This is a genomic window from Arthrobacter sp. T2-23 (assembly GCF_055398325.1).
In genome coordinates, this window is sequence record NZ_AP027917.1 from 623,161 (window position 1) to 680,831 (window position 57,671).

The 57,671-nt window shown below is 67.4% G+C and carries 48 protein-coding genes (1 of these 48 running past the window's edge); 13 read left to right on the forward strand and 35 right to left on the reverse strand.

The annotated features are described in order from the left end of the window. The 3 genes from sucB to ACZ5Z0_RS02915 form a co-directional block, all read left to right on the forward strand. Positions 1 to 1,292, forward strand: the 3' portion of a protein-coding gene (gene sucB / locus ACZ5Z0_RS02905; RefSeq protein ID WP_464109813.1) for a 2-oxoglutarate dehydrogenase, E2 component, dihydrolipoamide succinyltransferase. It extends 478 nt beyond the left edge of the window; only the last 1,292 of its 1,770 coding nucleotides appear in the window; the start codon falls outside the window, past its left edge; the stop codon is at positions 1,290 to 1,292. 96 nt (positions 1,293 to 1,388) lie between these two features. Beyond that, a complete protein-coding gene (locus ACZ5Z0_RS02910; protein ID WP_464109814.1) occupies positions 1,389 to 1,757 on the forward strand; it encodes a hypothetical protein in 369 nt (122 codons plus the stop codon). A gap of 197 nt (positions 1,758 to 1,954) precedes the next feature. Continuing rightward, entirely contained in the window at positions 1,955 to 2,383 is a 429-nt protein-coding gene (locus ACZ5Z0_RS02915; protein ID WP_464109815.1) for an OsmC family protein, read from the forward strand. Between the two features lie 72 nt (positions 2,384 to 2,455). Here the strand turns inward: ACZ5Z0_RS02915 and ACZ5Z0_RS02920 are convergent, their stop codons facing one another. Then, positions 2,456 to 6,025 (reverse strand): S41 family peptidase, encoded by a 3,570-nt coding sequence (locus ACZ5Z0_RS02920; RefSeq protein ID WP_464109816.1) that lies wholly within the window; start codon positions 6,023 to 6,025, stop codon positions 2,456 to 2,458. Positions 6,026 to 6,099: 74 nt separating this feature from the next. On the opposite strand from ACZ5Z0_RS02920, the gene ACZ5Z0_RS02925 reads away from it, so the two are divergent. Further along, on the forward strand, positions 6,100 to 6,993 hold the full coding sequence (locus tag ACZ5Z0_RS02925; protein WP_464109817.1) for a TIGR01777 family oxidoreductase: 894 nt from the start codon (positions 6,100 to 6,102) through the stop codon (positions 6,991 to 6,993). Here ACZ5Z0_RS02925 and ACZ5Z0_RS02930 read toward each other — a convergent pair. Beyond that, on the reverse strand, positions 6,990 to 8,768 hold the full coding sequence (locus ACZ5Z0_RS02930; protein WP_464109818.1) for a serine/threonine-protein kinase: 1,779 nt from the start codon (positions 8,766 to 8,768) through the stop codon (positions 6,990 to 6,992). The two genes, ACZ5Z0_RS02925 and ACZ5Z0_RS02930, sit on opposite strands and share 4 nt — an antisense overlap. A gap of 107 nt (positions 8,769 to 8,875) precedes the next feature. On the opposite strand from ACZ5Z0_RS02930, the gene lipB reads away from it, so the two are divergent. From lipB to ACZ5Z0_RS02950, 4 genes are all read left to right on the forward strand, one after another. Further along, positions 8,876 to 9,544, forward strand: a complete 669-nt coding sequence (gene lipB / locus ACZ5Z0_RS02935) for a lipoyl(octanoyl) transferase LipB (RefSeq protein WP_464109819.1) — start codon at positions 8,876 to 8,878, stop codon at positions 9,542 to 9,544. After that, complete coding sequence (gene lipA / locus ACZ5Z0_RS02940) at positions 9,541 to 10,548, forward strand: lipoyl synthase (protein WP_464109820.1); 1,008 nt, start codon at positions 9,541 to 9,543, stop codon at positions 10,546 to 10,548. Before lipB ends, lipA begins: the two co-directional genes overlap by 4 nt. 90 nt (positions 10,549 to 10,638) lie before the next feature. Further along, positions 10,639 to 11,400 (forward strand): DUF4191 domain-containing protein, encoded by a 762-nt coding sequence (locus tag ACZ5Z0_RS02945; protein WP_138769608.1) that lies wholly within the window; start codon positions 10,639 to 10,641, stop codon positions 11,398 to 11,400. Positions 11,401 to 11,573: 173 nt separating this feature from the next. Continuing rightward, a complete protein-coding gene (locus ACZ5Z0_RS02950; protein ID WP_464109821.1) occupies positions 11,574 to 11,936 on the forward strand; it encodes a DUF3817 domain-containing protein in 363 nt (120 codons plus the stop codon). A gap of 126 nt (positions 11,937 to 12,062) precedes the next feature. Here the strand turns inward: ACZ5Z0_RS02950 and ACZ5Z0_RS02955 are convergent, their stop codons facing one another. Then, entirely contained in the window at positions 12,063 to 12,500 is a 438-nt protein-coding gene (locus tag ACZ5Z0_RS02955) for an RDD family protein (protein ID WP_464109822.1), read from the reverse strand. A 297-nt stretch (positions 12,501 to 12,797) separates the two neighbouring features. Between ACZ5Z0_RS02955 and glnA (ACZ5Z0_RS02960) the strand changes: the two genes are divergently transcribed. Continuing rightward, complete coding sequence (gene glnA, locus ACZ5Z0_RS02960; RefSeq protein ID WP_138769611.1) at positions 12,798 to 14,222, forward strand: type I glutamate--ammonia ligase; 1,425 nt, start codon at positions 12,798 to 12,800, stop codon at positions 14,220 to 14,222. Between the two features lie 54 nt (positions 14,223 to 14,276). Here the strand turns inward: glnA (ACZ5Z0_RS02960) and ACZ5Z0_RS02965 are convergent, their stop codons facing one another. The 6 genes from ACZ5Z0_RS02965 to glnA (ACZ5Z0_RS02990) form a co-directional block, all read right to left on the reverse strand. After that, positions 14,277 to 14,381 (reverse strand): hypothetical protein, encoded by a 105-nt coding sequence (locus ACZ5Z0_RS02965; RefSeq protein ID WP_464109823.1) that lies wholly within the window; start codon positions 14,379 to 14,381, stop codon positions 14,277 to 14,279. An 807-nt stretch (positions 14,382 to 15,188) separates the two neighbouring features. Continuing rightward, complete coding sequence (locus tag ACZ5Z0_RS02970; RefSeq protein ID WP_464109824.1) at positions 15,189 to 17,150, reverse strand: hypothetical protein; 1,962 nt, start codon at positions 17,148 to 17,150, stop codon at positions 15,189 to 15,191. 1,993 nt (positions 17,151 to 19,143) lie between these two features. Continuing rightward, entirely contained in the window at positions 19,144 to 19,659 is a 516-nt protein-coding gene (locus tag ACZ5Z0_RS02975; protein WP_464109825.1) for a GNAT family N-acetyltransferase, read from the reverse strand. A 77-nt stretch (positions 19,660 to 19,736) separates the two neighbouring features. Continuing rightward, entirely contained in the window at positions 19,737 to 20,153 is a 417-nt protein-coding gene (locus ACZ5Z0_RS02980) for a VOC family protein (protein ID WP_464109826.1), read from the reverse strand. Positions 20,154 to 20,211: 58 nt separating this feature from the next. Further along, on the reverse strand, positions 20,212 to 23,223 hold the full coding sequence (locus tag ACZ5Z0_RS02985) for a bifunctional [glutamine synthetase] adenylyltransferase/[glutamine synthetase]-adenylyl-L-tyrosine phosphorylase (protein WP_464109827.1): 3,012 nt from the start codon (positions 23,221 to 23,223) through the stop codon (positions 20,212 to 20,214). Positions 23,224 to 23,232: 9 nt separating this feature from the next. Next, positions 23,233 to 24,573 carry a type I glutamate--ammonia ligase gene (gene glnA, locus ACZ5Z0_RS02990; protein WP_138769615.1) on the reverse strand — a complete coding sequence of 447 codons (1,341 nt, stop codon included), beginning with the start codon at positions 24,571 to 24,573 and terminating at the stop codon, positions 23,233 to 23,235. 274 nt (positions 24,574 to 24,847) lie between these two features. On the opposite strand from glnA (ACZ5Z0_RS02990), the gene panB reads away from it, so the two are divergent. Next, entirely contained in the window at positions 24,848 to 25,804 is a 957-nt protein-coding gene (panB, locus tag ACZ5Z0_RS02995) for a 3-methyl-2-oxobutanoate hydroxymethyltransferase (protein WP_464109828.1), read from the forward strand. Between the two features lie 36 nt (positions 25,805 to 25,840). Here panB and ACZ5Z0_RS03000 read toward each other — a convergent pair whose 3' ends face one another. Beyond that, positions 25,841 to 26,416 (reverse strand): YceI family protein, encoded by a 576-nt coding sequence (locus ACZ5Z0_RS03000; RefSeq protein ID WP_464109829.1) that lies wholly within the window; start codon positions 26,414 to 26,416, stop codon positions 25,841 to 25,843. Between the two features lie 89 nt (positions 26,417 to 26,505). Then, entirely contained in the window at positions 26,506 to 26,670 is a 165-nt protein-coding gene (locus tag ACZ5Z0_RS03005; RefSeq protein ID WP_138769618.1) for an SPOR domain-containing protein, read from the reverse strand. Positions 26,671 to 26,785: 115 nt separating this feature from the next. Here ACZ5Z0_RS03005 and map point away from each other — a divergent pair, with 115 nt between their 5' ends. After that, positions 26,786 to 27,664, forward strand: a complete 879-nt coding sequence (gene map, locus ACZ5Z0_RS03010) for a type I methionyl aminopeptidase (RefSeq protein ID WP_464109830.1) — start codon at positions 26,786 to 26,788, stop codon at positions 27,662 to 27,664. A gap of 50 nt (positions 27,665 to 27,714) precedes the next feature. Further along, positions 27,715 to 28,518, forward strand: a complete 804-nt coding sequence (gene ppgK / locus ACZ5Z0_RS03015; RefSeq protein WP_464109831.1) for a polyphosphate--glucose phosphotransferase — start codon at positions 27,715 to 27,717, stop codon at positions 28,516 to 28,518. Between the two features lie 72 nt (positions 28,519 to 28,590). Here the strand turns inward: ppgK and nrdR are convergent, their stop codons facing one another. From nrdR to ACZ5Z0_RS03030, 3 genes are all read right to left on the reverse strand, one after another. After that, positions 28,591 to 29,082, reverse strand: coding sequence for a transcriptional regulator NrdR (gene nrdR, locus ACZ5Z0_RS03020; protein ID WP_464109832.1), 492 nt, complete (start codon positions 29,080 to 29,082; stop codon positions 28,591 to 28,593). A gap of 149 nt (positions 29,083 to 29,231) precedes the next feature. Next, the gene (gene hisD, locus ACZ5Z0_RS03025; protein WP_464109833.1) at positions 29,232 to 30,614 is read right to left on the reverse strand and encodes a histidinol dehydrogenase; all 1,383 of its coding nucleotides are present in this window, start codon (positions 30,612 to 30,614) and stop codon (positions 29,232 to 29,234) included. A gap of 69 nt (positions 30,615 to 30,683) precedes the next feature. Next, entirely contained in the window at positions 30,684 to 31,307 is a 624-nt protein-coding gene (locus tag ACZ5Z0_RS03030; RefSeq protein ID WP_464109834.1) for a hypothetical protein, read from the reverse strand. Between the two features lie 204 nt (positions 31,308 to 31,511). Here ACZ5Z0_RS03030 and ACZ5Z0_RS03035 point away from each other — a divergent pair, with 204 nt between their 5' ends. Next, positions 31,512 to 31,970 (forward strand): flavin reductase family protein, encoded by a 459-nt coding sequence (locus ACZ5Z0_RS03035; RefSeq protein ID WP_464110695.1) that lies wholly within the window; start codon positions 31,512 to 31,514, stop codon positions 31,968 to 31,970. Between the two features lie 103 nt (positions 31,971 to 32,073). On the opposite strand, the gene dnaE is transcribed toward ACZ5Z0_RS03035, so the two are convergent. The 21 genes from dnaE to mraZ all read right to left on the reverse strand — a co-directional run bounded on the left by dnaE (position 32,074) and on the right by mraZ (position 57,521). Then, a complete protein-coding gene (gene dnaE, locus ACZ5Z0_RS03040) occupies positions 32,074 to 35,631 on the reverse strand; it encodes a DNA polymerase III subunit alpha (RefSeq protein WP_464109835.1) in 3,558 nt (1,185 codons plus the stop codon). A gap of 52 nt (positions 35,632 to 35,683) precedes the next feature. After that, positions 35,684 to 36,634, reverse strand: coding sequence for an RluA family pseudouridine synthase (locus ACZ5Z0_RS03045; protein ID WP_464109836.1), 951 nt, complete (start codon positions 36,632 to 36,634; stop codon positions 35,684 to 35,686). Next, positions 36,627 to 37,262 carry a signal peptidase II gene (gene lspA / locus ACZ5Z0_RS03050; RefSeq protein ID WP_464109837.1) on the reverse strand — a complete coding sequence of 212 codons (636 nt, stop codon included), beginning with the start codon at positions 37,260 to 37,262 and terminating at the stop codon, positions 36,627 to 36,629. The genes ACZ5Z0_RS03045 and lspA overlap by 8 nt, the downstream gene beginning before the upstream one ends. A gap of 96 nt (positions 37,263 to 37,358) precedes the next feature. Then, positions 37,359 to 38,036: a DivIVA domain-containing protein gene (locus tag ACZ5Z0_RS03055; RefSeq protein WP_464109838.1), complete on the reverse strand. Its 678-nt coding sequence runs from the start codon at positions 38,034 to 38,036 to the stop codon at positions 37,359 to 37,361. 151 nt (positions 38,037 to 38,187) lie between these two features. After that, positions 38,188 to 38,496, reverse strand: coding sequence for a YggT family protein (locus ACZ5Z0_RS03060; protein WP_138769629.1), 309 nt, complete (start codon positions 38,494 to 38,496; stop codon positions 38,188 to 38,190). 151 nt (positions 38,497 to 38,647) lie between these two features. Beyond that, a complete protein-coding gene (locus ACZ5Z0_RS03065) occupies positions 38,648 to 39,178 on the reverse strand; it encodes a cell division protein SepF (RefSeq protein ID WP_146337846.1) in 531 nt (176 codons plus the stop codon). A 115-nt stretch (positions 39,179 to 39,293) separates the two neighbouring features. Beyond that, complete coding sequence (locus ACZ5Z0_RS03070) at positions 39,294 to 40,040, reverse strand: YggS family pyridoxal phosphate-dependent enzyme (RefSeq protein ID WP_464109839.1); 747 nt, start codon at positions 40,038 to 40,040, stop codon at positions 39,294 to 39,296. Then, the gene (locus tag ACZ5Z0_RS03075; RefSeq protein WP_464109840.1) at positions 40,037 to 40,774 is read right to left on the reverse strand and encodes a purine nucleoside phosphorylase YfiH/LACC1 family protein; all 738 of its coding nucleotides are present in this window, start codon (positions 40,772 to 40,774) and stop codon (positions 40,037 to 40,039) included. Before ACZ5Z0_RS03075 ends, ACZ5Z0_RS03070 begins: the two co-directional genes overlap by 4 nt. Before the next feature lie 130 nt (positions 40,775 to 40,904). Next, positions 40,905 to 42,119 (reverse strand): cell division protein FtsZ, encoded by a 1,215-nt coding sequence (gene ftsZ, locus ACZ5Z0_RS03080; RefSeq protein ID WP_464109841.1) that lies wholly within the window; start codon positions 42,117 to 42,119, stop codon positions 40,905 to 40,907. Between the two features lie 286 nt (positions 42,120 to 42,405). Then, positions 42,406 to 43,278 carry a cell division protein FtsQ/DivIB gene (locus ACZ5Z0_RS03085; protein WP_464109842.1) on the reverse strand — a complete coding sequence of 291 codons (873 nt, stop codon included), beginning with the start codon at positions 43,276 to 43,278 and terminating at the stop codon, positions 42,406 to 42,408. Continuing rightward, the gene (gene murC, locus ACZ5Z0_RS03090; RefSeq protein ID WP_464109843.1) at positions 43,271 to 44,683 is read right to left on the reverse strand and encodes a UDP-N-acetylmuramate--L-alanine ligase; all 1,413 of its coding nucleotides are present in this window, start codon (positions 44,681 to 44,683) and stop codon (positions 43,271 to 43,273) included. Before murC ends, ACZ5Z0_RS03085 begins: the two co-directional genes overlap by 8 nt. Positions 44,684 to 44,786: 103 nt before the next feature. Further along, positions 44,787 to 45,920 carry an undecaprenyldiphospho-muramoylpentapeptide beta-N-acetylglucosaminyltransferase gene (murG, locus tag ACZ5Z0_RS03095; protein WP_464109844.1) on the reverse strand — a complete coding sequence of 378 codons (1,134 nt, stop codon included), beginning with the start codon at positions 45,918 to 45,920 and terminating at the stop codon, positions 44,787 to 44,789. Positions 45,921 to 45,924: 4 nt separating this feature from the next. Next, entirely contained in the window at positions 45,925 to 47,451 is a 1,527-nt protein-coding gene (gene ftsW, locus ACZ5Z0_RS03100) for a putative lipid II flippase FtsW (RefSeq protein WP_464109845.1), read from the reverse strand. A 2-nt stretch (positions 47,452 to 47,453) separates the two neighbouring features. Continuing rightward, positions 47,454 to 49,055 carry a UDP-N-acetylmuramoyl-L-alanine--D-glutamate ligase gene (gene murD, locus ACZ5Z0_RS03105; RefSeq protein WP_464109846.1) on the reverse strand — a complete coding sequence of 534 codons (1,602 nt, stop codon included), beginning with the start codon at positions 49,053 to 49,055 and terminating at the stop codon, positions 47,454 to 47,456. Continuing rightward, positions 49,037 to 50,146 (reverse strand): phospho-N-acetylmuramoyl-pentapeptide-transferase, encoded by a 1,110-nt coding sequence (gene mraY / locus ACZ5Z0_RS03110; RefSeq protein ID WP_464109847.1) that lies wholly within the window; start codon positions 50,144 to 50,146, stop codon positions 49,037 to 49,039. The genes murD and mraY overlap by 19 nt, the downstream gene beginning before the upstream one ends. Then, the gene (locus ACZ5Z0_RS03115; RefSeq protein WP_464109848.1) at positions 50,143 to 51,603 is read right to left on the reverse strand and encodes a UDP-N-acetylmuramoyl-tripeptide--D-alanyl-D-alanine ligase; all 1,461 of its coding nucleotides are present in this window, start codon (positions 51,601 to 51,603) and stop codon (positions 50,143 to 50,145) included. Before ACZ5Z0_RS03115 ends, mraY begins: the two co-directional genes overlap by 4 nt. 6 nt (positions 51,604 to 51,609) lie before the next feature. After that, positions 51,610 to 53,289, reverse strand: a complete 1,680-nt coding sequence (locus ACZ5Z0_RS03120; RefSeq protein ID WP_464109849.1) for a UDP-N-acetylmuramoyl-L-alanyl-D-glutamate--2,6-diaminopimelate ligase — start codon at positions 53,287 to 53,289, stop codon at positions 51,610 to 51,612. 113 nt (positions 53,290 to 53,402) lie between these two features. Further along, complete coding sequence (locus tag ACZ5Z0_RS03125) at positions 53,403 to 55,205, reverse strand: peptidoglycan D,D-transpeptidase FtsI family protein (RefSeq protein ID WP_464109850.1); 1,803 nt, start codon at positions 55,203 to 55,205, stop codon at positions 53,403 to 53,405. A gap of 45 nt (positions 55,206 to 55,250) precedes the next feature. After that, a complete protein-coding gene (gene ftsL / locus ACZ5Z0_RS03130) occupies positions 55,251 to 55,913 on the reverse strand; it encodes a cell division protein FtsL (RefSeq protein ID WP_464109851.1) in 663 nt (220 codons plus the stop codon). Further along, a complete protein-coding gene (gene rsmH, locus ACZ5Z0_RS03135) occupies positions 55,910 to 56,911 on the reverse strand; it encodes a 16S rRNA (cytosine(1402)-N(4))-methyltransferase RsmH (RefSeq protein ID WP_464109852.1) in 1,002 nt (333 codons plus the stop codon). The genes ftsL and rsmH overlap by 4 nt, the downstream gene beginning before the upstream one ends. Positions 56,912 to 57,092: 181 nt before the next feature. Then, positions 57,093 to 57,521: a division/cell wall cluster transcriptional repressor MraZ gene (mraZ, locus tag ACZ5Z0_RS03140; RefSeq protein WP_138769645.1), complete on the reverse strand. Its 429-nt coding sequence runs from the start codon at positions 57,519 to 57,521 to the stop codon at positions 57,093 to 57,095. Positions 57,522 to 57,671 lie beyond the last annotated feature (150 nt).

Here is a 57,671-nt window from a genome sequence, read left to right on the forward strand (position 1 = left end):
GTGACACCGTCGAGGTTGACGAGCCGCTGCTGGAAGTTTCCACCGACAAGGTCGACACCGAGATTCCGTCCCCGGTTGCCGGCACCCTGCAGGAAATCCGCGTCGCCGAAGACGAAACGGCCGAGGTCGGTTCCGTCCTCGCCGTCATCGGCTCCGGCGCTGCAGCCCCGGCCGCCGCCCCCGCCCCCGAGGCCCCGAAGCAGGAAGCCCCCAAGCAGGAGGCACCGGCTCTGGCTGCCGCACCCGCTCCCGAGGCCCCCGAGCAGGAAGCCCCCAAGCAGGAGGCACCGGCTCCGACCGAAGCACCCAAGCAGGAAGCACCGAAGCAGGCAGCAGCCCCGTCCGCACCCGCGGCGGCGGCCGAGTCCGGCTACGTCACTCCCCTGGTCCGCAAGCTCGCCAACCAGCAGGGCGTGGACATCTCCTCGCTGACCGGCACCGGCGTCGGCGGCCGCATCCGCAAGCAGGACGTGCTGGCAGCGGCCGAAGCCAAGGCCGCCCCCGCCGCAGCTTCCGCACCGGCCGCGGCCTCGTCGGCCCCGTCCGCCGCTACGGGTGAGCTGTCCTCGCTGCGCGGCACCGTGCAGAAGGCCCCGCGCATCCGCCAGGTCATTGCCCGCCGCATGCGCGAGTCGCTGGACATCTCCACCCAGTTGACCCAGGTGCACGAGGTGGACATGACCAAGGTCGCCAAGCTGCGCGCCAAGGCCAAGAACTCCTTCCAGGCCCAGAACGGCTCCAAGCTGACCTTCCTGCCCTTCATCGCCAAGGCTGTCGCCGAAGCCCTGAAGCAGCACCCGAAGGTCAACGCCTCCTACGACGAGGACAAGCAGGAGATCACCTACCACAACGCCGAGCACCTGGCGATTGCGGTGGACACCGACAAGGGCCTGCTGGTTCCGGTCATCGCCGACGCCGGCAACCTGAACCTGGCCGGCCTGGCCGGCAAGATCGCCGACGTCGCCGACCGCACCCGCAACGGCAAGATCGGCCCGGACGAGCTCTCCGGCGGAACCTTCAGCATCACCAACATCGGTTCCGTGGGCGCCCTCTTCGACACCCCGATCATCAACCAGCCGCAGGTGGCCATCCTGGGCACCGGAGCGATCGTCAAGCGCGCCGTGGTGGTCTCCGATGAGAACGGCGACGACTCGATCGCGATCCGTTCGATGATGTACCTCTCCCTGACGTACGACCACCGCCTGGTGGACGGCGCCGACGCAGGACGCTTCCTGCAGACGCTGAAGGCACGCCTTGAGGAAGGCGCCTTCGAAGCCGACCTCGGCCTCTAGGCTGCAGCGCACCTGTCCGGGTGCGTGAAGGGCACCTTCCCGGAAGGGAGGGTGCCCTTCGCAATTTACGGACACTTTGTCGCTAAGCTAGGGCGCATGACCATTCTTTTCTACTTCCTGCTTTTCCTGCACATCATCGGCGCCTCCATGGTCGTCGGTATCTGGATCGCCAACATGAAGTCCCCGACGGTCCACCCGCGGCAGCGCGACGGCGCCTTCGTCCAGCTGATCACCGGCGTCGCCATGATGGGAATCCTGCCGATCCTGCACAACCAGAACCCGGCCGAGTTCGACCCCAACTACTTCAAGCTCGGCATCAAGTTCGCCGTTGGCCTGGCCGTGGCCGTCCTTGCCTTCATTGGCGCCCGGAAGGTCAGGAAGGGCGAAACCGTCTCCAAGGGCCTCGCCCACGGCGTCGGCGGCCTGGGGCTGCTCAACGTAGCCATCGCCACTCTTTGGCAGTAGCCTTCGGCCACCGCAACGACGGCGACGCACCCGCGCGGTGCGTCGCCGTCGTCGTTAAGCCCGTCCCGGCACTAATGTCGAGGCTATCCTCTGAGAGCGGACACCGGGTGCGGCGGCCGCCCCGAATCCCTAGGATGGGAGCGGCAGGATCCGCCTATCTGACCGGATCGCTGATTCAACGACGCTGAGGAGTGGACATGGCAACAACACGCACCGCACACACTGTATGGAACGGCGACCTGATGTCGGGGGCGGGCAACACCAGCCTGGACAGCTCCGGGCTCGGCAACTTCGACGTCACCTGGAAGGCGCGGGCCGAAGCGGCCGAGGGCAAGACCAGCCCGGAGGAACTGATCGCCGCGGCGCACTCGGCCTGCTTCTCAATGGCCTTCAGCCACGCGCTGGCGCAGGCGGGCCACGCCCCCGACGAAGTCAACACCAAGGCCGACGTCACGTTCGAGCCCGGCACCGGCATCACCGGCAGCCACCTCACGCTGAACGCCCGCGTGCCCGGCATCTCCGAAGAGGATTTCCAGCGCATCGCTGAGGGAGCCAAGACCGGCTGCCCGGTTTCCGCGGCCCTGACCGGCATCAAGATCACCTTGGACGCCACGCTGTCCGCTTAGCAGCCAGCTCCCCCAGGGACGCCGAAGGCCCCCGCACCGGATTTCCCGGGGCGGGGGCCTTCGTGATGTGTGCTAGTTTCCCTGCCGGCGGGCCGGCAACGGGGCCGGACGCACCGTGCGGTAGCCCTCGCGGAGCGGCGGGCGGTCGGTGGGAAGCTCCTGGATCATTTCCTTGAGGGCGCCGATGCCGTATTCCAGCTGCGGGTCCGCGCCGGCGGCGTAGGCGTGCGGCGGGAAGGCGACCTCGATGTCGGGGGCCACACCATGGTTTTCGACGCCCCAGCCCACACCGCCGGTGAACCAGGTGGCGTAGCGGGGCTGGGTGACTCCGGTGCCGTCCGCGAGGGCGAAGCGGTTGTCGATGCCGACGACGCCGCCCCAGGTCCGGGTGCCGATGACCGGCCCGATCCCGCGGAGTTTGGACACCTGGGTGATGATGTCGCCGTCGGAGCCGGCAAATTCGTCGGTGAGGATGATGACCGGCCCGCGCGGGGCATGGTGCGGGTACGTACGCGGCCGCTCGCCGCGCGGCATGCTCCAGCCGGTGACCTTGCGGCCGATCAGCTCGGCCACGAGCTGCGAGGTGTGGCCGCCGCGGTTGCGGCGGACGTCCACGATCAGGCCGTCGAGCGAGGTTTCGGTATCCAGGTCGCGGTGCAGCTGGGCCCAGCCATTGGCCATCATGTCCGGGATGTGCAGGTACCCGAAGGTCCCGTGCGAGGCCTCCCGGACCGTGCGGCGGTTGGATGCGACCCATTCCTGGTAGCGCAGCCGTTCCTCGTCCTTCACCGGCACGACGGCGACACGGCGCTGCTTCCCTGCCTGGTCACCGTGTCCGGCGCCGTTGCGCAGGGTCAGTTCGACGGCGCGGCCGGCGGCTCCGGCCAGCTGAACGGCCGGGGTGAGAGCCTCGGAGAGTTCGACGCCGTCGATGGCCAGCAGGACATCGCCGACCCGGGCGTCCGCCCCGGGCCGGGTCAGCGGCGAGGTCGCGAGCGGGTCCGAGGATTCACTGGCCAGGATGCGGGTGATTTCCCAGCCCTCGCCGTTGAAGGCGAGGTCCGCACCGAGGCGGCCCTGGCCGTTGCTGCCGTTCTCCGTCACCAGTGCCGGACGGACGTAAGCGTGTGAGGTGCCCAGCTCGCCGTGGAGCTCCCAGAGCAGGTCCACGAGGTCATCGTGCGAGCCGAGACGTTCCACGATCGGCCGGTAGCGGGCATGCACGGAGTCCCAATCCTGGCCGGCCATGTCCTCGGTCCAGAAGAAATCGCGCTGCAGGCGCCAGGCCTCGTCGAAGGCCTGCCCCCAGACGCTGACGGGATCCAGTCTGACCCGGATGCGGTTCAGATCGACCTTAACCAGCTGCCCGGAGTCCTCATCAGCCTTGGCTGCGGCCGGTGAGACGCGGATCTGCTTGTCCTGGACCAGGACGACCTTCTCGCCGTCGCCGGTGAGCCGGTAGCTGTCCAAAGCTTCGACGATTGTGGTGGTGCGGCGCTTGGCGAGGTCGAAGCGGACCAGGCTCGGCGCCGCGTTCTTGTCCTCCAGGGTGGCCCGGCCTTCCCCCGTCACGCCCGCCAGCTCGTGGTCGAGCCAGAGCAGCGCGCCGGCGGTCGCGGAGAGGTCCGAGTAGTTGCCCTGCGGGACCGGGACGTTGATGACGCGGTGGGCCAGCCCTTCGGCATCGACCTTGACCGACACAGCCGCTTCAGTGTTGCTGGCCTCAGTGGCGCCGGCGGGGTCCGCGTCGTCGTCGGGGAGGGCGACGCTCGGCCCGAACGGGGACGGGGTGTCGGCGGCCAGTGCCACGAGGTAGGGCTTGATCGGGCTCGGGAAGGACAGGTCGAAGGAGTGACCGTCGTAGACCGGGTCGAAGCTGCGGTTGGACAGGAAAGCGAGGAACTTGCCGTCCGGCGTGAACGCGGGCGACTCGTCCCGGAACCGGCCGTCGGTGACATCGATGATTGCCGGCCGCGCGGCCGCGTCCGCCGTGCCCGATTCCCCTGTGGCGGCGCCCGCCTTTCCCGTTCCGGCCGCGATCCCGGCAAGCCGGAGCCGGGTGCGGGAACCGAAGGAGGTCACCGGTTCGGCCCAGCCCAGCCACGCCGAGTCCGGCGACCAGCTGAAGCCGTCGATGCTTCCCTCGCCGATGCTGTTCAGCAGCGTCAGGACGCCGGTGCGGGTGTCCGCGAGGTAGACGTCACCAAAGGCAGTGCCGACGGCGACCCAGTTGCCGTCCGGGCTGGCCTCAAGGGCGCTGGCGCGGCTCGGCTTCGGGAAGTCGATCCGGGTCGGCTGTCCGGCGTCGGCGCGCTCCGCGGCGGATCCGGCACCGCCCTTGGCCGCGCCGACGTGGGGAACGCCGTGCTGGGCTTCGAACTCGTGGGCATCGCCGGCGGCTTCGGCAGAGACCACAGCCGTGGCGTTCGGCCGGGTCAGGGCGGCGGCCGAGACGGGCCGGGGCAGCGGAGTGCCGCCGTCGGCGGTCTGCTCGGTCGTGGCGGTGGCTGCCGGTGCGGGCGCCGGGCCGCCGGATGCGTTGCCGCCGTGCACGGGTGCCGCGATGGCCTTCAGGTAGAGGGCTTCGACTCCGCCGTGGTCCGCGACGTAGGCGATCCGGCCGGCGCCGAAGGGGCGGGGCAGGCGTGCGCGGACGCCCGGGGTGGCCTCAAGGATCCGTGACGGGCCGTCCTTGTGCCGCAGCCAGTGCAGGGTGCCGTGGGCTTCCACTGCGCTGGAGTCGCCGGTGTGGTCGGGGATGACGTCGCCGAGATGGCGGGAGGTCTTCAGCGCGGACGCGCGCCGGGCCTGCGAGGCGGAACCCAGCGTGATGTCGAGTTTGACCGCGTCCGCGTCGAGGTCGGCCAGGAACCACAGTTCACCGGCGGATTCGAAGATGACCCGTTCGCCGTCGGTGGCCGCGTGCCGAACGTAGAAGTCCTCGTGGTCGGTGTGGCGGCGCAGGTCCGTGCCGTTGGGCAGCATGGAGTAAAGGTTGCCGTAGCCCTCGTGGTCGGAGAGGAAGGCGATCCGGCCGCCGACCCACATGGGGTCGGTGAGGTTGCCGTCGAGTTCGGGGGCGAGCCGTTCGAACTCTCCGTTTCCGTCGGCGTCGATCCAGAGCTTGCCGGCGGCGCCGCCGCGGTAGCGCTTCCACCAGGCGGGTTCGCGCGAAAGCACACTGGCCAGGACGACGGGGCGCTCGTCCCCAACGACGGTGCCGAAGGCCACGGACTCGACCGGCCCGAACGGCAGTTCCTCGGCCCAGCCGCCGTCCACCGGCAGGCTGTAAGCATGCGTGAGGCGGCTGTCCGCCTGGCGGAAGGCACTGGTCACCACCACGTCTCCGTCGGGCGTGAAGCCCTTGACCTTGGTGGAGCTGTGGCCGAAGTAGCTGAGCTGGCGGTATCCGCCGCCGTCGACGTCCGCCGCGACAACCTCGGGCGCCGTGCCCTGGATAACCGTCCACACCAGGCGCTGCCCGTCGGGGGTGAAGCGGGGGTTGCGGGCGGGCAACTGCAGGGAGGACACCCGCCAGGCGCGGCCGCCGTCGAGGGGCGCGATCCAGACGTCGTCCTCGGCCACGAAGGTGACCAGATCGCCGTGCAGATGCGGAAAACGGAGGTAGCTCGAAGAGGTCATCGTTCGATCATAGTCAAAATGGACGCGGCCTCCGGGGAGGTTCCCCTGCCGTGCCGGGCATGGTGAGATGGATCATGCGAATCCTCATTGCCGGTGCCTCCGGGCTGATCGGAACCGCCCTGTCCGACACTTTGAGCGGCAGCGGACACGACGTCGTCAGCCTGGTCCGGCGGCCGCCCGCCTCGCCCGCCGAGGTCCAGTGGGATCCCGCGGCGGGACGGATCGACGACACTGCCCTCAAGGACGCCGACGCCGTCATCAACCTTTCCGGTGCGGGGATCGGCGACCGGCCCTGGACGCGGCGCCGGATCAGCGAACTGAGCTCCTCTCGGCTTGGCGCGACGCGGACCCTGACGGCGGCGATGGGACGCATGGACACCCCGCCGCCGGTGTTCCTGAGCCAGTCCGCCTCCGGCTACTACGGCAACGCCGGACCGGCCGTGCTGCGGGAGAACGCCCCGGCAGGGACCGGCATCCTGGCCCGGATCTGCGTGGACTGGGAGGCCGCCGCACACGAGGCGCCGGCCGGGGTGCGTGTGGTCACCGCGCGCACCGGAGTCGTCCTGAGCCGGAATGGCGGCGCCTTGGGCCGGCTGCTGCCGCTGTTGCGTCTGGGCGTGGGCGGCCCCCTGGGCAACGGCCGCCAGTATTGGCCGTGGATCACGCTTCCCGATGTGGCGGCCGCCTTCGAGTTCCTCCTCACCGCACCGTTGGCCGGGCCGGTCAACGTCTGCGCGCCGGAGAGCGCGGACGTGAATTCGTTGATCGCGCGGCTGGCCGGCGCCCTGCACCGGCCGGCCCTGCTGCGGGTACCCGCGCCGGTGCTGCGCCTTGTGATGGGCCAACTGGCCAACGAGCTCCTGCTGGCCAGCCAGCGGATGGAGCCAGCGGCACTGGCAGGGGCCGGATTCCAGTGGCAGCACCCCTCGCTCGCCGAGGCCGCGGCCTGGGTGGCAGACCGCACCTAGCCGCCGGCGTCGGGGAGGATCTCCTGGATCCGCCATCTGCCCTCCACCGGCACCAGGACCAGGCGGAGCCGCCGTTCCATGGCGGCGGGCGCTTCGGCGACCACCGCGCCGGCCGCGTCGCGCTCGTGGTAGGGCGGCGAGGCCACGCTGAGCGACACCACGGCCCGGGTTGCGGTGCTTTCCGGGAGGGCCCGTACCGTCGACAGCCGGGCCTCAAAGCCATCCAGCACGTGGCCGGACTCCGCCAGCCTGGAACCGAGCGCGGCGTCCGCGGCAGCGGCAGGCGACGCCGGGACAGTGACCTGCTCCAACAAGCCGAGGCTGCCCGAGGTGAGGGCGTAGGAGCGGAGGCCAGCGAGACCCCGGACGGCATCCTCCGGCCGCGGTGCCGCGAGCAGTCCCTGGAGTTCCGCCGGAACGGCTTCGGACGCCGCGGCTGCCTTCCCGTTGGCTGGCACGGCCGGCCCCGGGCGTAGCCCCTGGCTTGGCGCCGTGCTCGGCTCGACGACGGCTCCGGGCGCCGGACCGGCAAGCAGCGGCGCCGCGAGGATGCCGGCGGCCGTGAGGAGGGCTGCCAGCACGAACCCGGCCGCGGTCCGCCGGATGCCGGTCCCCGGGACGCCGGTCCCCCGAAGCCCCAGCCGGAGACGCTGCACGCGGACCCGGGACGCTGCGTGCCGTGCGCTGGCCGCCGCTCCGCTGGCGGCTTCGGTCCCGGCTCGCCGTGTCGACTCAGCGAGCCCGGGGCGAAGCCGCGAGCCAACCGCCGGGCTCCGCCCCCGGCCATAGCCGAGGCCCGGCACACGGCCCGGCAACCGGCCCCGCGCCCGTGACCGCCAGTTCCGCAGCCGGTCTGCCCGGCGTTCCCGCGCATCCGGGGGCAAGGAGCGCCTGGTCACCAGCTGCGGCAGCACGGTGGGGTGCACGGAGACTGACAGGTCCACGGGCTCGGCCGGCGCGCTCCGGAAAATGGCGGCCGCGAGTTCCGCCGCGGACGGCCGCTGGCGCCGGTCGGTGCGCAGCCCCGCCTCGAGGGCCTCGGCGAGCCGGGCCGGAACACCCGGGACCAACAGCGGCAGCGGAGGGCGCTGCGCCTCCGGTTCGGGTGCCCGGCCGGTGAGACAGAACCAGCCCACGGCGGCCACCGAGTAGACGTCACCTTCCGGCTGCAGCCCTGCCCGGACTGCGTCAACCGGCGCGGGGTCGCGGAAGCCGTCCGTTCCGGGGCGGGAAGGTTCCCGCGGGTCCGCCAGCATCCGCGCCACCCCGAGGTCGGCGAGCAGCGGCTTGCCCTGGGCGGTGAACAGGACGTTGCCCGGCGCCACGTCCCCGTGCGTGAATCCGCTCCCGTGCAAATAGGCCAGCGCCTGAGCGATCGGCGTCAGGACGGTCACGGCCTCCCCCGGGGCGAGGCTGCCGCGGGCCGCCAGGAGTTCCCCCAGCGATCCGCCGGCGGCGTAGTCCAGCACCAGGCCCAGCCCCGTACCGCCGCCGGTCCCGTGACGCACCCGGACCACCGCGCGAACCTTGACGAGGTGCTCGTGCTCGAGCACGGAGAGGATCCGGACCTCGCGCCGCGCTTGCTCGGCATCTCCGGCTTCCGGCGGGCCGGTGGCAGTCAGGCACTTCAGCGCGACGTCACGGCGCGTCACATGCTCCGTGGCGAGCCAGACGGCAGCGGTGCCGCCGCGCCCCAGCAGCCGGCCGACGTCGTAACCGGAAACCTCCGGCGCCGGCCCCGGACCGGGCACGGAGGAGAGCTTGTCATCATCCATAGCTCAGGAATAGCCGATTCGCGGCGTCCCTGCAGAAGTTATCCACAGACATGAGAGCTTCACCACAGAAGCGGTGGGCAGCACGGCCGAGGACTAAGCTGGATGCCATGACTCTTGAGTTCTCCCAGCTGGGTCTCGCTCCCGAATTCGTCGACTACACCCGCGGCTGGGACATCCAGCGCGAACTGCACGAGAAAGTCGTCGCCGGGACCGCGCCCAGCACCGTTCTGCTGCTCGAACATTCCCCGGTCTACACCGCCGGCAAACGCACCGAAGACCACGAGCGCCCCTTCGACGGAACCCCGGTAGTGCCGGTGGACCGCGGCGGCAAGCTGACCTGGCACGGCCCAGGCCAACTGGTGGGCTACCCCATCATCAAGCTGAAGAACCCGGCCGGCATCCGGGACTATGTCGAGCGGCTCGAAGCCGTCATCATCGCAGTCCTGGCCGACTACGGCATTGACGCCGTCCGGATCAAGGGCCGCGCCGGCGTCTGGATCGACCAGGACGAGAAGGGCCCGGCACGCAAGATCGCCGCCATCGGCATCCGCGTCCACGAGGGCGTCACCATGCACGGCTTCGCGATCAACTGCAACAACGACCTGGCCCCGTACAGCCAGATCATCGCCTGCGGCATCACCGACGCCGGGGTCACCACGATCGCGCAGGAGACCGGCCGGGACGTCACCCCGGCGGACCTCGTGTCGCGGATCACCGAAGAACTGCGCAACAATGAAGAAGCCCTAGTTGCAACCCATGAAGGAGCTCTACTGTGACACTGGCACCAGAAGGCCGGAAGATGCTGCGGATCGAGCAGCGCAATGCGGCCACCCCGGTGGAACGGAAGCCCGAGTGGATTAAGGCCAAGGTCCAGATGGGCCCGGAGTTCGTCCAGCTCAAGAACCTGGTCAAGAAGGAAGGCCTCCACACGGTATGTGAGGAGGCCGGCTGCCCGAACATCTTCGAGTGCTGGGAAGACAAAGAGGCCACCTTCCTGATCGGCGGCTCCGAATGCACCCGGCGCTGCGACTTCTGCCAGATCGATACCGGCAAGCCCTCCCCCGTGGACATGTTCGAACCGACCAAGGTGGCCCGCTCGGTCCAGGCCATGGCCCTGCGCTACGCCACCGTCACCGGCGTGGCCCGCGACGACCTCGCCGACGAGGGCGTCTGGCTCTACGCCGAAACGGTCCGCAAGATCCACGAGTTGAACCCGGGCACCGGCGTCGAGCTGCTGATCCCCGACTTCTCCGGCAAGCCCGAGCACATCGAGGCCATCTGCGACTCCAAGCCGGAGGTCTTCGCGCACAACGTCGAAACCGTGCCCCGGATCTTCAAGCGCATCCGTCCCGCTTTCCGCTACGAGCGGTCCCTGGACGTCATCACGCAGGGCCGCAAGCTCGGCATGGTCACCAAGTCCAACCTGATCCTGGGCATGGGCGAGACCCGCGAGGAAATCTCCGAGGCGCTGCGCGACCTGCACGAGGCCGGCTGCGACCTGATCACCATCACCCAGTACCTGCGCCCGTCCGAACGCCACCTCCCGGTGGACCGCTGGGTCAAGCCGCAGGAGTTCGTGGACCTGCAAAACGAGGCCGACGAGATCGGCTTCCTCGGTGTGATGAGCGGACCGCTGGTGCGCTCCTCCTACCGCGCGGGCCGGCTCTGGGCCACCGCGATGCGCAAGAAGGGCTGGGAAATCCCCGCCGAACTCGCACACATCGAAAGCTCGGGCAGCACCCGGCAGGAAGCCAGCTCGCTGCTCGCTGCGCACTCCTGAACAACCCCGCACACCAATGCCGCCAAGGGCCGGCGCCGGAGGGGTCCGGTGTCCGGCCCTGAGCCGTGCATCACGTAGAATTAAGGCACTATGGCGAATTTCCCTGACTCCAGCACGTCCCCGTCTTCAGCCGATGAGCCGAAGCGTGGCCTTTTCTCCCGCAAGCCCAAGGAAGCCAAGGTCAAGAAGCCGAGCCGGCTGAAGCAGATCAGCGAAGTCTTCCAGATGACGCGCCGCCACGACCCGATGGTGCCGTGGCTCATGCTGCTGGCCTTCCTCGGCGTCGTCGCGGTCAGCTTCCTGGTGGGCTTCCTGCTGGAGAACTGGATCACCGGCCTGATCATCGGTATTCCGCTGGGCATTCTGGCAGCCACCCTGATCCTGTCCCGCCGCGCCGAGCGCGCGGCGTTCGCGCAGATTGAGAACCAGCCGGGCGCCTCGGGCGCCGCACTGGGCACCCTCCGTCGCGGCTGGATCACCGAGGAGCAGCCGGTCGCCGTGAACCCGCGCACTCAGGACGCCGTGTTCCGCGCCATCGGCCGCCCCGGCGTCGTGCTCGTCAGCGAAGGCCCGAGCCACCGCGTCAAGCCCCTGCTCGACGGCGAACGCAAGCGCCTCTCGCGCATCCTGCCCAACGTCACCATCCACGTGATCGAGAGCGGCCGCGGCGAGGGCCAGGTGCCGATCAGCCAGGTCGCCCGGAAGATGGGCAAGATGAAGAACGAACTGACCAAGACCGAGGTAAGCACCGTCTCCAAGCGCATCGCCTCGCTCGGTAGCCGCCTGCCGATCCCCAAGGGGATTGACCCGTACAAGGCACGCCCGGACCGCAAGGCTGCCCGCGGCCGCTAGGGGCGCCAACGCTTTCCAGATACGCCCCGGTTACCGGCCTCAAGCCGGGAACCGGGGCGTTTCGCATTGACCGCCGCGACTAATACGTCCGACGCCGGCGCACAGCCCGGCACTCCCCACTCACCGCAACGGCACGCCCACGGGCACCGCCACGACCGAATCCGGAGAGCCCCATGAAACTTCCCTGGAAAACCGCCGTCGTCAGGACTTTCCGCGTGCTGGCAGTCGCCGAAGCCTTCAGTTGGGCAGCGCTGCTCGTCGGGATGCTCCTCAAGTGGGTGCTGAAGGCCACCGAACTGGGCGTGGAAATTGCCGGTCCGATCCACGGGGCCTTCTTCATCGGGTACGGGGTTGCGGCCCTGGCCCTGTGGCGGCAGCAGCGCTGGCCGTTCCGGGTAGCGCTTTTGGCGGGACTCGCCGCGGTCCTGCCCTTCGCCACCGTCTGGTTCGAACGCTGGGCCGGCCGCCGCGGCCACCTCGCGGTGCCAGCCGGCGCGGACGAACTGACCCCGGCCCAGGAGCCGGCGCGGGTCTAAGTCCGCACCCTGGTCGGTTAGCCGCAGCTGGGCGTCACGCGGGGCGGGGTGCCGGCCCCGGTCGATTAGCCGCAGATGGCCGCTGAGCGCTACGGAATACCGGCCATCTCTGGCAAATCGCCGAGGCTACATCCGGACGAGAACGGTGTTCATGGGCTTATCGTGCAGGCCACGGTGGTCCGGGTCGAAGATGACCGCGGGCACCACGAGGCAAAGCAGCACGCTGCGGACCAGGGCAGGGAGCGGGCCCGCCGGGCCGCCGCCGAGGCGGACAACGTGGATGCCCATGATCCGGTGCCCGATGCTATAGCCCAGTGTCCCGACCAACAGCGCCTGCTCCACTGCGAACACGGCAAGGGTGGCCCAGGAGTTCCCGGCGAAGGCGAAGTTGCTGATCAGCAGGGCGATCCCCCAGTCGATGCAGATGGCGAGGATCCGCCGGCCGGCCCGGGCAATGGAGCCGGGACCGGTCTCGGGCAGGCCCAGGCGCTCCCCCGGGTACTTGGAGATGCCGGAAGTATCCGGTCCACTGAGCCACGAGCCTATGTCTTTGCGATCAACCACACTCCAAGCCTATCCGCTCCCGGGGGCACCCCGGGTTGTTCACTATTTGGACTTTGGTCGGTCACAGAGCGGACCCGGATAGGCCACACTGTGGACAGCGACTAGCTTTAACACGTCAGCGCATTCTGTAACCTCCCCGAAACAAAGCGGACACCGTGGGGAAATCCCGTGTCCTTAGGGTGGTAACAGTTGCCAGCGGCATCGTAGACGGGGTGAACACTGCGTTTTCCCCGCCATCGGACTGCGCTGGACCACACGGCCCGATGGCCAGATCTTTCATATGCGTAAGGAGCATAGATGTTCAAGACTGCGGACGAAGTCCTCAAGTTCATCAAGGACGAAGACATCAAATTCGTCGATATCCGCTTCACCGACCTCCCGGGCGTTCAGCAGCACTTCAACGTGCCCGCCAAGAGCGTAGACGCGGACTTCTTCGTCAACGGCCAGCTCTTCGACGGCTCGTCGATCCGCGGCTTCCAGGGCATCGCCGAGTCGGACATGCAGCTCATCCCGGACGTCACGACTGCGTTTGTTGACACCTTCCGCATCGAGAAGACCCTCGCGCTGAACTTCTCCATCGTGAACCCCCGCACGGGTGACCCGTACCACCGCGATCCCCGCGGCGTGGCCGAGAAGGCCGAGGCCTACCTGGCCTCCACCGGCATCGCCGACACCGCCTTCTTCGCCCCCGAGGCCGAATTCTTCGTCTTCGACAACGTCCAGTACCAGTCCTCCCCGCAGGGCAGCTTCTACAAGATCGACTCCGAGGAAGCCCACTGGAACACCGGCCGCGAGGAAGAGGGCGGAAACCTCGGCTACAAGACCCCCGTCAAGGGCGGTTACTTCCCGGTCTCCCCCACCGATAAGCAGGCCGACCTGCGCGACGCCATGTGCATCGCCCTGGACGAGGCCGGCCTTGAGGTCGAGCGCAGCCACCACGAGGTCGGCTCCGCCGGCCAGGCCGAGATCAACTACAAGTTCACCACGCTGACCCACGCGGCCGATGACCTGCAGAAGTTCAAGTACGTCATCAAGAACACCGCGGACGCCTGGGGCAAGTCGGTCACCTTCATGCCGAAGCCGGTCTTCGGTGACAACGGCTCGGGCATGCACTGCCACCAGTCGCTGTGGAACGGCGGCGAGCCGCTGTTCTACGACGAGAAGGGCTACGCCGGCCTGTCCGACACCGCCCGCTGGTACATCGGCGGCCTGCTGAAGCACTCCTCCGCCGTGCTGGCCTTCACCAACCCGACGGTGAACTCCTACCGCCGCCTGGTCAAGGGCTTCGAGGCTCCGGTCAACATGGTCTACTCGCAGGGCAACCGCTCCGCCGGTATCCGTATCCCGATCACGGGCTCCAACCCGAAGGCCAAGCGCATCGAGTTCCGCGCTCCGGACCCCTCCTCCAACCCGTACCTGGCCTTCGCGGCCCAGCTGATGGCCGGCATCGACGGCATCCGCAACCGCATCGAACCCCCGGCTCCGATCGACAAGGACCTCTACGAGCTCCCCGCCGAGGAAGCCAAGGACATCCCCAAGGCCCCGGGCACGCTCGAGGAGGCCCTGGAAGCCCTGGCCGAGGACAACGAGTTCCTGCAGGCCGGCGGCGTCTTCACCCAGGACCTGATCGACACCTGGATCGAGTACAAGTACGAGAACGAGATCCGTCCGCTCTCGCTGCGCCCGAACCCGTACGAGTTCGAGCTCTACTACGGCGTGTAGCCACCGCTAGTCTGAAGGCCGTTTAGGGCCAAAAAGAGTCCGCCCGGTTGCCAGTCATGGCAGCCGGGCGGACTCTTCTTTGTCTGGCGACATGTGCCCGTAAACGTCGAGGGTCGTTTTCGCGGACGCGTGGCGCAGCGACTTTTGAACGACCTTCACGTCGAGGCCTTTCGGGATTAGTATCGCGGCGAAGTAGTGCCGGAGGTTAAGGTATCGGGAACCCTCAGGAGGCCTTCGACACGGGCGCTTCCCGGAAACGGAAGTCGAGGTGGTGCGGAGAGAGGAACCAATCCCACTCTTTAGCAACCAACTCTTGGCTCCCCTACTTGGTCTGATTCTTGGACAGCTCTAGGCAGAGGTCTTGCGGGATCGGGGTGGGGTTCTTGGATTCTTCAGTCTTCAATTCCACGCCCGGGTACTGGATCGCTGGCGTACAACACCACGCATGAAGTCAACGTCAGCGACGCGCAGAGCGACTGCCTCCGCGACCCTGAGGCCTGCGAACGAGACATGTAGGACCGCGGGACGCCATGGAGGCCTCAGACCTGCTCAGTCGTGGCGACATATACCCGCCGCCTGCCTCAAAGGTCTTGTCGTGGAGCCGCATTTCGCTAATGAGAGTGCGGAGAAGGAGCCGCTGGCTCACCTGCATTTCTGATATCTGCGCTCCTATCGCATCAATTCTTTCTTAAGTTTTGTATGCTCTTGTCCGCATTTCGATCAGCGCCTTGGCCCAGAGGTATGTGTCAGATCCAGACCAGCGCGCTTTGGAGCCCTGTGGACGCCCACCAAATACGCACCGCCAGGTTCATCACCGATGCCTCAACGGACAAGCCATTCGACGGGTTCGTTTTTCCGGGCGTGGACCCGGCGCAGAACACAGCCAGGTGGCAGCCGTGCCGCCTGACCTTGAGCAAGACCTGACCGACCTTTTGACATGACTCGGGCCTCAGCCAGTGAGAGAAGTTAGGGGGCCGTGCGACTTGGGGTTTTGGGGGAGCTCGAAGCAGAGCTTGTCCGTTGCGATGAATCGTAGGCGCGGATGCGCGCGAGAGTGCGTATCTGAGCAGGTGAGATCCAGTAGTTTCCATGCTTGGCCAGCACACCATCCGGGTCCGGGTCCGGTATTTCGATGTTGCAGGCGTGCGGGACCGGCGTCCCGATGGGATCGGTGGCCCGCCAGAAGTTGTGCCACGAGGCCACCTTCTTAGGCACCTCGGCGAAGTCATCGTCGGTGAAGTATGCCGGGAAGAACGTCTGGTACAGCGAAACCAGCGGGGAACCGCAAGTTATCAGATGCAAGTGCTCCTTGCTTACGGGAAGATTGCGCTTGCGGATGAGCCACTTGCAAATTACCGAGCCTTGGCTGTGTCCGACGAGCACGATGGTTCGGTGCGGGTAGCGGCTCATCTCCATGAGTATGCCGGCGACGACCCGCCGCCGGTAAGAGATGCCTGCTAGGGGGTGGTTTCTGATGGGCCAGAAGCCTACGACATCAGCCACGAGTTTTGCCTTGTCTGTAACTGGATGTAGCTGGTCCAGAGCGGTGGCGAGTACCAGGGCGTATGCCAAGAAGTGGCACAGCGTGGAAAGAACCTGGGGGACAGGAGAGGAAGCCAAGTCCAGATGAAGGAAAATCAGCGTCGAAGCCACCACGGCAACCACGGAGGAGCCAAAAAATCCTACCGATATCCGCGGCATGAACCTTCCGGTCTCAACAATTCGAGAACGCTGCCTTTCGGCGCGCTGCTTGGCATCTATGGGCCAACGGGAATTTGGCCCGCTGGCGGATCGGGACCCGAACGCAACCCAGCAAAAGACCATCAGCGCGAATAGCCCGAGACCATACAGCGGGAGGATGTCCAGGAGCTTGATTTGGTAGCTTCCGAGGCCTTCGATTTCGTAAAACGTGCTCATGTCGGTATCTCCGTCCAGCGACAAAGGCTTGTCGCTGAAGAACAACCCCCGGATGACCCACATGACATCACCTACTGCAATAAATAACAGCGACCCCATCGTGTGGAGCAAAATGCTGGACGCCATGATGACCAGGGCTGCCATGGCGTGCGGTGTGTAGGGATGTGGGACCACCTGTTGGTCTTCGCCCCGAGAGCCTATTTCACCGGGCAGGCACGGATCGGCTTGGTCGGTTTGGCTCCCCAAGGCAGGCCTGTCGGCCGGCTGTCGATTTCCGGCCCCAGGAAGAATAAGCCGAAAGAGCAGGATCGAGGCAATCACATAAACGGCGGCAGTCGTTGCCGTTGCCCAGAGAAGCATGGGATTCCGGAGAGGACTCCTGTCAGTCATCTTCCAGGGTGATAGAACGCCCAGGGTATCTATGATCGGGCCCTCGAAGTGCGGATGAAGGGCTAGTCCCGTCGCCAGCGCCGTCGCCAGGTTCAGTACCAGAACCATGATGGACGGCCCGGGATCCCTGACATCATTGGCGTGCCTGATGGAATTCGTTCTGTAGATCATGATCGTCATCATGACCAGGGCCAGCATGAGAGGAATATGAGCGCTCCACTGCTTGTCCGCAGCGCCGACCGGGAGGTACGCCACCACCGTCTCTACAAGGAGGACGCCCCAGCCAACCTGGGCCGCCGTAAGCACCATGCCCGCCAGCGCCCCACATATCGGAAATGAATATCTTTTCCCCAGTGGCGGCCGCATGTAGCCCACTACGTTAATCAGAGTGAAGGGCAGGGCTATGTACCAGAAGAATCCCTTGGTGAACTCAGTATTGGACCGCGCCCAGTTCACAATTCTGACCCTGTGCGATGGCACAGGAGGTGAAGTGGCGACTTCACACGCCGGATTCAACCGCTCAAAAAGTGGATGGCCGAGAGCGTCCAAAAGCTCCTTGTTGCCAATGCCATGAACCCGTATTTCTACGATGCCTAATCCATCAGAATCGTTCGTGTCCACGTTTGTCCCCTGTCGGTAAGCGTTGCCGCCCTCTTGCTGGGTTCCGACCCGATAGCCAGAGACGATGGCCTTCCAATATTCATTTGTCAAGAGCCTCACTGTTCTTCCCCAAACGAAGAAAGATCGACGGAAACTGCACAACGCCGTTGCCGCTGCCGGGCGACGGCCGCCACGCTTCACCAGGTTCAGGCTGGGCGACGATGTCATCTAGGCGTCAGATCGGCGATCCCCCTCCCGCGAGCCCCCAGGAGTGCCCCACAGCGACGGTCGGCCCTAGGATGGTGGCGCTGCTGAATCCGTATGAGTCCCGGCTAGTTTCTGGCAATGATGGCGGCACCGCGTAAGTTGCGTAGGAATGCCGCTACGCCTTCAAAGTCCTCGGCTTGACGTCTAAGGAGGCGTCACTTGGCTGGAGGATCAGCGATGGCCAGCAGTAGGAGGGCCGCTCGAGGCGTTGATCCGGTTCAAGGTGGCGCTTGTCCTCACCGCGTTACGCAGCAGCGTTTGCGTCGCCGCGGGATGAGGTTCGGACGTGATTCAAGGGCGTTATTTGCTATCACTTGCGGATGTGGCGAAGAACGCGCAGCTTCGGCGGCTGTCTTGGACGGTACTTTCAGGCCAGACGACCATCGGAGACACAACTAGGCTCGCAAACGCTGGCACACGGAGCGGTTTCCGAGCCCGTTTCCACCAACGAACCCCGCCGTAGTAGCTTCCCCACGGGTCTCCGGCTACGTCAACGTCGACCTGTGGCGAGGAAAGCAGGAATCGAGAATCTACACGGGTAGACGATTTAGCGTCGACTCTGAGGCCATGTTATTGACCCGAATCAAGGGCGCGCTGGTTGTATCGGTAGTGGTTCTGGCTCTGGCGCTATCAGGACTAATTGCGGGTAATCCTGCGTCCGGCGCTGCAGTGGCCTCACCAGCGAAGATTGCGGTGCAGAGTGTCGCCCTATCCCTGTGGCCTGATGGTCCCGGGCTAGCTACAAGTATGTTCTGCCAGAGATGGCGGTGGATGTTTGGATATCACAGCGGGCCGTACGCATAGCGGAGTCCGCGAAACGATCAGCAGACCCTAACGTGTGAAGGGCCAAACAGAAAACCCCTGTCAGTCACAGCGACTGGCAGGGGTCTCGGTCATTCAGTCCTGGATTACAGCAGGCCTGCTTGCCTGCTCGCGCCGTTCTACTCCTGAGACAGGTTTGGGCGCAACACTGACGAGGTAGTCAATGCCTGCGCTAGCCCGGCTGATCCCAACCAAGAGGCAAATCCATCCGATCAGCGCCACGATGGAACCGATTGCCATCCCAGTGTTTGACCCGCTTGCACTCGAGTAGATGGACCTGCTCAGTGAGCTAGTGAAGGCAGCGAAGTAGACAACGCCGCCGATTCCTTGGACGACTAGGCCGTAAACGAGCCAAAAAAGCGTGATCCGCCTGGTTTCTTCATGATTCCCCATAGATAGATGCTTTGTACGATGCTCAGACTAGCGGTTGAGTACCTTATGTCAGCGGCCGGGCGAACCGTGTCGGCGTTGTGAGAATGGACGCCGAAGCAGCGGGGCGGATGCTGGCGCGGGGGAGGTATGTTTACGGCATTGCCAGTTTCACGCAAGACGGTTAGCCGTTCGAGTACCTGACCCCGGACCCGGGGCATTCACCAGAGGATGCTAAGTCGTGGGAATTTGGCAAGTACCCGAAAGTCCGAGCTGCCCCGTCGCTGACGGTGGCACTGTGACTGATTACGCCGCCGCGGAACGCCGGAACCCCTCGTACATCCCGGTGTCATGGGTGAACGACGGGCGGCATTCGCGTTGGGATTGGATACCCGCCCTTAGTTCGAGCTCTACTACGGCGTCTAGCCAACAGCTGCTTTCCGCCAGCGGATCGCATGACGGCGGCCCCCACCTTCTGGTGGGGGCCGCCGGACTTTAATCAATCGCCTCGCCAGGATACAGCCACCCCTATGGTGCCATCCCCCGCAAGCGCCGGTCAGAACGCCCGGTACATGGTCCGCTGCGGGCCGGCTTCACCGCCCAGATACTGCCCGCGGTCCTCGAAGCCTGCCTTCCGGTAGGCGGCCTGCCCCGCAGGATTCTCTTCGTTCACGGACAGGACGACGCCGGCCTGGCCGCCGCCGAGGGCTGCCGTCAGTTTCTCCGCCGCCCGGACGGCGGCCTCCGCTGCCAGCGCACCCAGGCCGTTGCCCTGCTGCCGGCGGTCGATCACGAAGCCGCGCAGCAGCCAGACTGACATGTCGTCAGCCCAGCCGGCCAGGGTCGCCGCTCCGGTCTGCAAGGTCAGGACACCGACGGCGGATCCGCCGACGTCGATGACAAAGGGGTGCCGGGCGTCCTCTTCAAGGCCCATCAGCATCATCCGCAGCGGGTCCCCGACAAACCTGCGTTGACCCTCGCCAAGCTCAACGTCGGCGACCTCGCCCAGCTTGACGGCGCGTGCGTCGTCGTCGAGATCTTTCAGCGGCAGCAGCCAAACGTGTTCAGACATGACAGAAGCGTATCCAAAGCGGGGCCGCGCCGCGGTGACGCGGTGCCCGGCGTTGGCCCGACAGCTCCGCCCGAGCGCTACAGCGCGGCGTCCTTGGGCGGCCCGGCCGGGTCCATCCAGAACACCTCCCAGAGGTGGCCGTCCGGGTCCTGGAAGCTGTGGGTGTACATAAACCCGTAGTCCTGGGCTTCCTCCGATGGCGTTCCGCCGGAGGTCAGAGCGGTCCTGACCAGCGCGTCCACGGCCTCCCGGCTCTCCAGCGAGAAGGACATGATCGCCTCGCTGCTGCTGCGGGCGTCGGCAACAGCCTTGGACGTAAACGTCTTGAAGTAGCTCTCCACGAGCAGCATCACGTAGGCGTCGTCGTTGACGATCATGCAGCTTGCATTCTCATCGGTGAAGTCGGGGTTGAAGGAAAACCCCAGCGCGGTGAAGAACTCCACCGTCTTCGCGAGGTCTTTCACGGGCAGGTTCACAAACAGTTGCCTGGTCATGCGCCCCAAGGTAGCACCGCGGCCCGTGGCGCGTCAGCAGCAGGCCGCTGCCGTGCCGCTACTGGCCGTAGAAGACGCGCTCGAAGACGGCGCGGGCCCGCCGGCTGAGCCGCAGGTAATCCTCCTCGAGTGCGGCGGCGTTTCCCGGGCTGTAGCCGCACCAGCGTGCCACCGCCTCGAGGTCGCGCCGCGACGAAGGCAACAGGTCCGAGGCGCGGCCGGTCCAGATGACGTTGGCCGAGCGGATCCGGCTCGCGAGCCGCCAGGCCCGCAGTAGCAGGACTACTTCCCCGGCCTCCAGCAGCTCTAGGCTGGCGGCCGCCTCAAGGGCCTCTACGGTGGAGGTGGTCCGCAGCTCCGGGTGCCGGCCGGCGTGCCGCAGCTGCAGCAGCTGGGCGAGCCATTCGACGTCGCTCAGGCCGCCGCGGCCCAGCTTCAGGTGCCGCGCCGGATCCGCGCCGCGGGGCAGCCTCTCGGCCTCGATGCGCGCCTTGACCCGCCGCACCTCGCGGACATCCTGGTCGGCAATGGTCTCCGGATGCCGTATCGGATCGATCAGCGCGACGAAGTCCGCGGCGAGGTCGTCGTCGCCGGCCATCGGCCTGGCCCGCAGGAGAGCCTGGGCCTCCCAGATGAGGGACCAGCGGCGGTAATACTCGGCGAAGGACTCCAGCGACCGCACCATCGGCCCGCTTTTGCCTTCCGGGCGCAGGTCCGCGTCGACCATCAGCACGCGCTCGGCCAGGATGGCGGGCTTGAGGGGCTGGGTCAGCAAGCTGGAGAGCTTGTTGACGATCAGGGCCGCCTGCTCCTGCGCCTCGTTCTCCGGGACTCCCGGCAGGCCGCGGTGCACGTACATCACGTCGGCGTCGGAGCCGTAGCCGATCTCCCGTCCGCCCTGGCGCCCCATCGCCACCACCAGCAACCGCGTCTTGAGCGGGCCTCCGGCCGCGACAACCGTCTCGGCCACCCGGAGCGCGCCGAGTACCGCGGCGCGGTCGGTGTCGGCCAGGGCGGCACCTACCTGGTCCTGGTCCAGCAGCCCGGCGCTGTCGGCGATGGCAATCCTGAGGATTTCGCGGCGCCGGATCAGCCGGATCAGGCGCATGGCGCTTTCCGGGTCCGCGTGCCGGGACATCTTGGAGGTGATCTCCAGCCACTGCGCCTCGTAGCTGAGCGGGACCAGGTCCTTGTCCGAGCCGAGCCAGGCCACCGACTCAGGCGAGACCTCCAGCAGATCGGAGATCAGCCGCGAGTTGGCGAGCACGTGGCAGAGCCGCTCGGCCGCCGCCGTCGAATCCCGCAGCAGCCCCAAGTACCAGTGCGTCGTGCCAAGCGCCTCGCTGACGCGGCGGAAAGCCAGCAGCCCGCCGTCGGGGTCCACCCCTTCGGCGAGCCAGCCGAGCAGGATGGGCAGCAGCTGCCGCTGCAGCGCAGCACGGCGGCTGACCCCGCCGGTAAGCGCCTCGATGTGCCGCATGGCGCCAGGCGGGTCGAGGTAGCCGAGCGCGGCGAGTCGGCCCTGCGCGGCCTCGGGGGTCAGCCGGGCTTCCTCACTGCTGAGCGCGGCGGCGGTGTTGAGCAGCGGGCGGTAGAAGATGCGTTCGTGAAGTTCCCGGACGGAGCGCTTGGTCTTCCGCCACGCCGCGAGCAGCGCGTCCGGGTGCGGGCGTTCGTTGGAGAACGGGCCCAGCACGGCCTTCGCGAGGGAGCGCAGCGAGGCTTCCTTGACCGGCATCAGGTGGGTGCGGCGCAGCTGGAAGAGCTGGATCCGGTGTTCGAGCAGCCGCAGGTAGCGGTAGTCGCGGTCGAATTCCTTGGCGTCGGAGCGCCCGATGTAGCCTCCGGCGGAGAGCGCGGCAATGGCCGAGGTGGTGTCCCGGCAGCGCAGCGTCTCGTCAGATTTGCCGTGCACCAGCTGGAGCAGCTGGACGGTGAATTCGACGTCGCGCAGGCCGCCGCGGCCCAGTTTGATCTGCCGCTGCTCCTCCTCGGCTGGGATGTGTTCCGTGACGCGCCGCCGCATGGACCGGACGGACTCGACGAACCCCTCCCGGCCGGCGGAGGACCAGATCAGCGGTGCGACGGCGGCCTCGTAGCGGGCTCCGAGGGCGGCGTCCCCGGCGATGGTCCGGGCCTTGAGCAGCGCTTGGAACTCCCAGCTTTCGGCCCAGCGCGCGTAGTAACTTTCGTGCGAGGCGAGGGTGCGCACCAGCGGCCCGGATTTGCCCTCCGGCCGGAGGTTGGCGTCGACCTCCCAGAGCCCGGGCTCCCGGCTGGTGGACATGATGGCCCGCGAAATCCCCGAGGCCAGGGCAGTGCCGATGGTGTTCGCCCGCGAGTCTTCCAGCGCGCCGGCGTCGATCACGTAGATGACGTCGACGTCGGAAATGTAGTTGAGTTCGCGGGCGCCGCACTTGCCCATCCCGATCACGGCCAGGCCGACGTCGGCCACGTCCCCGGCGCCGAACTGCGCTGCCGCCTCGGCCCGGGACACGGCCAGGGCGGCCTCGATCGCGGCACCGGCCAGGTCCGCGAGCTCGGCCCCGACCGCGGGCAGGTAGTCCAGCGGGTCGGCGGCGCAAAGATCCTTGACCGCCAGCTCCACGAGTCCGCGCCGGTAGGCCGTGCGGAGGGCGGCATACCCTTCCTGGCCGGCCAGGCCCGCGACCGGACGGGCAGCCTTGGGATCGGCGCGGACCGACTGCAGGAGTCTGGCGCGCAGCGCGGCGGCGTCTGCGGCGGCAGGTTCGGGGCTGGCCGGGGCGTGGAAGGCATCCAGGTGTTCGGGGTGCCGGATGAGGAACTCGCCCAGGGCCTCCGACGCGCCGAGCACGCGGTACAGCGGTTCGCTGCGGTCCGGCTCGGCTGCGGCGAGGCGCCGCAGGTCCGGGTGCTTCTCGATCAGCCGGACCAGCGACTGCAGGGCGGTGTCAGGGTTGGCGGCCAGTTGCAGCCCGGCGAACAAAACGTCCTGGTCCAGGCCGTCCAGTTCGGGGGCGGCCAGGAACCGCTCGCCCTTCTCGAGGTCGTTGAAACCTGCGGCGATGAGGCGCCGTGCCAGGCTCACCGCGGCCGCCTAAAGGATGGCCAGGTTGCGCTGCAGCTCGTAGGGCGTCACCTGCAGGCGGTAGTCCTGCCACTCGGCGCGCTTGTTGCGCAGGAAGTGCTCGAAGACCTGCTCGCCGAGGATCTGCGGCATCAGCTCGGAATCCTCCATGGTCCGGATCGCGTCGTGCAGGCTGGCTGGCAGCGGGTCGTGGCCCATGGCGCGGCGCTCGGCCGAGCTCAGCGACCAGATGTCATCCTCGGCGGCGGCGGGCAGCTGGTAGCCCTCTTCGATGCCCTTGAGGCCGGCGCCGAGCAGCACGGCGTAGGCGAGGTAGGGGTTGGCGGCGGAGTCGATGCCGCGGTATTCGATCCGCGCGGACTGGCCCTTGCCGGGCTTGTACAGCGGGACACGGACCAGGGCGGAGCGGTTGTTGTGGCCCCAGCTCAGGTAGCTCGGGGCTTCTCCCCCGCCCCAGAGCCGCTTGTAGGAGTTCACGAACTGGTTGGTGACGGCGGTGAACTCGGGGGCGTGCTTGAGGATTCCGGCGATGAACTGGCGGGCGGTCTCGGAGAGCTGGAACTCCGCGCCGGCCTCATAGAAGGCGTTCGTGTCGCCCTCGAACAACGAGAAGTGCGTGTGCATGCCGGAGCCCGGGTGCGCGGTGAACGGCTTGGGCATAAAGGTGGCGTAGGTTCCCTGCTGCAGCGCGACCTCCTTGATCACGGTGCGGAAGGTCATGATGTTGTCCGCGGTCTGCAGGGCGTCCGCGTAGCGCAGGTCGATCTCGTTCTGGCCGGGGCCGGCCTCGTGGTGGCTGAACTCCACCGAGATGCCCACGGACTCCAGCATGGTCACGGCGGTCCGGCGGAAGTCCTGGGCAACACCGCCGGGGACGTGGTCGAAGTAGCCGCCCTCGTCCACCGGGACCGGCGCACCGTCCGGGCCGGGCTGCTGTGACTTGAGCAGGTAGAACTCGATTTCGGGGTGGGTGTAGCAGGTGAAGCCCATGTCCGCAGCCTTGGCCAGGTTGCGCTTGAGCACGTTGCGCGGGTCCGCGGCGGAGGGCTCGCCGTCGGGCGTCAGGATGTCGCAGAACATCCGCGAGGTCGCTTCCGTCTCGCCGCGCCACGGCAGGATCTGGAAGGTGGAGGGGTCCGGCTGGGCCAGCATGTCGGATTCGAAGACGCGGGCCAGGCCCTCGATCGAGGAACCGTCGAAGCCCAGGCCCTCCTCGAAGGCGCCTTCCACTTCGGCCGGGGCGAGCGCCACTGACTTCAGGGATCCCACGACGTCGGTAAACCAGAGGCGCACGAAGCGCACATCACGCTCTTCGATCGTCCGCAGGACAAACTCTTGCTGGCGGTCCATGGTGCCTCTTTCCGGGTCTACGTCCGTGCCCCGGACCCGTACCGACTACTCGTCTTGGTTGGCGCCCGCAGCTGCTCACGCATCACTCTACTAAGCATTCCCGGCGATTGCTGGCGTAGCGCACCCCCGTAACACACCGTTAACACATTGGCCTCCGGAGCTGCGTCACGGCGCCGCCCCGGCCACGCCCGGACGCAGCATTTGTGACGGCTTTCACCGCTCCGCCGCAGCCGCCCGGTAGCTAGGACCCCGGGTATCGCACTACGCTCGTGGCATGGCCCCCAGCAACAGCCCCGAATCCAGCATGTCCGCCGAACTCGCCGCGCCCTACGGCAACGGCCCCGCGTCAGGCGCCCCGGCCCAGGTTCCCGCGGCCCAGGTTCCGGCGCCCGACAGCGCCACCAGAGACAGTGCCGCCAAAGACGCCGCCAAGCCCGTCGCCCGGATCCGTACGCACCACCTGCGCCAGGCAAAGCTCGACGGCGAACACTTCGCGATGCTGACGGCGTATGACCAGTACACCGCCGAGATTTTCGACGAAGCCGGCATCGAGGTGCTGCTGGTGGGAGATTCGGCCTCCAACAATGTCTTCGGCAATGAAACTTCCCTGCCGGTCACGGTGGATGAGCTGATCCCGTTGTGCCGGGCCGTGACGCGCTCCGCCCGGCGTGCCCTGGTAGTGGCGGACCTGCCCTTCGGCAGTTACGAGGTGTCCGCCCAGCAGGCGGTAGCCACGGGCGTGCGCTTCCTGAAGGAAGGACTCGCGCACGCGGTCAAGATCGAGGGCGGCAAGTTCTACGCCGAGACCGTCCGGGCCATGGTCCGGGCCGGCATTCCGGTGATGGCCCACATTGGCTTCACCCCGCAAAGCGAGCACGCCCTCGGCGGCTACCGGGTCCAGGGCCGCGGCGACGACGCCCAGCGGCTGATCGACGACGCCGTCGCCCTCGCCGACGCCGGTGCGTTCTGCGTGCTGATGGAAATGGTTCCGGCGCCGACGGCGGCCGCCGTTGACGCCGCCGTCGAGGTCCCCACGATCGGCATCGGGGCCGGCAACGCGACCACCGGCCAGGTGCTGGTGTGGCAGGACATGGCCGGGCTGCGCGGCGGCAAGATGGCCAAGTTCGTTAAGCAGTACGCAGATCTGCGGACCACGCTCAGCGACGCTGCCAGAGCCTACGGCGACGATGTCCGCTCGGGACAGTTCCCCGGCCCGGAGCACTCGTTCTAGAGCCGAGTCCCCCGCGCCGGCAGACCGCCCTCGGCCTTAACCGTTGGCAGTCGTGGCGCTGTCTTCGGTCTTGATCGCGGAGACCTCGAACTCCAGGGTGATCTTGTCTGACACCAGTACACCGCCGGAATCCAGGGCAGTGTTCCACTTGAGCCCGAAGTCCTGGCGGTCGATGCGGCGCGAACCCTCGAAGCCCGCGCGCAGGTTGCCCATGGGGTCCCGTTCGACGCCGATGAAGTCGATCGGGATCGAGATCTCCTTGGTGACGCCGCGGATCGTGACGTCGCCGCTGACGATGAAGTGTCCCTCGTCCACCTGGTCCACCCGGCTGCTCACAAACGTGATTTCCGGAAACTGCGGGGCGTCAAAGAAATCGTTGGTCCGCAGGTGCTGGTCCCGGTCGGCGTTGCGGGTGTCGATGCTCGCGACCTTGACCGTCAGTTCAACCTTGGATCGTTCCGGGTTCTCCGGGTCGACGGTGATCAGGCCGTCGAAGTCATTGAAGGCTCCGCGCACCTTCGTGACCATTGCGTGCCGGGTGGAAAAGCCGATGCGCGTATGGGTGGGGTCGAATCGCCATTGTCCTGCGTATTCGGGCCTGAGTTCGGCCATGGTATGCCTCCTTGCGGGACCGGCCACGCCGGCACCCGGATGTGGGTAGAGATGGTTGCGAACGGAAGTCCGGCTGGAGGGCCGCTGTCTCAGTCGTCTTCGCCCTTGTCCCAGGCCTCGTTGCGGGCCTTGACCTTTTCGAGGGCATGCTCAGCTTCCTCGCGGGTCTTGTACGGGCCGATCAACTGGCTCCAGTCGGACATGGCGTCTTCTTCGATTTCGTGGGTGTTGACGTTATACCAGTATTCGGTCATCGGGGCTCCTCCCGCGCTGGCCCGGTTCGGGCTGTGTTTTCCTGCTGTTTCTCGATATTTTCCGGCTGTTTTCCGCCATTTTCCGCCTGCGGCCGCGGGCTTATAGAATCAATCTATGCCTTCCCTGACCTCGACTGCACCCATCGGCACCCTTGTCCCGGGAACAGTCAGCCCCCAGCTCGCCGTGCCGGCGTCCATTCCGCGCCCCGAGTACGTCGGCAAGCCGGCTCCGGCCAAGTTCACGGGATCCGAGGTCAAGTCCGCGGAGACCATCGAGAAGATCCGGATCGCCTCGCGGATTGCGGCCCAGGCGATCGTTGAGGTCGGCAAGCACATTGCGCCCGGCGTCACCACAGACCAGCTGGACCGGGTGGGGCACGAGTTCCTGCTCGACCACAAGGCGTATCCCTCCACCCTCGGCTACCGGGGTTTCCCCAAGTCCCTCTGCTCCTCGCTCAACGAGGTGATCTGCCACGGCATCCCGGACAACACGGTGGTCCAGGACGGCGACATTCTCAACATCGACATCACGGCGTTCATCGGCGGCGTGCACGGCGACACCAACTACACCTTCCTCGTCGGCGACGTCGACGAGGAATCCCGGCTGCTGGTCGAGCGCACGGAGGAGTCGCTGCGCCGCGCCATCCGGGCGGTGGCTCCCGGCCGCGAAATCAACGTGATCGGCCGGACCATCGAGTCCTACGCCAAGCGCTTCGGCTACGGCGTCGTCCGGGATTTCACCGGGCACGGCGTCGGCGAGGCCTTCCACACCGGGCTGATCATCCCCCACTACGACGCGGCCCCCGCCTACAACACCGTCATGGAAGCCGGTATGGTCTTCACGATCGAACCCATGCTCACGCTGGGCACGGTCGAGTGGGACATGTGGGCCGACGACTGGACCGTCGTGACCCGCGACCACAAGCGGACCGCGCAGTTCGAGCACACCCTGCTGGTCACGGAGTCCGGCGCCGAGGTCCTCACCCTCCCCTGATCCCGCAGCACCCGAAGACCCACCCCGCCCCTGCCACGAACGGAAGCCCATTGGCCAAGAAGGACGAGAAATCGAAGAAGAACGCCCCGCTGATCGGCATTGACATCGGTGGCACTGGCATTAAGGGCGGGATCGTCGACCTGAGGAAGGGCAAGCTGATGGGCGACCGGCTCCGCGTGCCCACCCCCAAGCCCTCCACCCCGGAAGCCGTGGCCGAGGTCGTGGCCGAGGTCGTCGCCGAGCTGTCAAAGCGGCCCGACGCCCCGGCAGCGGACTCCCCCGTGGGCGTGACCTTCCCGGGAATCATCCAGCACGGCGTGGTCCACTCCGCGGCGAACGTTGACCACGCCTGGCTGAACCTGGACATCGACGCGCTGCTGACCGCCCGCCTCGGCCGGCCTGTGGAGGTCATCAACGACGCCGACGCCGCAGGCCTGGCCGAGGCACGCTACGGTGCGGGCGCAGGCGTCGCGGGCACCGTCCTGGTGATCACCCTCGGCACCGGTATCGGCTCGGCTTTCATTTTCAACGGCAAGCTCGTTCCCAACGCCGAACTGGGGCACCTGGAAATCGACGGCTTCGACGCGGAAAGCAAAGCCTCCGCCGTCGCCCGTGAGCGCGACGGACTGAGCTGGACTGAATACAGCGTGCTACTGCAGCGCTACTTCTCCCACGTCGAGTTCCTCTTCTCCCCAGAACTCTTCATCGTCGGCGGCGGCATCTCCAAGCGTGCCGACGAATACCTCCCGCATATGTCGCTGCGCACGCCGATCGTCCCGGCAGAGCTGAAGAACGACGCCGGCATCGTGGGTGCGGCGATTGAGGTCGCCCTCACGCACAAGCTGGCCAAGTAGCCACGACCCGGAGTTGGAGCCGGTGGTGGCCGCGGCTTCCCCTCCGCTGCCACCACCGGAACTTAGCTGAGCCTAGAGTGGGCTCTTTTGCGAGTTCTTGCCTTCCATCCCCTTGGACTCGGCCTCATGGCGGAGCAGGGCGATGGCGGACTCGAAGTCTTCCAGCGATTCAAAGGCCTGGTAGACACTCGCGAAGCGCAGGTAGGCCACCTCATCGAGGCGCTGCAGGGGGTTCAGGATCGCAAGGCCAACCTCATGGGCATCGATTTCGGCAGCGCCGGAGGCCCGGATTGTCTCTTCGACCTCCTGGGCCAGCATGGCGAGGTCGTCTTCGGTGACGGGGCGGCCCTGGCAGGCCTTCCGCACCCCGTTGATGACCTTGCTGCGGCTGAACGGCTCGCCCACGCCGGAGCGCTTGATAACGGTCAGGCTGGTGGTTTCCACGGTGGTGAAACGCCGCCCGCATTCGGGGCATTGGCGGCGGCGGCGGATCGCTGATCCGTCGTCGGCGATGCGGCTGTCGACGACACGCGAGTCAGGGTTGCGACAGAACGGGCAATACACGTCGGTTCCTCCCCTGTCGCAAGCCTGGCCGCCCTGAGGGGGCGCCGTAGCACCGTGGCGGCGCTTCCGGAATCAGTTTACGACTAGATGTTGCTGAATAACAAGCCTGTAATTACTACATGTTGTGGTTGCGCGCGTTCCCGGGCGGCCTAGTTGCCGGTCGCGAATCGGGCGGTGACCGCCTCGCCGTGGGCCGGCAGGTCTTCGGCGCCGGAGAGGCTGACGATGTGCCCGCTGACTTCCTCCAGGGCGCTTCTGCTGTAATTGATCACCTGGATGGCGCGCAGGAAGGTGGTGACGTTCAGCCCGGAGGAGAACGCTGCCGTTCCGCTGGTGGGCAGTACGTGGTTGGACCCGGCGCAGTAGTCGCCCAGGCTGACCGGGCTGTAGTCCCCCACGAAGATGGCGCCCGCGTTGCGGATCCGGCCGGCCACTGCGGCGGCGTCCGCGGTCATGATTTCGAGGTGTTCTGCGGCGTACGCGTCGCAGGCCGCGATTCCCTGCGCCAGGTCCTCGACGAGGACGACGCCGGACTGCGGACCGGAAAGCGCCTGCCGGACTCGGGCACTGTGCTTGGTCGCCGCCGCCTGGGCGTCGAGTTCGCTGCGGACGGCAGCGGCGAGCTCCTCCGAGTCCGTGATCAGCACGGAGGCGGCCTGCGGGTCGTGCTCGGCCTGGCTGATGAGGTCGGCGGCGACCAGTGCGGGCCGGGCCGTCGCGTCGGCCAGGATGGCAATTTCGGTGGTGCCCGCCTCCGAGTCGATCCCCACCACGCCCTTGACCAGCCGCTTGGCGGTGGCAACGAAGATGTTGCCCGGCCCGGTGACGACGTCGACCGGATCAATGCCCGCTTCGGCGCCGCTGCCGCCGGGGATGCCGTAGGCGAAGGCGGCGATGGCCTGGGCACCGCCGATCGCGTAGACCTCTTCGATGCCCAGCAGGCATGCGGCGGCGAGGATCGTGGGGTGCGGCAGGCCGCCGAAGTCCTTCTGCGGCGGCGAGGCCAGGGCGATGGACGCGACGCCGGCGGCCAGCGCCGGGACGACGTTCATAATGACCGAGGACGGGTAGACCGCCAGGCCGCCCGGGACGTAGAGCCCGACGCGGGCCACCGGGACCCAGTTCTGGCTGACCACGGCGCCCTCGCCGAGTTCGACGTCGGTGTTGGCCGGCCGCTGCGCGTCGGCGAAACGCCGTGCCCGGCGGATCGACTCCTCGAGGGCGGCGCGTACGGACGGCTCCAGCCCGGCCAGGGCGGCCGTGAGCGCCTCAACGGGAACGCGCGGGTGGTCCTGTTCGACGCCGTCGAAGTTCAGGGCCAGTTCGCGCAGGGCCTCGAAGCCGCGTGCGCGGACGGCCGAAATGATGTCCAGGACCTTTTGCTCGGCGTCGGCCACGGTACCGTGCTGCGCACGCGGGACGGCGGACCGGAGCCCCGCGAGGGACAACTGCTGGCCGCGGACGTCCACGGTGCGGAAAGTCACGGTGGGGTCAGTGGCGGTGGATGCGGGGCTGTCAGCAGTTGAGGTCACCCGACCATTTTACGCGCCGGCGTGTCCGGTCCCTGACCGGGTTACGCCGGCCGTCGTGCCGCCGTCGAATCAGGCCTCCGGTCCAGGTCCCGGCCCGGAGTGGGGCTCGGGCCCGTTCTCGGAGTGACCGAATACCGTGGCGAAGAAAATCGCCAGGGCGATGGCAGCAGGCCAGATTAGGAGCAGGGCGTAGGCCCGCAGCGAGAAGGCAATACTGGCGCTGGCCGAGGTGTCCTCCGCCGCGCCCCACCAGTTGCCGGCGAGCACGCCGGTGCCCCAGGCCAGGAGTGCACCTGCGAGTCCCGCCGCGACGGCCAGGACCACCGTCGCGGTGCCCAGCCGGGCGGGGCGGTTGCCGGCGAGGAACACGCCGGAAAGGCAGCCGGCCAGCAGGAAGAGCCCGGCCAACACCAGGTCCCGCGGCAGCCAGGTCTCGGGGTTGCTCCCGTCGGCCAGGGCGGGGTCGCGGGTGATGAGGTTGAGGCCGGTCGGCGCCAGGAGCCACCAGAGCAGGCCCACGGGAAGTCCCGCCGCCGCGATCGCAACCAGCCCCTTCCACGGCAGTCCGTTCCACTGAACTCCCTGCCAGGGCAGCCCCCGCCAGGGGACGGCGCGGCGGGGCGGGACGGCGGTGTCGGGCCCGGTGGCGCCGTCGTGGTGGTCAGCGGGCAGGTGCACCGCGGGTTGTGTCATGCAACAAATCTTAACAAGGGATCCGTCGGGGCCGGGCATTACGCTGCCGCACGCCACGTGACGCCCGGAGGGCGGGATGGCGGGGTGCGAATACCGTGGGCCTTGCGCGGCGGAATACGCTGGCAGGAAGCACTCGTTACAAACGCAGGGAGATGAACCACAGTGGCCTCAGCCGAAGAAGCCTTCGAGGGAACGTTTAAGGAGATGTTCCGCCGGCACGCGGCCGGCGTCGCGATCATCACGGCCAACTACAACGGCGTCCCTTACGGTTTCACCGCCACCTCGGTGGCGTCGCTCTCGGCCAAGCCGCCGCGCTTCACCTTCAACATGGCCCGCACGTCCAGCTCCTGGCCCGCCGTGGCCAACTCCGCCTACATCGGGGTGCACATGCTCGGCCTGGAGAACCAGGAGCTCGCCGAGCGCTTCGCCCGTGCCCGCAATCGGTTCGAGGGCGATCACTGGGAGCTTGGCCCGCACGAGGTGCCGATCCTCAAGGACGTATCCGGCTGGCTGATTGGCAAGATCCAGATGCGGCTCTCCTTCGAGAACAACGCCGTCGTGGTCGTCGAGGTGGTCGACGGCGCGATCGGCGGCGACGGCGCTCCCTTGCTCTATCACGGTGGCAGCTACAGCCAGCCCGTTCCGCTCGACTACGAGATCTAGGCGCGGGCCGCCCGTTTAGACGGTTCCCTGCCGGCCGGGTGTTTGCCGACGTCGGGTGGGCACGGAACCGTCGAGGCGGCAGGCGGCCGCGGCGGTGAAGCGGCTAGCTGTCCAGGCAGGTCGGGCCGAGCAGCACCTTCAGGTCGCCGAACAGGGACGGGCTGGGGTTGACGCGCAGATGCACGGGCAACCCCATCACCTCCACGCGGGAGTCACCGTGCAGATGCAGCCGGACCTCGGACTTGCCGCGGTGGGTCCTCAGCACCTCGCCGAGTTCGCTCACCACGGCCTCGGTCGCCTTATGCGTCGGCATGGTGATCACCAGCGGCCCGTCGAGGCCCTCGCTGAGGTCCGGAACCGAGAGTTCCATGCAGTTCAGGGCCACGGCACCGTCGTCGCGGCGCTGCAGCCTGCCCTTGACGACGACGATCAGGTCCTCGGCCAGCACGGAGGCGATCGGGCCGTAGACCTGGCCGAAGAACATCACTTCCACCGAACCGCCGAGGTCTTCGATCTCGGCGCGGGCGTAGGCGTTGCCGCTGGCCTTCGCGATCCGCCGGCTCAATGAGGTGATCATGCCCGCGATGGTGATGATGGCGCCGTCGTGCGGTCCGTCCTCGGCGATGATCGAGGTGATCGACTGGTCTGCGTGCTGGCTCAGCAATCCCTCAAGGCCCTGCAGCGGGTGGTCCGAGACGTAGAGCCCCAGCATGTCGCGCTCGAAAGAGAGTTTGTCCTTCTTTTCCCACTCGGGCAGTTCGGGGATCTCGATGCTGAGCGAGGACTCCGATTCGGTGTCCTCGATGCCGGCGAACAGGTCGAACTGGCCGATCGCCTCGTTGCGCTTGAGCGTGATGACCGAATCGATGGCTTCTTCATGGATCATGGCCAGGGCCCGGCGGTGGTGGCCAAGCGAGTCGAAGGCGCCGGCCTTGATCAGCGATTCGATGGTGCGCTTGTTGCAGACGACTGCGGGCACCTTCATCAGGTAGTCCTTGAAGGAGGTGTAGGCTCCTTCGCGTTCGCGCGCGGCCACCATCGCCTCGACGGCGTTGGCGCCGACGTTGCGGATGGCGCCCATGCCGAAGCGGATGTCGTTGCCCACCGGGGTGAAATTGAGCGCCGATTCGTTGACGTCCGGCGGCAGCACGGTGATGCCCATGCGCCGGCACTCGTTCAGGTAGATCGCCGACTTGTCCTTGTCATCGCCGACGGAGGTGAGCAGGGCCGCCATGTACTCCGGCGCGTAGTGCGCCTTCAGGTAGGCAGTCCAGTAGGAGATCACGCCGTACGCCGCCGAGTGCGCCTTGTTGAAGGCGTAGTCGGAGAACGGCAGCAAGATGTCCCAGAGAGTCTTGACGGCGGCCATCGAGTAGCCGTTGTCCTGCATGCCCTGGGAGAAGCCGGCAAACTGTTTGTCCAGTTCGGATTTCTTCTTCTTACCCATGGCGCGGCGCAGGATGTCGGCCTGGCCAAGGGTGTACCCGGCGAGTTTCTGCGCCACGGCCATGACCTGCTCCTGGTACACGATCAGGCCGTACGTGCCGCCGAGGATTTCCGCGAGGGGCTCCTCGAGCTCGGGGTGGATCGGGATGACTTCCTGGATCTTGTTCTTGCGCAGCGCGTAGTCGGTGTGCGCGTTGGCGCCCATGGGTCCCGGTCGGTACAGCGCCAGGACGGCGGAGATGTCTTCGAAGTTGTCAGGCTTCATCAGCTTCAACAGCGAACGCATCGGGCCGCCATCGAGCTGGAACACGCCGAGTGTGTCACCGCGGGCCAGCAGCTCATAGGAGGCCGCGTCGTCCAGGGCCAGCGATTCGAGGTCCAGCTCCACCCCGCGGTTCATCTTGATGTTTTCCAGGGCGTCGGAAATGATCGTCAGGTTCCGCAGGCCGAGGAAGTCCATCTTGATCAGGCCCAGGCCCTCGGAGGTCGGGTAGTCGAACTGCGTAATGACCTGGCCGTCCTGGAAACGGCGCATGATCGGGATGACGTCGATGATCGGGTCCGAGGACATGATGACGCCGGCGGCGTGGACGCCCCACTGCCGCTTCAGGCCTTCGATGCCCAGGGCGGTCTCGAAGACTTTCGCGGCTTCCGGGTCCGTGGCGATCAGCTGCCGGAAGTCCCCGGCCTCGCCGTAGCGCTTGGCCTCGGGGTTCTGGATGTCGGCCAGCGGAATGTCCTTGGCCATCACGGCCGGCGGGAGTGCCTTGGTCAGCTGCTCGCCCATGCTGAAGGGGTACCCCAGCACCCTCGAGGAGTCCTTGAGGGCCTGCTTGGTCTTGATGGTGCCGTACGTGACGATCATCGCCACACGCTCGTCGCCGTATTTGCGCGTCACGTAGTCGATGACCTCGGAGCGTCGCCGGTCATCGAAGTCGACGTCGAAGTCAGGCATGGAGACGCGGTCCGGGTTGAGGAAGCGCTCGAAAATCAGGCCGTGGTGCAGCGGGTCGAGGTCGGTGATGCGCATGGCATAGGCCACCATGGAGCCGGCACCGGAGCCACGGCCGGGGCCCACCCGGATGCCGTTGTTCTTGGCCCAGTTGATGAAGTCGGCCACCACCAGGAAGTATCCCGGGAAGCCCATCGAGGTGATGACTTCAAGCTCGTAGTCGGCCTGGGTGCGGACCTTGTCCGGGATGCCCTGCGGGTACCTGTAGTGCAGCCCCTTGTCCACTTCCTTGACCAGCCAGGACGTTTCGTCTTCCCCTTCCGGACAGGGGAACCGCGGCATGTAGTTGGCGCCGGTGTTGAAGGAGACTTCGCAGCGTTCGGCGATCAGGAGCGTGTTGTCGCAGGCGTCCGGGTGGTCTCGGAACAGTTCCCGCATTTCCTGCGGCGACTTCAGGTAGTAGCCGCTGCCGGAGAAGGCGAACCGCGAGCCGCCGTTGTCGTAGGTGGGCTCCAGCAGGGTGGAGCCGGACTGGATGGCCAGCAGCGCCTCGTGCGCCTTGGCATCGTGTTCGTGCGTGTAGTGCAGGTCATTGGTGGCCACCAACGGAAGGTTCAGTTCCTTGGCCAGCCGCAGCAGGTCGCCGGTTACGCGACGCTCAATGTCCAGGCCGTGGTCCATCAGTTCGCAGAAGTAGTTCTCGGCGCCAAAGATGTCGCGGAACTCGGCGGCGGCCTCAACGGCTTCCCGGTACTGGCCCAGCCGGAGCCTCGTCTGGACCTCACCTGAGGGGCAGCCGGTGGTGGCAATCAGACCCTCGGAGTAGGTGTTCAGCAGTTCCCGGTCCAGCCGGGGCCACTTGCCGAAGACCGAGTCCAGCGACGCGATCGAGGAGGCGCGGAACAGGTTCCGCATGCCCACGTTGTTGTAGCTGAGCAGCGTCATGTGCGTATAGGCGCCGCCACCGGAGATGTCGTCCTTGCGCTGGCTCTCGTCGCCCCAGCGCACCCGGGTCTTGTCGGTCCTCGCGGTTCCCGGCGAGACATAGGCCTCGACGCCGATGATCGGCTTGATGCCCTTGTCCGTGGCGCGCTTCCAGAAGTCGAACGCCCCGAAGAGGTAGCCGTGGTCCGTGGTGGCCAGGGCGGGCATGCCCAGCCGCTCGGTCTCATCGAAGAGTTCCCCGAGCCGCGCCGCACCATCCAACATGGAGTACTCGGTGTGGTTGTGGAGGTGGACGAACGAGTTGTTGCTGGAAGTCACCGAATCATTCTAGTGCCGGGCACGGACACTTCCGCGCCCGGCACGCGGCCGTTCAGGCCTGGCCGGACTCCAGCACCTCGAGGGCGTACTTGAGGTCCTGCGGGTACTCGCTGGTCACGGTGACCCGCTCCCCCGTCCTCGGGTGGTCGAAGGAGAGCTGCCGGGCGTGCAGCCACTGTCGGGTGAGCCCGAGGGTGGCAGCGAGCCGGGGATCGGCTCCGTAGGTCAGGTCGCCGGCGCAGGGGTGGCGCAGCGCGGCGAAATGCACCCGGATCTGGTGGGTGCGGCCGGTTTCCAGATGCACCTCCACCAGCGAGGCCTTGCCGAAGGCTTCCAGGACCTCGTAGTGGGTCACCGAGTCGCGGCCGTCCTCGATCACGGCAAAGCGCCAGTCGTGGCCTGGGTGGCGGCCGATCGGCGCGTCGATGGTCCCGGCCAGCGGGTCCGGCAGACCCTGCACGACCGCGTGGTACACCTTGTCTACGGTGCGTTCCTTGAAGGCCCGCTTGAGCGCCGTGTAGGCGTTCTCGGTCTTGGCCACCACCATGACGCCGGAGGTACCGACGTCGAGCCGGTGCACGATCCCGGCGCGTTCCGGGGAACCCGAGGTGGAAATCCGGTAGCCGGCGCCGGCGAGGCCGCCCACCACCGTCGGGCCCACCCAGCCGGGCGACGGGTGCGCCGCGACGCCGACGGGTTTGTCGACGACGACGAATTCGTCGTCATCGAGCAGGATTTTCAGGCCTTCCACAACTTCCTCCACGACTTCCAGGGGGTCCCGGCGCGCCGGGACGACGACGTCGAGCTGGCCGCCGGCGCTGAGCTTCAGGGATTTGCCCACGGCCTTTCCGTGGCTGCTGACATTGCCCTCGGCAATCAGGGTGGCCGCCTGTGAGCGGGAAATGTCCATCAGTTTCGCCAGCCCGGCATCCACCCGGGTGCCGGCAAGCTCCTCGGGGACGGTAAAGTGCCGGGGCGACGTTACCGGTCCGGTCTCAGACATTGTTTTCCCACCCGTTTTCTTCAAGCACTACCGGCCGGGCGGCCGACTTGTCCTGGCGCGGATTCAGGCGTGAGCCGTCCAAGGCGATGCCGCGCAGGGTCAGCAGGCAGATCAGGACCACGGAGGACACCACGGCCGAGTCCGCGATGTTGAAGATCGCGAAGTTGGGCAGTTGGATGAAGTCCACCACATGGCCCATCGCGAACGAGGGCTCGCGGAACAGCCGGTCGGTCAGGTTGCCGAGCGCGCCGCCCAGCAGCAGCCCGAGCGCCAGCGCCCACCAGGCGGAGCCGAGCTTGCGCAGTTGCAGCAGGATGGCGACGGACACTGCCGCCATGATGATGGTGAACACCCAGGTGACGTTCTCGCCGATCGAGAACGCGGCGCCCGAGTTGCGGATGTAATACCAGTGCAACAGGGGCGGCAGCACCGGGATCCGCTCGCCCTCGGTCATCGTTCCGGTGACCCAGAGTTTGGTCAGCTGGTCGAACACGTAAGCAAACACCGCGAATCCGGCGAACAGGGACAGCAGCAGCGCACGCCGCGGCCTGCGGGCCCGGGGCTCTGCGGCGGCGGACTGTTCGGCGTCGGCGGGCTGGGCGGCGTCTGGGGTTGGTGCTTCAGTCATAGTGCTTTCGTTCCGGTGCCGAAGGGGCAGTTAATGCCAAAAGCCGGTGGCCGAGGAGTCCTCAGCCACCGGCTTTCAGAATACTTGCTAAACGTCCTAGTTGGCTTCGACCTCAGGGGCCGCCACCGAACCACGGGCGTCCAGGTCACGCAGCTGGCCTTCGATGTAGGCCTTCAGGCGGGACCGGTAGTCACGCTCGAAGCCGCGCAGCTGCTCAACCTTGCGTTCCAGGACGGAGCGCTGCTGCTCGAGGGCGCCCAGGATCTTGCGGGACTTCTCCTGCGCGTCGTTCACCAGGCTGCTGGCCTCGATCTGGGCCTCAGCGATGATCTTGTCGCGCTGCTGCTCGCCATCGGCGATGTGCTTGTCGTGCATCTGCTGCGCCATGGCCAGCAGGCCGGCGGCGGACTCGGCGGACGCGGTGGCGGCGGCGGGGGCCGGTGCGGCGACCGGGGCAGGAGCCTTCTCGGCTTCCTTCTTCTTGGCGGCTTCGGCGGCCTTGGCCTCGGCTTCTGCCTTGGCACGGTCTTCCTTCTCGGCCTTGACGGGTGCCGGCACCTTTTCGACGACGGGAGCAGCCGCAGCGGAGCTGGCGGCCGTGCCGGAACCGGCTTCGGCGAGCTTCTTGCGCAGCTCGTCGTTTTCCTGGTTCAGGCGTCGCAGTTCGACGACGATCTCGTCCAGGAAGTCATCAACTTCGTCCTGGTCGTAGCCTTCGCGGAACTTGGTCGGCTGAAAGCGCTTGTTGACAACGTCTTCTGGCGTCAAAGCCATCTGGTCACCTCGTTGGTCTAGTTAGTCAGGAGGCCTTCCGGCCGTCAAAACTACGGTACCTAAATATGGTCTGGTTCCTCTAATTCAACACCGCAGTGTCAAACCGGAGTTTTTTATCTTTTCGGCAGGCGGAGCTGGTCCGCCGCCGGGGTTACGTGGCGAGCGGCTGCGCGTACGTGAAGTACCTGGCAACGCCCATGGCCACCGAAACGGCCAGGAAGAGCACCAGGAACGCCAGGTCCAGCGAGATTCCGCCGAGCCGCAACGGCGGGAGGATCCGGCCGAGAAGCTTCAGGGGCCTGTCCGTGACGGAGTAGACGGCATGGGCGGTGACGAGGGCCACGCCGCGCGGACGCCAGCTGCGGGCGAACATCTGCACCCAGTCGAAGATCAGGCGGATGATGAGCGCGACGAAAAAGAGCAGCAGTGCGATATAGACGAGTCCGAAAACAATTCCCATGAGTTAGCTCATATCTCCATGATCATTCCGGATACCGCAGTAGCCCGACAGTGGTTGCTCATCCATTCCAGCACGTCCATTCCAGCACGGAAAGTCGGGCACGGATGCCAGGCAGGTCTCCCTTGCCCGGCATCCGTGCCCGAATCCTGGACTAGCTTTGGTTGAAGAAGCTGGCCTGCGTCTCGCTGATCTTCTTGTCGTCGCCGATCACTTCGACGTACGACGGCGAGAGCAGGAAAACCTTGTTGGTCACCCGTTCGATGCTGCCGCGCAGGCCGAAGACAAGGCCGGCCGAGAAGTCCACGAGCCGCTTCGCGTCCGCTTCGCCCATGTCGGTGACGTTCATGATGACGGGGATGCCATCACGGAAGCTTTCGCCGATCAGCTTGGCGTCGTTGTAGGACCGCGGGTGGATCGTCGTGATCTGCCGGAGGCCGGTGGTTTCGTCGCGGCTCGCGGCCGCTCGCTTGATGGGTGTCACGGGTGCGCGGTATTCCTCTTCAGCGGCGTAGGGCTCTTCCCGGGTGGCCTCGCGGACAGGGGCCGGTGCGCGGCGCTCCTCGCGGTCGTGCTCCATGGAATCGTCCTCATCCTTGTGCGGGGTGTGATGCTCGGACTCGTAGTGTTCGTCGCCATCGGCGAGCCCAAGATAGATCATTGTCTTGCGCAGAGCGCCAGCCATGGTCGACTCCTAATCGTGTCCGTAGGCGGGCCGCTTTGTGACTTGACTGTGTTGGAGTCACTGTCTTGTAAACACTGCATTGGAATCCCCGCCATTACCTTCCAATACGTCGAACCTACCGCAGTGCCGGGCGCGGACCGAGAATATCGGAACCAATTCGTAGGTGTGTCGCCCCGCAACGGATTGCCGCCTCGAGGTCCTGGCTCATCCCGGCCGAGATGGCGGTGGCCTGCGGATAGTCGCTGCGGAGCCGGGCGGAGATGGCCGCGAGTTTTTCAAATGCCGCCTCCGGGTCTGCCCCGAGGGGTGCCACGGCCATCACCCCGGCCAGGCGGAGGCCCGGGGAGGCTGAGAGCACCTCGGCCAGGCCCGGGACGTCCGCGGGCAAGGTGCCGCCGCGGTGGCCGTCGGAGTCCTCGTCCAGGCTGACCTGGATGAAGCACTCAAGGTCCGCCCGGCCCGTGCGTTCCTGCTCTGCGCGCACCGCTTTGGCAAGGGCAGCGGCCAGCTGGGGGCGGTCCACGGAGTGCACGGCGTGGGCATAGCGCACCACGGATTTGGCCTTGTTGCTTTGCAACTGGCCGATGAAGTGCCAGCGCAGCCGCAGTTCCGCCAGCCGGGCGGCCTTGTCCGCCGCCTCCTGGTCCCGGTTCTCGCCGACGTCGGTGATCCCCAGGGCGGCCAGCCGCGCGACATCCTCGGCAGGGTGGAACTTGGTGACCACGATCAGCTGCGGCGGCTCGGCCTGGCGTCCGGCGTCGGCCACCGCGGCGTCGATCCGCTGCCGGACGCCCGCGAGCCGTTCACCCAGTTCGGCGAGGCGCGGGTCGTGGCTGCCGGACGCCGTCGCTGGCGCCGTCACGCGCGTGCCCCCGCTCCGGCAGTCCAGACAAGGCCAGCGAACCGGCCAGTGTGGCGGTCGCGGCGGTACGAGAACAGTTCCGCGTCTTCGCGGGTGCAGCCGCCGGAATATTCGACGGCGACACCCGCGGCCTCCAGCTGGCTGCGGACCCCTGCTGGCAGGTCCAGCCCCGGCGTGCCGTGGGACGTGGTGCACCAGGCCGCCGGAACGAGCGCAGCGACCTCCGCGCGCATGTCCTCCGGAACCTCGTAGCACTTCCCGCAGATGGACGGGCCGATCCAGGCGCTGACGCTGGTGGCTCCGAGCGCATGCATCCGTGCCACGGCGGCCGGGACCACCCCGGCAGCCAGGCCGGGCCGGCCGGCATGGACAACCCCCAGCACAGGCCCTGACGGGCCGCCCGCGTCACCCTCCCCCACCAGCACGATCGGCACGCAGTCGGCCACCATGACTGCCAGCGGCTCCCCTATGGACACCATCGCGTCTGCAGTGGGGGCCAAGGCCGGCGGCGCGCCGGCGGGGGCGGGACCGGCGAAGACGGCCACTTCGTTGCCGTGGACCTGGTTCATAAACCGGAAGCGCCGCGGGCCCAGCCCGGCTGCCTCTTCGAGGGCTGCCCGGCGCGCGCGCACCGCAGCCGGATCATCGCCGACATGGAGCGCCAGGTTGCCTGCCGCAACGTTTGTGAACGCCGCCCAGACGCCGGGCCGCACTTCGGCTCGCCACGAGAACACTCAGCCCACCGCCACGTCAGGAAACTGCACCATTGAAAAGTTCATACCAAACACCGTAACCCGCGAACGCACCATGGCACCGCCCGAGGGCGGTGCCATGGTGTTGATTGCCGGTGGTGGACCGCTGGCCCTACTTCAGGAAGTCGGGAACGTCCAAGTCGTCCGAGTGACGGCCGGAGAGGTCCGGCTCGATGACGGAGGGCAGGTCGACGTCGAATCCCGAGTCAGCCGGCACGGCCGAGGGGCGCTGCTGGCCCCAGTTGCTGAGCCCGGACGCGCCGACCCCGGCGTGCAGCGGCTGGACCGGCGCCGAGGCGGGAGCCTGGGCCGGAGCCGGTGCGGGCGAGGTCGGACGCACCGGAGCGGGCTGGGACTGGTCCATGGAGGGCGAGGTGGCCTTGACGTCGTCGAACCCGGCCGCGATCACGGTCACGCGGGCTTCATCGCCCAGGGCGTCGTCGATCACGGCGCCGAAGATGATGTTGGCCTCCGGGTGGGCGACTTCCTGGACCAGGCGGGCGGCTTCGTTGATTTCGAACAGGCCGAGGTCCGACCCGCCCTGGATGGACAGCAGGACACCGTGGGCACCGTCGATGGACGCTTCCAGCAGCGGGGAGGCGATGGCCAGTTCCGCGGCCTTCACGGCGCGGTCTTCGCCGCGGGCCGAGCCGATGCCCATCAGCGCGGAGCCTGCGCCCTGCATGACGGACTTGACGTCCGCGAAGTCGAGGTTGATCAGGCCCGGGGTGGTGATGAGGTCCGTGATGCCCTGGACACCGGACAGCAGGACCTGGTCGGCGGAGCGGAACGCGTCCAGCACCGAGACGTTCCGGTCGCTGATCGAGAGCAGCCGGTCGTTCGGGATGACGATCAGGGTGTCGACCTCGTCACGCAGGGCGTCGATGCCGGCCTCCGCGGAGCCGGCGCGCCGGCGGCCTTCGAAGGTGAACGGGCGGGTGACGACGCCGATGGTCAGTGCGCCCAGCGAACGGGCAATGCGGGCCACAACGGGCGCGCCGCCGGTGCCGGTGCCGCCGCCTTCGCCGGCGGTGACGAAGACCATGTCGGCGCCACGGATGACCTCTTCGATTTCGTCGGCGTGGTCCTCCGCAGCCTGCCGGCCGACCTCAGGATTCGCACCGGCGCCCAGGCCGCGGGTCAGCTCGCGTCCGACGTCGAGCTTGACGTCGGCGTCGGACATCAACAGCGCCTGCGCGTCGGTGTTGATGGCGATGAATTCGACGCCGCGGAGACCGACTTCGATCATGCGGTTGACTGCGTTCACGCCACCGCCGCCGATGCCGACGACCTTGATGACGGCCAAGTAATTCTGCGGAGCTGCCACGTTACGTGTCCCTTGTTCGTGTTCTGTTGCGAAAACTGATGGAGTCAAGCTTGAAGCTTGCAACCTTAACCTTCCAGTTGAAGGTTATAGTTATGTCAAGTAACTCATGTCTGTGACGCTATTTCCTATGCCGGGGACATTCAATAACCGGCACCGCGTGTCGCGGTAATACCGGGGAAATGCCTTCCGTTTCTGCCTTGCGGCAGCTTTTTGGTCCGTGCCGGATCCCGGCGGAAGCACCAGTTGCACTATCGCCCGGAGCATCGCGGATGTAAGTGATTCACGGCTATCGGGTGACCGGATGCCGCGGCACACTGACGTCGTAGACCCGGACCGGATTTTTGGGGTCCGCCGGAGCCTTCAACAACGCCGCAAGCACCTTCGCTTTCAGCTCCTTCTCCCCCGCGTTGCCCCACACGATGGTCTGCCCGTCCACGAGCTTGAGTTCCACCGCGTCGGCGGATTTGGCCGAGGCGTCGGAGAGCCTGGCGAGCACATCCGGGGGCAGCGCCCCAAGAACTGCCGTGACGGCGTGGAACAGGTCCTGGTTCAGGGCCCCGGCCCCCCCGTCAACGACCGGAAGCTTGACCGAGGCGGGGTCCGTGGCAGTGCCGAGGGTGACGCCGTCGACGTCCACCAGCTGGAACGCCTGGCCTTGTTTGAGGAGCGCCACCGGCACGCGCTCCACAATCTTCACCAGCAGGGTGGAGGGCGGGCGCGCCTGGGTGGTGACAGCCTTGACCTGGACCAGGGGCTGCAGCAACCCGCTGACCTGCTCATCGCTGATTTGCGGCAGCGGCTTGCCCTGAAGCGGCGCCAAGGCTGCCTTGATCTGCTCCGGGGTGAGCATCCGGGTGCCCTCCACGGAGACCGTCTGGACGGCCAGCCAGGGCGAGTAGATGGCCGCCGCCACGATTCCGGCGAGGAGCGCCACGATCACCCCGGCCGTGCTGAGCACGATCCGGCGGCGCCGCTTGGCTTTGGGTTCGGGGAAGGACAGTACGTTGCCGCGCTGTGTCTCCGGCGTGGCGGGCCCGCCCTGGCCCGCACCGGCCGGCGTCTGGGTTGTTGGAGCCGGGGTGGCGGAATCTTCTTTCGACGCCGAGATGACGTCCGGCAGCCCGCGGGAGGGATAGCTGGGACGGCGGGTACTAGCCATCCTGTGCCTCGGTCCTCAGCGCCTCGACGATCAGCGGTCCGTAGGCCGTGACATCTCCGGCGCCGGCCGTGAGCACGATGTCCCCCGGCGCCGCGGCCTCGAGCACGGCCCGGACGGCTTCCTCGCCGGGGCCCACGAGCCGGCCGCTGGAGCCCAGGTGGTCGGCGATGAGCTGGCTGGTGACACCCGGGATGGGGTCTTCCCGGGCCGGATAGATGTCCAGCACCAGGGCAGTGTCCGCGGCATTCAGGGCCGCCGCGAACTCGTGCGCGAATTCCCGGGTGCGGGAAAACAGGTGCGGCTGGAACAGCACGTGGACCCGGTGTTCGCCGGCCACCGAGCGGGCCGCGGCGAGGGCGGCTCGGACCTCGGTGGGATGGTGGGCGTAATCGTCGTACACCCGCACGCCGCCAACCTCGCCCTTGAATTCGAAGCGGCGCGCGGCGCCGGAGAAGTTCGCCAGCGCGCCGGCCGCCGCCTCTGGCGCGACGCCGAGTTCCGTCGCCACTGCGAAGGCCGCGGCGGCATTCAGGGCGTTGTGCCGGCCCGGCACCTGGAGTTCGACGGCGAAGCGTCCGGCCGGGGTGGTGATCCAGACGTCGCCGGGGCCGCCGTCATGCAGCTTCACGTCAGCGTCCTCGGCCGTCCCGTAGAGGACGACCCGAGTGTTGTTCCGGTCCCGGGTGCGCAGCGCGAGGGCGCGGGCGCCGTCGTCGTCCGCGCAGGCCACCAGCAGGCCGTCCGCGGGAAGCAGGGCGGTGAACCGGTCGAATGAGGCATAGACCGCTTCCGCGGTGCCGTAGTGGTCCAGGTGGTCGGGTTCGACGTTGGTCACAACGGCGATCTGCGGGCGGTAGTTCAGGAACGAGCCATCCGACTCGTCGGCTTCCGCAATGAAGACCGGGGACGTCCCGGAGGCCGCGTTGACGCCGAGGGCGGGCACGTTGGCGCCGATGGCGAAGGACGGGTCCAGCCCGGCGCCCTGCAAGAGCACCGTGATCATCGAGGTCGTGGTGGATTTGCCGTGCGTCCCGGCGACCGTGACGGCCGTGTCCTGCGCCATCGTCGCGGCCAGGGCCTCGGAACGGTGCAGCACAGGCAGTCCGGCGGCGTGGGCGGCGGTCAGCTCGGGGTTGTCCTGGCGAATGGCCGACCCGGCGACGACGGTCTGGGCATCGCCGAGGTTCGCCGCGTCGTAGCCGACCGCGATCCTGGCGCCAGCCGCGGCCAACTCGGCCATGACCGGAAGGTCCTTGGCGTCGGAGCCGCTCACCGGCAGGCCCCGGGCCACCATGATGCGCGCGACGGCGGACATCCCCACCCCGCCGATGCCGATGAAGTGCACGCGGCCCAGCGATTCCTGGGTGCGGGCCGCCGGCGGAGTGCCGTTCTGGGCCTGGGTCATTGCTTTACCGCTTCCTGCCTGCTGTTCGATGTCACTGCCGTTCAAAGCTGCTGCTGTTCAGCGTTGGCGCTGTTCAAAGGTCCTGCTGTTCCGCGGTGCTCCGCTAGTGGCCGGGCGCGGCCTGCGTGGCCTGCGCTGATTGCGCGGCCTCGAGGACCAGGGCGGCCATCCGCCGGTCGGCGTCCCGGATGCCCAGCTGTTCGGCTTCGGCCGCCATCCGGTCCAGCCGGGCTCCGTCGCCGAGCAGCGGGATGATGTTGGCGCTGACCCAGCCGGCGTCGAACGCGGCGTCCTCGACCAGGACTGCGGCGCCGGCGTTGACCAGGCCCGCCGCGTTCAGCGCCTGTTCCCCGTTGCCGATCGGCAGCGGGACGAAGACGGCCGGAACGCCGACGGCGGCGACCTCGCACACGGTGGCGGCACCGGAGCGTGCCAGCAGCAGGTCCGCGGCGGCGTAGGCCAGCTCCATGCCGTCCACGTACTCGACCTGGCGGTAGCCGGGCGCGGCCAGCAGTTTGCCCTGCGCGTCATGGACGGTCTTGCCGCGTCCGGTGATGTGCAGGGTCTGGATGCCCGCGTCGGCCAGCGCGGCGACGGACGCGGCGATGGCACGGTTGATGCTTTGCGCCCCGGACGAGCCGCCGGTGACAATCAGCGTGGGTTTGTGCTGTTCCAGTCCGAGCGCGGTGCGTGCGGCCGCCCGGGCAGTAGTCCGGTCGAGGCCCGAGATTTCGCGCCGCATGGGCATGCCGACATGCCGGGCCCCGCGGATCCTGGTCTCCGCGAACGCCACGGCGACGTAACGGCTCAGCCGGGCGCCGACCCGGTTCGCGAGCCCGGCCCGGGTGTTTGCCTCATGCACCACGATGGGGATCTTGCGGCGCCAGGCGGCAAGGTACAGCGGGGTGCAGACGTAGCCGCCGACGCCCACGAGGACGTCCGCGCCGGCTTCGTCCAGGATGGTGCCGGCCTGCCGCACGGCGCCGGCGAGCTTGCCCGGAAGCCTGAGCAGCTCGAGCGAGGGTTTGCGCGGAAACGGCACGCGGCTGACGGTGGCCAGGTCCAGTCCGGCGGCCGGAACCAGCCGGCTCTCCATCCCGCCCGGAGTACCCACGGCCAGCAGCCGGGCCTCGGGACGGACCTCCAGGATGGCGTTGGCGATGGCCAGCAGGGGGCTGATGTGCCCCGCGGTGCCGCCGCCGGCGAGGACGACGGACAGGGACGAGTCGGTCTTCATGGGGCTAGCTGCGCTTTCGTGCGGGGTTCTTGGGGGCGGGGGTCCTGGCACCGGGCTTCCGGCCCGCGGGGCTTCCGGCCGCGGAGCTTCCGGCCGGGGTACGGGCGGCACGGGCCTTGGCCGGTGCTGCCGTCGCCGCCGGCGCGGGGGGTGCATCGGCCGGACGCTGGGCTCCCCTCCGGGCAACCGCCTGCTTGCGGAGGACTTTGGTGAACCCGGCGGGCCCGAACTTGAACAGCCCCTTCGGCTGCATGTTCGGTTCCATCTGTGCCCGGGCCAAGGACAACACTACGCCGACGGCGCAGAGCGACATCAGCAGGGCCGAGCCGCCATAGGAAATGAAGGGCAACGGAACACCCACCACGGGGAGCAGTCCGGTGACCACGGCCATGTTGACGGTGGCCTGGCCGAGCAGCCACACCATGATCGCACCCGCAAGGACGCGGTGGAACAAGTCCTGCTGAGCCACCACCACGCGGTACATGGCCGTGCCCAGGATGGCGAACAGGACCAGGACAACGGTGGTCCCGATCAGGCCGAGCTCTTCGCCGATGATGGCAAAGATGAAGTCGTTGTGGGCTTCCGGAATCCAGCTGTACTTCTGCCGGCTCTGGCCCAGTCCGACGCCGAACCAGCCGCCGGACGCCAGCCCGTAAAGACCGTTGGTGGATTGGTAGTTCAGGTCGGATCCGTCGGCGCAGGTCTGCCCGGTCCAGGACAGGATGCGGCACATCCGGTTGGGGCTCGTGATCGCCAAGAAGGCCGTGCCGACCGCCAGCACCGTGCCGGCGATGCCGAACAGGTAAAGCCGCACGCCGGCAAAGAATAATCCGGCAGCCAAGATCATCATGACGATCATGGCCGTGCCAAGATCGTTTCCAGCGAGGATCAGCACCAGGATCGCAGCGGCTCCGGGGATGACTACCGGGACCAGGACATGCCGCCAATTGCCGAGGAGCTTGGCCTTTCGGTTTAGCACCGTCGCCATCCAGAGTGCCAGCGCGAGCTTTGCCGCTTCCGAGGGCTGGAAAGTGAACGGCCCGACGTCGATCCAGTTCTGGTTGCCTAGCGCGCTGCGTCCGATCAGGAGCACCAGCCCCAAAAGAACGACCGCCAGGACGATGGCCGGCCAGGCGAGGCGTTTCAGCCACACCACGTTGACGCGCGACAGCACGAACATCACAAAGACGCCGATGGCGGCAAAGAGCCCCTGCTTGAGGGCAGCGGAATAGGGTGACTCCCCCGCGGCGATCGCCTCCACGCTGGAGGCGGACAGCACCATCATGATGCCGATCGCGGTCAGTGCGAGGGTGGATCCGAGGATCAGGTAATACGTGGAGCCGTTCCGGGACTTCCCGGTGCCCTCCAGGGCGGACCAGAAGCCGCGGTACCAGCCGCGGACGCGGTCCGCCGGCCGTGGTCCGGCGGGAGGCGATGCCGTGCCGGCCGGTTTGCTGCCTGGTTTACTGCCCGGTTTGCTGCCTGGGGCAGGGGGCCGTGCCGCCGTGGGACGGGTGGGCGTGCTGACCATTACTACTCCTCGGTGGTCTGAGCCTGCCCTTCCACGAGCTCGCGGACAGCTTCGATAAAGGCGTCGCCACGGTGAGCATAGGAAGAGAACTGATCCATGGACGCAGCTGCCGGGGCCAGGAGCACAGTGTCCCCGGAGGTGGCCAGCTGTGCCGCTGACGCCACGGCCCGTGCCATCACAGTCTCGCCGAAAATCGGCGAGGGGCCTGCGTCGGCGTGGGCAGTTCCGGCAGTCTGCACCTCTTCAGTGTCGCCCTTTGCGTGGCCGATTACGGGGACATCCGGCGCGTGTCGCTGGAGCGAGGCCAGCAGGTCCGACGAGTCCGCCCCGATCAGCACGACGGCCTTGAGACGCCGGGCGTTGTCCCGGATCAATGCGTCGTAATTCACACCCTTGGACAGGCCCCCGGCGATCCACACCACGTTCTCGAAAGCCGAGAGCGAGGCCGACGCGGCGTGCGGGTTGGTGGCCTTCGAATCGTTGATCCAGAGCACGCCCTCATGGCGGGCCACCGGCTGGATACGGTGGTCCCCGGGCAGGTAGTTCTGCAGGCCTTGGCGGACGGCGGACGGCTCCACGCCGTAGGCGCGCACCAGGGCGGCAGCGGCGAGGGCGTTAGCCACCATGTGCCGTGGCGCCACCGGCCCGAGGTCGGTCATCGCGGCCAGTTCGGCGGCGCTGTCCTTCCGCTCGGGGATGAAAGCCCGGTCCACGAGCAAGCCCTCGACCACGCCCAGCATGCTGACGGCCGGGGTGACCGTGGTGAAGCCCACCGCGCGGCAGCCCTCCACGACGTCGGCGTCCTCCACCATGCGCTCGGTCTCGATCTGTTCGGCGTTGTAGATGCACGCCTTCTGGGTCCGTTCGTAGACTTTGGCTTTGTCCGCGAGGTACGAGTCGTAGGAGCCGTGCCAGTCGACGTGGTCTTCGGCTACGTTAAGGCACACACTGGCCACCGGGGACACCGAATGGCTCCAGTGCAGCTGGAAGCTGGAGAGCTCGACGGCGAAGACGTCGTAGTCCACCGGGTCGCGGAGGGCGTCCAGGATAGGGGTCCCGACGTTGCCGACGGCGATTGCCTTGAGCCCGGCGGCCTGCAGCATGGATTCGGTCAGGCCGACCGTTGTGGTCTTGCCGTTGGTGCCGGTGATGGTGAGCCAGTCCGCGGTCTTGCGGCCTTGGCGTTCGCGCACGCGCCAGGCGAGTTCAACGTCGCCCCAGATGGGGATGTGGGCCCGGGCGGCCGCGGCGAGCAGCGCCTGGTCCGGGCGCCAGCCTGGCGAGGTGACAATGAGTTCGGGCTTTTCGCCGTCGATCTTCGGCACCGCGGTGACCGCGTCCTCGCCCAGCAACACCGCGGCGGCCCCGACAATCCGGAGCGTGTCCGCCTGGGCCCGCGCCTTGGCGCTGTCCGCAGCTTCCACCACGACCACCCGGGCGCCGAGTTCAATCAGGGTGTCGGCAGCTGCGAAACCGGAGATACCGATGCCGGTCACGACGACGCGGAGCCCGGACCAGTCCGAATCCCAGCTCGTGAGGGTGTCGAGCCTGGGCGAGGTGGCCAGCGGCTCGGGAATCGTTCCGCTCACAGCAGCACCACCCATTCGGCGTAGAAGATGCCCAGGCCGGCGGCCACGAAGAGTCCGCAGAGGATCCAGAAGCGGACCACGACGGTCACTTCGGCCCAGCCCTTCAGTTCGAAGTGGTGCTGCAGCGGGGCCATCTTGAAGAACCGTTTGCCCTTGGTGATCTTGAAGTAGCCCACCTGGATGATGACCGAGAGGGTGATCAGGACGAAGAGGCCGCCGATGAAGGCGAGCAGCAGTTCGGTCCGGGAGAGGATCGCGAAGCCGGCGACGGCGCCGCCGATGGCCAGCGAGCCGGTGTCGCCCATAAAGATCTTCGCCGGCGAGGTGTTCCACCAGAGGAAGCCGACCAGCGCTGCGCTGAGGATGGCGGCGAGAAGCGCGAGGTCCAGCGGATCGCGGACGGTGTAGCAGCCGCTGCCGGCCTGCCGGGGCGAGCCGCAGGACTGGTTGCTCTGCCAGATGCCGATCAGGGTGTACGCGCCGAACACCATCACGGAGGCGCCGGCGGCCAGGCCGTCCAGCCCGTCGGTGAGGTTCACCCCGTTGGTGGCGGCGGTGACGATGAGGTTGGACCAGAGCACGAACAGGATCGCGCCCACCACGGTGCCGCCGAACGCGAGGTTCAGCCATGGGATGTCCCGGACCAGGGAGATCTGGTACGACGCCGGGGTGACGTGGTTCTCGTCCGGGAACTGGAGCGCGAGGACCGCGAAGATGATGCCGACCGCGGCCTGCAGGATGAGTTTGGCTTTGGCGTTGAGGCCCAGGCTGCGCTGCGCGGAGATCTTGATGAAGTCGTCCAGGAAGCCCACGAGCCCCATGCCGACCATCAGGAAGAGCAGCAGCAGGGCCGAGGCGGACGGCCCCGGCGAGAGCGGGTTCATCATCCACATGATGAGGTGGGTGATGCCATAGCTGGCGAGCACTGCGGCGACCACGACGGTGCCGCCCATGGTGGGCGTACCGCGTTTGGTGTGGTGCGAAGTGGGTCCGTCGTCCCGGATGAATTGCCCGTAGCTCTTGTGGACCAGGAACCGGATGAAGAGCGGGGTGCCCAGGAAGGAGAGCAGCAGGGCCAGCCCGGAGCCCATCAGCAGTGCGATCACGGCAGCGGGCTCCCTTCAGTGGCGGTTGCGGATAATGCTATCCGATCCCCCAGATGGCGCAGGCCGATGCTGTTGGATGACTTGAAGAGGACCAGGTCGCCGGGCTCCAACGCGGAGCGAAGGATCTCGTACGCCTCGTCAACGGTCTCGGCGAAGAGGCATTCGTCGCCCCAGGACCCCTCGTTGACAGCAGAGACGTACAGGGCGCGGGCCTCGCGTCCGATCACCAGCAGTCGGGAGATGTTGAGCCGGACCACCTGGGTGCCGACGGCGGTGTGCTCGCGGATGGAATCCTCGCCGAGTTCCAGCATGGCCCCGAGCACTGCCCAGGTCCGGCGGCCTCGGCCCAGGTCGGCGAGGGTCCGCAGGGCGGCCCGCATGGACTCCGGGTTGGCGTTGTAAGCGTCGTTGATGATGGTCACGCCGTCGGGCCGCTCGGTGCGTTCCATCCGCCAGCGGCTGGCAGCCGACTGGGCGCTGAGGGAGGCTGCGATCTGCTCGCCGGGGATGCCGGCGGCGTGGGCGGCCCCGGCAGCAGCAAGCAGGTTGGCCACGTGGTGGGCGCCGATCAGCTGGGATGCCACGTGGTGGCGGTCGCCGCCGGGAAGGCGGAGCTCGAACTCGGGGTTGCCCCCGGCGTTCAGTTCAACGTCTTCGGCCAGGACCGGGGCCGACTGGCCGGCCTTGTCCGGCTGGGCGGAGAACCCCAGGACCGTCGCCCTGGTGCGGCTCGCCATGGCCGACACGCGGGCGTCGTCCAGGTTCAGCACTGCCGTGCCCTCGGCGGGAAGTGCTTCGACCAGTTCGCCCTTGGCCACGGCGATGTTCTCGACGCCGCCGAATTCGCCGGCGTGGGCCGTGCCGACGCCAAGCACCACTCCGATATCGGGGCGGACCAGTTCCGCGAGGTAACGGATGTGGCCGACGCCGGTGGCGCCCATCTCGATCACGAGGTAGCGGGTGTCGAAGCCGGCTTTGAAGACGGTCAGCGGCACGCCGACCTCGCCGTTGTAGGAGCCCTGTGGCGACACCGTTTCGCCGTGTCCGGCCAGGATCCCGGCCAGCAAATCCTTCGTGGTGGTCTTCCCCGCGGATCCGGTGATGCCGATGACGGTGAATGCCTGGCCGGCGTCGGCCCGGCGGGCACGGATCCGGCGGACCGCTTCGGCGGCCAGCGCACCCATTGCCAGCACGGAGTCCTCGACAACGACCGCCGGGTAGGGCTGTCCGGCGGCGTCAGCAACGTCGTGTTGCACGAGGGCCAACACGGCTCCGCGGTCGAAGGCGGCGGCCACGAAATCGTGCCCGTCGGCGGTTTCCCCCGGTTTGGCCACGTAAAGGGAACCCGCCGTGGCTTCGCGGGAGTCGGTCACCACAGAGCCGGGCGTGAGGCCCGGATCTGCGGCCAGCCGGCCGTGGGTAATTTCGGCGATTTCCGCCGCGGTAAATGCAATCATCTCGGTTTAGGACTCTATCCGCTGGTCATCGAGAATGGTGAATCCTCGAGCTGTCAAGGCTGACCGCAGCTCCACCCGGTCGTCGAGGGCAAGGTTGACGCCCTTGACCTCCTGCCAGACCTCGTGGCCGCGGCCAGCCACCAAAATGGTGTCCTGCGGACCCGCGAACTCCACGGCCTTGCGGATGGCGGCGTCGCGGGGAAAGACCTCAAGGACGGTGCAGCCGAGGCCCTCGCCGGCTTTGGCCTCGAGGGCGCCCGCCATCACGTCGGCGCGGATGGCTGCGGCGTCCTCGTCGTGCGGGTCGTCGTCGCTGACGATCACGACGTCGGCGAGCCGGGCGGCAATGGCCCCCATGGCGGGCCGTTTGCTGTGGTCGCGCTGACCGGTGGCGCCGAAGACGATGATCACCTTGGAGCCCGGTTCCGGGGAGCGCACGGCTTCGAGCGCACGTTCGAGGGCGTCCGGGTTGTGCGCGAAGTCGACGACGGCGGCGGGGGCCGTCGCGACCAGCTGCATGCGCCCCGGAACCGCCACCGTGAACGGATCCGCACTGTCCAGCGCGGCCTGTACCTCGGCCACGCCGGTGCCGCCGGCGAGGACCATGACGGTGGCCAGCGCGGCGTTGGCGACGTTGAAGCTGCCGGGCAACCCGGTGTGCACCCGCAGTTCGGTCCCGTCCCGGTGCCGGAGGCCGAATTCTGTGCCGAGCCCGCGCGGCCGCGGATGGACGACGGTCCAGTCCGCGGCCGCCCCGCCCGCTGCGGGAGTGCCCGAGATGGTGCCGGCCGGAGCGGTTGCTGCCGTGGCAAGGGTGGTGACCGGGATGTCGGCGGCGGCGGCCAGCTTTTGGCCCCATTCATCGTCGACGGTCACAACGGCCGCCCGGGCGCGCCCAGACGTGAAGAGCCGGGCCTTCGTCTCGAAGTACTCCGTCATGGTGCCGTGCAGGTCCAGGTGGTCCTGGGTCAGGTTGGTAAAGCCGGCGACGTCGAACACCACACCGTCAACCCGGTGGAACGAGATGGCGTGCGAGGAAACCTCCATCGAGGCGGCGTCGAGGCCGCGTTCGCGCATCAGCGCCAACAGGGCGTGCACGTCCGTAGACTCGGGGGTCGTGAGCAGGCTCGGGATCGCTTCGCCACCGGCCAGGATCTCGATGGTCCCGATCAGCCCGGTCTTCCGCCCGAGTCCCCGGAGCAGGGAGTTGATGAAGTACGTGGTGGTGGTCTTGCCGTTGGTCCCGGTAACGCCGTACAGGGCCGGGGCGGCCGCGTTGTCGGGCCGGCTCCGGTAGATCTGGGCGGAGAGGCGGCCCACCAGGCTGCGCGGCTCCTCGGCCAGCAGCACCGGGACCGAGATGTCGTTGGAGAAGGCCAGCAGGCGCGCGCCGGCGTCGTCCGTCAGCACCGCGACGGCGCCGGCGTCGACCGCCTGGGAGACGAAGTCCGCGCCGTGCCGGGTCGCGCCCGGCAGGGCAACGTACAGGTCACCGGGCTGGACGGCCCGGGAGTTCAGCGAGATCCCGGTGACCGGGACGGCAGCGGAGGCGCCGGGAACCACGACGCCGATCCACTCGCCAATGGATTCCAGCGGCACAGCGGCAACCGTCGCGGGCCGGAAAGCCGCGCTGGAGTCCTGGCCGGTCGGCGCGGTAGCCGCATCCTGGGCATTGAGCTCTGACAAGGGGGTCTCCGTCGTGTGGTGCTTAGGCAGCTGGCGCCGTGCGCGGAGCATTGCCCGCACGCAGGCCCGGCTGCGTGAAACTGGTTGTTTCTGCTGACTCGTAGTGCTGGGTGTTACTTGGCGTACTGCGGCAGCCTGGCCGGCTCCCCCGTGGACGGCTGGACGTTGTAGGTGCGAAGCGTCTGGCCCATCACCGAGCGGAACACCGGTCCGTTGGTGATGCCGTAAATATTGCCCTTGGGCCGCTGCAGGACCACTTCAACAATAAACCGCGGATCGTCCATCGGCGCCATTCCCACCATCGAGGCGGTGAAGCCGCAGTACCCGGACTTTCCGTCATCGCACGGCGACTGGGACGTTCCGGTTTTGGCCCCGACCCGGTAGCCGTCGATCGCCGCTTCCTTGATCTCGCCCTCGGTCACTGCACTTTCCAGGATGTCGCGCACCTGCTTGGCGGTGTCCTTGGAGACGACCTGCCTGCTGTCCTTGGCGGGCACCTTTTCCTCGGTGCCGTCGGGGTTGACGTAGCTGTCGATCAGGCGGGGCTGGAGCATGACGCCGTCGTTGGCGATGCTCTGGTAGGCGCGGACTGTCTGCAACGTCGACTGGGCAACACCCTGGCCGAAGAGCACCGTGTACTCCTGCCGGCCGTCCCACTGGTCGGCCGGCGTCAGGATGCCCTTGGCCTCGGCGGGCAGGCCGATGTCCGGGGTTTCGCCGATGCCGAACTTCTGCAGCCAATCGTGCCGCTGGTCCTTGCTCAACCGCTGGCCCGCCATGACGGTGCCGGTGTTCATGGAGTACCCCAGGATGCCGGCCAGGGTGCGCTCCTCGGTGCCGTGCTCAAAAGCGTCGGTGAAATTCTGGCCGTCCACGGTGTAGGAAGGCGGGATCGTGAACCTGTCCAGCGGGCTGGACCTGCCCTCTTCGATGAGTGCCGCGGCCGTGATCATCTTCTCCACCGAACCCGGCTCATAGGCGGCGGTCACGGCACGGACGCCCCGGTCCTTGGCGTCCACCTTGCCGGGGGCGTTGGGGTCCGGAGCGTTGGTGTCCGCCATTGCCACGATGTTGCCGGTCTTGACGTCCGATACGACGATGACGCCCCATTCGGCGCTGAGCTTGTCCTTCTGGCTCTGGATGGCCTGCTGGGCGAAGTACTGCAGGTCGGAATTGAGCGTGAGCTTGATGTCCTTGCCGTTCACGGCCGGCGTGAACTGGTCCACGCCCACCGGGATCCGCAGCCCGTCGGCACCGATTTCGAAAAGCCGCTTCCCGGCCGTGCCCTTGAGCACATCGTCCTGGGTCTGTTCGAGCCCGGCCTGGCCGGTGGTGCCGTCCTTGAGGAAACCGACGATTCCGCCGGCCACGGAACCATTGGGGTAGACCCGTTTGCTGGTGCCCTCCGTGACGATGCCGGGGATTTGGAGCTTCGAAATTCGGTCTTCGACGTCGGGCCGGATGTCTTTCGCCACGATGTAGTAGCGCTGCTTGCCGGTCAACGCTTCCTTGAGGTCGTCCTTTTTCATCCCGAGGACGTTCGCGAGCTCTTCGATGCCCTGGTCGCGCGGGATTTTGACGATCGTGTCCTTGCCGTCGACCTGTTCGAGCCGCGGGAAGGATTCGGTTTTGGTGTTGACGGTCTGGTCCACGATGACGTTGTAGCGGATCACACTGCTGGCCAGCACCGTGCCGTGGGCGTCCAGGATGCTGCCACGCTCCGCTGGCAGCTCAATGGGCTTGAGCCTGTTCTTGAGCGCCGCCTCGGCCATGCCGCCGGCGTCGAGGCCCTGGACCAGGAACAGTTTTCCACCGACGACGAGCAGGAGCGAGAGCATGATGCCCAGCCCGAGCCGCAGCCGCCGCGTGGCGCTGGGCGTCTTGCCCGCGCGTGCCTTGCCGGTGTTCTGCGCCACGATGTTTCCTTGCTGCTTGGCCTGGCTGGTCGTTGGTCCCGTCGGCTATTTTCCGGGGATCTTCTGCGCAGGGGCCGGGATGGAGCCGCCGTGCAGGTTCACGGCGGGCGCGGGCGCCGGCGCCGGGACGGCCGGAACGGGAACCGCCGGTACCGCGGCGGCCGGCATACTCTCGGCTGGCTTGCGGTTGGCGAGCGGGTCCTTCGCCGAAGCTGCCGGAACCACGTTGACCTGGCCGGCCACGGCCGGCGCGGCAATCACGGCACCGGGTGTATCGCCCTTGACGGCCGGTTTGGCCTTTCCGGTCACCGCCAGGGTGGACAGGTCGATCTGGCCCTTGCTCGTGGAGGCCACCATGCCCAGCTCCGTGGCCTTGGCGGCCAGGTTCTGCGGGGCGTCGAAGTTTTGTACCTGCTGCGTGAGGTCCTGGTTCTGCTTGGCCAGGGTGGACTGCTTGGCCCGCAGCTCCACCAGCTGGTACTGCGCCGAGGAAACGGAGATGTTCAGGACCAGCACCGCCATCAGCGCCACTGCCAGGATCCCGAAGCACATCACGACGAAGGGCGCCCGGCGCTTGCGCGGGGCGGTGCGCACGACGGACAGCGGGGTGCGGGTCTTGCGGGCCGGCGCACCCGGCTGCAGCTCCGGCAGCGCACGGGCTGTGGCTGCGGTGGCAACGGGGAACCTGTTGACGGCGGCGGTGCTCATGCGACTCTCCTGGCTTTGATGCGTTCCACGGCGCGGAGCCTGGCGGAGGCGGCCCGTGGGTTTTCTGCGATTTCTGCTGCGGTGGGCACCTCGGTGCCCTTGGTCAGCGTCTTGAGTTCGGCCTTGTGTTCCTCAAGTTCCACCGGGAAGCCGAGCGGGGCCGAGGACTTGGAACCGGCCTGGAAGACGGCCTTGACGATCTTGTCCTCCAGCGAGTGATAGGACATGACAACAATGCGGCCGCCGACGGCGATAGAGGCCACGGCTGCCGGAATCGCGCGCTCCAGGACGTCGAGCTCCTCGTTGACCTCGATCCGGAGTGCCTGGAAGGTGCGTTTGGCCGGGTGGCCGCCGGTCTTGGCCGCGCCGGCGGGAACCACGGCGCGGATAGTCTCGACCAGTTCCCCGGTGGTGGTGAACGGCTTTTCGGCGCGGGCCGCCACGATCCGGTTGGCGATCCGGCCGGCGAACTTTTCCTCGCCCCACTTGCGGATGATCCGGACGAGGTCTTCTTCGCTGTAGTTGTTCACGACGTCGGCGGCGGTCTGGCCGCGGCTGGTGTCCATGCGCATGTCCAGCGGCGCGTCGAAGGAGTAGGCGAAGCCGCGTTCGCGCTCGTCCAGCTGCAGTGAGGAGACGCCCAGGTCCATCAGGATGCCGTGGACCTCGGTGAAGCCGAGGTCCTCGAGGACCTCCGGGATTTCGTCGTACACCGCGTGGACCAGGTCGATCCGTGAGGCGAAGGGCTTCAGCCGCTCCCCCGCCAGGGCGAGGGCTTCCTCGTCGCGGTCGATGCCGATCAGGTGCAGGTCGGGGAACCGCTGCAGCATGGCTTCGGAGTGTCCCCCCATGCCGAGGGTCGCGTCGACGACGACGGGCGTCTCGCCCCGGCGTCGGGCCGCCTCGAATCCCGGTGCCAACAAATTGATGCACCGATCCTTGAGGACCGGTACATGGCGTTCGGACGTAGGCTTCGCCTGGTTGGAGTCGTCGCTCATGCCTGCGTCCTTTCGTTGGAGGGGGTGCCTGTCGGGTGGTGCTGTGCTTCTTGGTCCAGATCCCCATCCGCGCCTACCCTGCGGCCCGCCTGGCTCCGGGGAAGTGAGCCAGGTGAACTGCCGGATGGGCGGCTGGAGATCTCGATCAAGAAGCGGGTGGTGCTGACGGTGCCGCCGGGCTTCAGAGAATTCCCGGGATGGCGTCGTCGGTTTCCGAGAAGGCGGTTTCCTTTTCGGCCAGGTACTCGTTCCAGGCTTGGGCGTCCCAAATCTCCGCCCGGGTGCCTGCGCCAATGACGGCCAGCTCCCTGCCGAGACCTGCGTATTCCCGGAGCGCCGGCGGAATCGTCACGCGCCCCTGCTTGTCAGGTACCTCGTCGGAGGCTCCAGAGAGGAAAACGCGGATGTAGTCACGAGCCTGCTTGGAGGAGATTGGAGCCTCCCGCATCTGTTCGTGAACCCGGCCGAATTCCGCCTCACTGAAGACGTAGATGCAACGTTCCTGGCCCCTTGTGAGAACCAGTCCGCTGGCAAGTTCCTCGCGGAACTTCGCTGGGAGGATGATTCGACCCTTTTCGTCCAGACGCGGCGAATGAGTGCCGAGAAACACGGCCCACCGCCTGTCTGTTGTAGGAAGTCCAACGTCCCCTGTGCTGCCACTACCCTCTTACGTCCTCCACATTACTCCACTTCACTCCCCCGTCAACGACATTCGGCGTGTTTTTGGGCAAATTTGGTGCATCTTTGACTCAAAAGTTCC

Bases quoted from the DNA above. Each gene is read 5' to 3' on its own strand.
- ACZ5Z0_RS02910 (WP_464109814.1), top strand. From the start codon at position 1,389: ATGACCATTCTTTTCTACTTCCTGCTTTTCCTGCACATCATCGGCGCC.
- ACZ5Z0_RS02915 (WP_464109815.1), top strand. From the start codon at position 1,955: ATGGCAACAACACGCACCGCACACACTGTATGGAACGGCGACCTGATG.
- ACZ5Z0_RS02920 (WP_464109816.1), bottom strand. From the start codon at position 6,025: ATGACCTCTTCGAGCTACCTCCGTTTTCCGCATCTGCACGGCGATCTG.
- ACZ5Z0_RS02925 (WP_464109817.1), top strand. From the start codon at position 6,100: ATGCGAATCCTCATTGCCGGTGCCTCCGGGCTGATCGGAACCGCCCTG.
- ACZ5Z0_RS02930 (WP_464109818.1), bottom strand. From the start codon at position 8,768: ATGGATGATGACAAGCTCTCCTCCGTGCCCGGTCCGGGGCCGGCGCCG.
- lipB (WP_464109819.1), top strand. From the start codon at position 8,876: ATGACTCTTGAGTTCTCCCAGCTGGGTCTCGCTCCCGAATTCGTCGAC.
- ACZ5Z0_RS02945 (WP_138769608.1), top strand. From the start codon at position 10,639: ATGGCGAATTTCCCTGACTCCAGCACGTCCCCGTCTTCAGCCGATGAG.
- ACZ5Z0_RS02950 (WP_464109821.1), top strand. From the start codon at position 11,574: ATGAAACTTCCCTGGAAAACCGCCGTCGTCAGGACTTTCCGCGTGCTG.
- glnA (WP_138769611.1), top strand. From the start codon at position 12,798: ATGTTCAAGACTGCGGACGAAGTCCTCAAGTTCATCAAGGACGAAGAC.
- ACZ5Z0_RS02975 (WP_464109825.1), bottom strand. From the start codon at position 19,659: ATGTCTGAACACGTTTGGCTGCTGCCGCTGAAAGATCTCGACGACGAC.
- ACZ5Z0_RS02980 (WP_464109826.1), bottom strand. From the start codon at position 20,153: ATGACCAGGCAACTGTTTGTGAACCTGCCCGTGAAAGACCTCGCGAAG.
- glnA (WP_138769615.1), bottom strand. From the start codon at position 24,573: ATGGACCGCCAGCAAGAGTTTGTCCTGCGGACGATCGAAGAGCGTGAT.
- panB (WP_464109828.1), top strand. From the start codon at position 24,848: ATGGCCCCCAGCAACAGCCCCGAATCCAGCATGTCCGCCGAACTCGCC.
- ACZ5Z0_RS03000 (WP_464109829.1), bottom strand. From the start codon at position 26,416: ATGGCCGAACTCAGGCCCGAATACGCAGGACAATGGCGATTCGACCCC.
- ACZ5Z0_RS03005 (WP_138769618.1), bottom strand. From the start codon at position 26,670: ATGACCGAATACTGGTATAACGTCAACACCCACGAAATCGAAGAAGAC.
- map (WP_464109830.1), top strand. From the start codon at position 26,786: ATGCCTTCCCTGACCTCGACTGCACCCATCGGCACCCTTGTCCCGGGA.
- ACZ5Z0_RS03030 (WP_464109834.1), bottom strand. From the start codon at position 31,307: ATGACACAACCCGCGGTGCACCTGCCCGCTGACCACCACGACGGCGCC.
- ACZ5Z0_RS03035 (WP_464110695.1), top strand. From the start codon at position 31,512: ATGTTCCGCCGGCACGCGGCCGGCGTCGCGATCATCACGGCCAACTAC.
- ACZ5Z0_RS03045 (WP_464109836.1), bottom strand. From the start codon at position 36,634: ATGTCTGAGACCGGACCGGTAACGTCGCCCCGGCACTTTACCGTCCCC.
- lspA (WP_464109837.1), bottom strand. From the start codon at position 37,262: ATGACTGAAGCACCAACCCCAGACGCCGCCCAGCCCGCCGACGCCGAA.
- ACZ5Z0_RS03055 (WP_464109838.1), bottom strand. From the start codon at position 38,036: ATGGCTTTGACGCCAGAAGACGTTGTCAACAAGCGCTTTCAGCCGACC.
- ACZ5Z0_RS03060 (WP_138769629.1), bottom strand. From the start codon at position 38,496: ATGGGAATTGTTTTCGGACTCGTCTATATCGCACTGCTGCTCTTTTTC.
- ACZ5Z0_RS03065 (WP_146337846.1), bottom strand. From the start codon at position 39,178: ATGGCTGGCGCTCTGCGCAAGACAATGATCTATCTTGGGCTCGCCGAT.
- ACZ5Z0_RS03085 (WP_464109842.1), bottom strand. From the start codon at position 43,278: ATGGCTAGTACCCGCCGTCCCAGCTATCCCTCCCGCGGGCTGCCGGAC.
- murC (WP_464109843.1), bottom strand. From the start codon at position 44,683: ATGACCCAGGCCCAGAACGGCACTCCGCCGGCGGCCCGCACCCAGGAA.
- murG (WP_464109844.1), bottom strand. From the start codon at position 45,920: ATGAAGACCGACTCGTCCCTGTCCGTCGTCCTCGCCGGCGGCGGCACC.
- ftsW (WP_464109845.1), bottom strand. From the start codon at position 47,451: ATGGTCAGCACGCCCACCCGTCCCACGGCGGCACGGCCCCCTGCCCCA.
- murD (WP_464109846.1), bottom strand. From the start codon at position 49,055: ATGGGTGGTGCTGCTGTGAGCGGAACGATTCCCGAGCCGCTGGCCACC.
- ACZ5Z0_RS03115 (WP_464109848.1), bottom strand. From the start codon at position 51,603: ATGATTGCATTTACCGCGGCGGAAATCGCCGAAATTACCCACGGCCGG.
- ftsL (WP_464109851.1), bottom strand. From the start codon at position 55,913: ATGAGCACCGCCGCCGTCAACAGGTTCCCCGTTGCCACCGCAGCCACA.
- rsmH (WP_464109852.1), bottom strand. From the start codon at position 56,911: ATGAGCGACGACTCCAACCAGGCGAAGCCTACGTCCGAACGCCATGTA.